Raw genomic sequence first — 57,539 nt, 5'->3', positions numbered from 1 at the left:
CAATAGAGAGTCTTTATGGAGATTGAGGCACATGATGAAGGAAGGAAAATATGATGTTGCCTTTGCCACAGATGGAGATGCAGATCGACTAGCGGTAATCGATGATAGAGGAGATTTTTTGCACCCTAATGAAATCATAGGACTATTATATTATTACTTTTTAGAAGTAAAAGGGTATATGGGCGGTGTTGCTCGAAATGTTTGTACTACCCATTTGTTAGATTCTATAGCAAAGGAGTATGGATATAGAGTTTATGAAACTCCTGTAGGCTTTAAATATATAGGAGAGCAATTGTTGACGACAGATGCCATTATTGGAGGCGAAAGTAGTGGAGGAATTGCTATAAGGAATCACCTGCTTGAGAAGGATGGGATTTTGGCTGCAGGGCTAATGCTAGAAATGATTGCTATAAAAAAGAAGAAACTTAGTGAGATTATAAGGGAAATGAAAGAAAGGTTTGGTTATTTTTATTTTTCAGAAAAAAATTATCGATTCTTACCAAAGGAAAAAAATAAAATTCTAGAATATGTAAATTGTTTAGTACCTAATGAAATTACAGGTCGAGAGGTAGTAAATGTAAATAAATTAGACGGTGTTAAGTATTGCCTACAGGATAATAGCTGGATTAGTATAAGATTTTCTGGGACAGAGCCATATCTTCGTGTGATGGCTGAAAGCTCAACAGAAATACAAACAGCTCAAATGATTCAGTGGTTAGAGCAGCAAATAAAGAAGGTCACAATATTATTTGAATAAGGAGAGAGGGCAATGAGTCATAGTATGATTATTCAAAATGTGGTAAAGAAATTTGGTGATTATAGGGCAGTTAATCAAGCCAATTTTACAGTAGAAAAAGGAGAATTTTTTACTTTATTAGGGCCTTCCGGATGCGGAAAGACCACATTACTTAGAATGATAGCAGGATTCAACTCCATTGAAGAGGGAGAAATTATTTTTAATGATAAGGTTATAAATGATATTCCTGCTCATAAGAGAGACATAGGAATGGTATTTCAAAACTACGCTATATTTCCCCATTTATCTGTGTATAAGAATGTTGCCTATGGATTAAAGGCAAGGAATGTAGCAGCAAAGGAAATGAAAGAGCGAGTAGAAGAAGCCCTTCGAATGGTTCAAATGGAGGAGTATAAAGATAGACAGCCCTCTCACCTTAGTGGTGGGCAGCAGCAGCGAATAGCACTGGCAAGGGCGGTGGTGATACATCCCAAAATTTTATTAATGGACGAACCTTTAAGTAATTTAGATGCTAAGCTACGTGTTCAAATGCGTATAACAATTCGCAAACTGCAAAAGCAATTAGGAATTACTACTGTGTATGTAACCCATGACCAAGAAGAAGCATTGGCTATTTCAGATAGAATTGCCATCATGAAGGAAGGGGTTATTCAACAAATAGGAGAATCTGAAAAAATTTACAAACGACCTGCCAATGGATTTGTAGCTAATTTTATTGGTACTTCTAACTTTCTAGAAGGAAAGGTTACAAAAATTAATGAGGAAGGGCTAGCTGATATATTAGTACTAAATAAAAGTACAATAAAAGTGAAGCTTAAAAAGCAGTATGAAGATAAAGTGGTGATTTCTATACGGCCAGAAGAATTTGTAATTTCTGAACCTGTAGAGGGGCAATTAAGGGGAGAAGTAACCTTAAGTACATTTTTAGGTGACTTCATTAACTATGAAATTAAATTAGAAAATGGTCAGGTAATTGAAGTTAATGAATACACAAAGGATGTTAATTTCAGCAGAAAAATTGGTGATAAAGTAAGTATTACCACTAAGGCAGATAAAATTAATATTTTCGATCATACAGGAGAGGAGTCTTTGGTAAATGAGTGAACTTCAACCTAGATTAAAAAATCCTTTCTCAAAGGGCCCTGTATCTAATAAAAAATTTAACATTAGAAAACACTTCAATTTTTGGAATATGGTGATCCTTTTAAGCTTTGCTGGGTTGTTACTGGCTCTGGTATATCCTTTTTCTTCTTTGATTTTCAGAAGCTTTCTAGAAAGGGGAACTAATAATTTCACCCTTTCCAATTATAAAGATTTTGTGAGACTTCCTTACTATTTCTCCACCCTTAAAAATAGCTTTTCTGTATGCATAGCAGCTACTATTTTTGCTACAATCATTGGACTACCAATGGCATATATTTCAACACGATATAATATATGGGGTAAAAAACTTATTAATATTATGGTAATTCTTTCATTAATGTCACCACCCTTTATTGGAGCATATTCATGGATTTTGCTACTAGGTAGAAATGGATTCATAACAAAAATATTTGCAAACTTTGGGATCCATCTTCCAACTATCTATGGTTGGACAGGAATAGTATTGGTTTTTACATTGAAATTTTTCCCATACATTTATTTATATGTATCTGGCGCACTTAAAAGCACAGATGCCTCCTTAGAAGAAGCTGCTGAGAATCTTGGTACATCTGGAATAAAAAAGCTAATGACGGTAACATTTCCACTGATTTTACCCACAATTTCTGCCGGAGCATTAATGGTATTCATGACTTCCTTAGCTGATTTTGGAACACCTATGCTAATTGGTGAAGGATATAAAGTGTTACCGGTATTGGTGTATGAGGAATTTATGAGTGAAATTGGGGGCAATGCAGCAATGGCCAGTGCCCTTAGTGTAGTTATCATATTATGCTCTTTGTCTGTACTAATGATTCAAAAATTAATTATTGCTAAAAAAAGCTACACAATGAGTGCTCTTCGTCCTCCACAAGTAAAAGAACTATCTTTAGGTAAACGAATTGCAGCAACTGTATTTTGCTTCGGTATAGCTACAATTGCAATGGCGCAGCAAGTAGTGGTTATAATTACATCCTTTATAAAGACAAGCGGACCAATTTTTGTTAAGGGATTTAGCTTAGATAGTTATCGCTTGGTGATGCATAGACTCTCACGAAATATTACTAATACTTTTTTATTTTCTACAATAGCAATTGTGATAATGATTGTTATAGGATTATTGATTTCTTATGTCATAGTACGAAAAAAATCAAAGGCAACAGAGCTGTTAGATCTTCTAATTATGTTTCCATATGTAATTCCCGGAGCAGTATTAGGAATTACACTGTTAGTTGCCTTCAATAAAAAGCCATTTATGCTAAGTGGAACAGCAGGGATATTAATTTTGGCATATGTTATCAGAAAACTTCCCTATACCATTCGCTCTAGTACAGCTATTTTGTATCAAATCGATCCAAGCATTGAAGAGGCCTCAATTAATCTTGGGGTACCACCTATGAAAACCTTCTTTAAAATCACAGCTGTTTTAATGGCCCCAGGTGTCTTTTCGGGAGCAATATTAAGCTGGATTACCACTATTAATGAACTAAGCTCCAGTATTATCTTATATACAGGCAAAACCTCCACTATTTCAGTAGCCATCTATACAGAGGTAATAAGAGCTAGCTTTGGTACAGCAGCAGCATTGGCTTCTATTTTAACAGTTACTACGGTGATTTCCATCTTGATTTTTAATAAGCTATCCGGTGGACAAGGGATTTCTATGTAGTCCTGTAATAGGATTGTTTTGTAGATATCCATAAGTTATAATGGTAGCGAAGTCTATCATTAACATAAATGAGGTAAAACACATGAAGATGTTTACGGGTGCTTATTTTTATAAACTATTGATATTCTTTATTATTGTTGGTTTCATACCTTTATTTATAATTGGAACCTTTCTCTACGGATTTTCCAGTAGAGAGTTAAGGAATATGATTTATGAACAAACAAATAGCTATGTGATGCAGGTTCATGATAATATTGATGAGCTATTAAAAGATAATGAGCGCAGTATAGAAGCATTATATGAGGATGAACAAATAAGACAAGTTCTATTAGGTAAGCTTTCAAAGGAAGAGGCCTACCACGATATATATGAGAAAATATACTTCTTAATGGCAGCAAAGAAAAACAAGTCACCAGTGTATATATTAAACACGGAGGGAGACCTGATTTTTGCAACCCATTCACTTGTTGAAGCTTATAATTTAAAGATATATAGCAACTGGGGAATTTTCCGTAAAGCAGTAGAGGCAGAAGGGGAAACGGTATTTTATGGACATAACTATTTAGATTCTGATCAAAATAGCATAGTACTAAGTATGGGAAAAGCTATTTTTCATGAAGGGGTCAACATAGGTTATATCATTATTGATATTTCAAGAAATGCTATATTAGATACACTAAACACTTCACAAAATGCTGCTCCCTTCAATACAATATTGGTAGATGAGCACTTTTATGTAATGGTAAATCAAAAAAACCCCTTTGAAGAAGGAAACTTTTTAAATCAAACATATCAAGATTATATTACAGATGCTTCAAAAAATGCATATTGGACCACAATTGATGAAAACCCATACTTACTTCTCAGAGATACTTCAACTAAATTCAATATCAGTACAATTACTCTCGTTCCATTGGACATTATTATGAAAAATGATCAATTTATTAAATCCATTATTCTTTGGGGCTGTGTAATTAGTTTAATAGTCTGTATAGTTGTAGCGTTATTTTTAGCAAGAAACATTGCTAATCCCATTAATGTACTGGTTAAGGCCATGAGAGACGTGGAAAAAGGAGACCTGACTGTAGAGGTAGATTTTCAACGAAGTGATGAAATCGGGGTCTTGGGAATTAGCTTCAACAGAATGGTAAAACGGTTAAGAAAACTAATGAGCAATATAATCGAAAAGCAGCAACGCATTCGGGTATCAGAAGTAAAATTGCTACAAGCACAAATCAACCCACACTTTTTATATAATTCTTTAGATTGTATTAAGTGGATGGCTAAGTTAAATCAAGTAGAAGAGGTAAGTACCATAACAACCCATTTAGGTAAACTGCTGAGAAACAGTATTAATATTGGAGATGAATTTACTACAGTAGAAGAGTGCATTAACTTGATAAAAAGTTATCTGTACATTCAACAGATACGTGTAGGAGACAAGCTGACGACAGAAATGGAAATAGACAATAAAATTTTAAAGGAAAAAATTCCCAAGTTGATATTACAGCCTATTGTAGAAAATGCCATTATACATGGGTTAGAGCAAAAAGAAGAGGATGGATTAGTTAGAATTTTAGGGTATGAAGAAGACCAGCATATTATCCTACAGGTTATTGATAACGGAAAAGGAATGGAAAAAGAAGATATAAAAAGAATTAACCAGCCTTCACTGAGTGAAGAGCATATAGGACTTTATAATGTAAACAAGCGGTTAAAGCTGTATTATGGAAGTCGAAATGGAATTCAAATAGAAAGCAATCTAAATGAGGGAACCATTGTAACCATCAGAATACCTCAAAAGTAAAGGGTGAAGAGGATATGGTAAAAGTAATAATTGTAGAGGATGAACAATTAATACGAAAAGGAATGGTTTTAACAATACCATGGGAACAATTTGATTGCGAGGTAGTTGGTGAGTGCGCTAATGGGTTGATTGGCAAAGAGATGATTGAAAGACTAAAGCCAGATATTGTTATTACAGATGTAAAAATGCCTAAAATGGATGGAATAGTAATGATTCAGGAAGTTGTTGATAAAGTTGATGCTGAGTACATTATAATCTCGGGCTACAGCGATTTTCAATACGCACAGCAAGCTGTACGGTTGGGAGTAAAGGATTACCTGTTAAAGCCAGTGGAGGACAAAGAACTTTTTTATACCCTCAATAGAATAGTTGAGAATATAAAAGACAGAAAAGAACAGCAAAGGCTAAAGAATAGCACAAGCTATTTACAGCAATGTCAAATTCAATTTTTTAACGAATACTTGGTAGTATCAGGTAATCGGGGAAAAGAAAAATATGTGATTGATACAGTAAATTACATTAAAGAACATTACAAGGAAGATATCACTATAAAAATAGCATCAGAAGTGTTGTATATTAGTGAAAGCTATTTAAGTAGACTGTTTAAAAAAGAAACAGGGTATACATTTGTTGAGTATTTAACAAATTATCGAATGAAAAAAGCTATTAAGTTATTAGTCAAAGAAGATATGAAAATATTTGAAGTGGCAGATGCTGTGGGATACAGCGATTCCAGATATTTTAGTGCCTTGTTTAAAAAGTGTGTAGGGATAACCCCCACTGAAGTTAAAGAAGGCCAATACGAAGAATTTAAAAGTAGGTGAAAATAAAGGTGAAAATTCAAACTAAATTTTTCTCGATTGTTATTTTTTTATCAATAATGCAGCTACTTGTTCTTTCCATTAACATTTCCAGGTATAAAGCAGTTGAAAACGACTCTATGTTTATTAATTATACAAGTAATCTAATCTCTGGTCAGTATAAAATGGCCCAGTCATCTTCAGACATACATGTAGAATTTTTTATGAACCAACGCATGCAGAGGGCTATTGATAGACTGGAAGAAGATGTAAACACATTTGATAAAACTATTAATGGTTTAATTTATGGAGATGAAGAATTGGGATTGGAGCCATTAAATAATGACGAATTTATAGACTCCTTTACTCAGCTAAAAGACCAATGGGATCAAGAACTAAAACCCAACTATCAATTATTGATCCAGCAACAAGACAGTCAAGGATATGAAAATATTTCATTGCTTATAGATGGATATATTGATGAATTACATACTACAATTGCACAATACTCCCAATTTTCTCAACAGAAGATAGTGATGGCGAAAATGCTTAGTATAGTATTGATGGTTATCTCTATATTAATAGGCGTTATTGCTTTATTCTTGGTTGATAAAAGCTTCATGCATCCTATTCGTTTATTAACTAAAGAGTTAAGAGATGTTTCCAATGGTGATGGAGATCTAACAAAGACAGTGCAGTATACAAGCAACGATGAAATGGGTGTCCTGACAAAATACTTTAATCAATTCATACATAATATTAGAGATATTGTAGAAGCGGTGGTGCGTTCTTCAACGGTATTACAGCAGTCAATGGGAAGTATTTCAGTAATGGGAGAGCAGTTAAGTACATCAACCGAAACAATTGCAGTAAGTGTACAGGAAGTATCTATAAGAAGTTCAGAACAGGCAGATATGATGAAGAAGTTTAGGGATTTATTAAAACAGCTGGATCAGGATATACAACAGGTGCTAGAAAATGCAGCTTATCTTTTTGAACAATCCAATAGTACTAAGTCAAACAGTGAAGACATTCAAATAATTGTACAGGAACAAGGAAAGCAGCTAACAGGCCTGACACATGAAATAAAAGATGTTTCACTTACGGTACATCAACTGGAAGACTATTCAAGAGATATAAAAAAGATAGTTGCTTTAATAGAAAGTGTGTCAAATCAAACAAATCTTTTAGCATTGAATGCTGCAATAGAAGCTGCTAGGGCAGGAGAAGCAGGAACAGGCTTTGCTGTAGTAGCAGAAGAGATAAGAAAGCTGTCTGAGGAAACAGCCCAGTCCACGGTGAAAATTGTAAGTATAATTGAGAGCATTACAGGACAGGTGATTAGTGTAAAAGAGAACACAGATTATATAGTTAAAAGGATAGAAGTACAGCAGAATGATATGAAACAGGTTGAAGATAGACTCAATAGTATGGTGGATGCAACCAATAGAAATGTTGAACAGATGAAATATATTAAATCAATTCATCAACAGATGGAGGCTTGCTTTGAGAAAATTGAGGTATTCAACGAAAGAATGTTTGACACAGTTGAGGCCAACTCACAAAATGCACAGGAAGTATCTGCATCTGTTCAGGAACAAACTGCTGTATTCCAAGAAATGCTCTCTTATATTGCAAATGTACAAAAAACTGAAGAAGAACTTGCCAGTGTAGTTGGACAATTTAAAATAAAGTAATAAATGGGGGTTAAATTATGATTAATACAATTATATTTGATATCGGCAGAGTTTTATTAGAATTTGAACCAAAAAAATACCTAGAAGCTAAGTTTTCAGAAGAGGTTGTAGATGAACTTTTTGAACATGTATTTTCCAGAGATGAATGGCTAGAGCTAGACAAGGGTACCATCGATGAAGAAATGGCCTTAGAAATAATCGCAAAAAGAATACCCCATCGTCGTGGAGAAATTAGTGAGCTTTTAGAAGGATGGCATGAGCTGCTGATTCCTATAGCTGGGACAGTGGAAATACTACATAGATTAAAAGAAAAAAAATATAAGATATACCTGCTATCTAATTTCCATTTTAAAGCTTTTGAGAAGGTCAGTAATCAATTTGATTTTTTTCAAATTGCAGATGGTAAAATTATTTCCTCCCATGTGAAATATCTAAAGCCTCAAAAAGAAATATACGAAGCATTGATGGTAAAGTATAATTTACAACCATCTGAATGTTTGTTTATAGATGATACCAAAGAAAATCTAGAAGGTGCCAAGAAGATTGGGATAAATACTATACATTTTATATCAGCAACACAATTAGAAGAGGATTTACTGGAAGTAGGAATCCTTTAACTATCTATCATTACGCTGGCTTCATAATTTGAGTATAAAACACCGATATAGCTTATGGTTATTAGATGGGAGGTATAGCATGAGAATAATTATTGTAAATGATTATGCAGAAATGAGTCAAAGAGCGGCTAGAATTGTGGCCAGTCATGTAATTCTAAAACCCAACAGTTCAATAGGCTTGGCAACGGGGAGTACACCATTAGGAATGTATAATGCTTTAATAGACTTGTATAACCAGGAATACATTGATTTTAGCAAAGTTACTACTTTTAATTTAGATGAATACTATGGACTAGGGTCCGCTAATCCTCAAAGCTATCATTATTATATGTATAATAATTTCTTTAAACATATAAATATAGGTATGGCCAACGTAAATATACCCTATGGTATGTGTAAAAGCATTGAGGATGAATGTAATAGGTATGAAGAAAAAATTGAGGAGGTAGGAGGAATTGACCTTCAGGTGTTGGGTATTGGTCGCAATGGCCATATTGGGTTCAATGAGCCTGACATAAAATTTGAAGCAAAAACCCATATGGTTAATTTAGATGAAGACACCATTAATGCTAATTCCAGGTTTTTCAAATCTATTGAAGAGGTACCAAGAAAGGCCATAAGCATGGGTATTAAGACCATAATGAGGGCAAGGAAAATACTATTATTAGCAGTGGGAAAAGATAAAGCGAAGGTAATTTATCAAATGCTATACGGTAAAATTACACCTGAGTTGCCGGCATCTATTTTGCAGCTTCACCCAGATGTTACAATGATATTTGATAAAGAAGCAGCATCACTACTGGAGTCAATGAAAAATATTGAAGCCAAAGAATTTTCCATCTAAGCCAGCTTGGATTTTATAAAAAGGTGGGATTTATATGATAAAAATTAAACCACATCATTTTATGGATATAATCAAATTATATGGGAAAGGAATAGAAATGTTTATTCCAGATGATAAATATAATCACAATTTCTATTATGTTGCAAATGAAATAATTAAGAATCATCATATACATATAAAAATAACCCTAGAGCAAGATGATATTTGTCTCCCATGTAAGTACCTTGGCAAGGAAGGAAGATGTATAGATACGATAGATCATATAAATGATGTCAGCTTTAAAAATGAGTGGAATCAAATAATAGACAATAGAATTATTGAGAATTCTAATGTTTTAGCTAATAGTATACACTCTGCCCATGAGTATTGTAAAATACTATATTCAGTAAAAGAAAATATTTTTGATGTTTGGAAAGAAGAAACAAATTCTGATAAATATGATAGATATAATTATTTTTGTTTAGGTGCAGAAAAATACTTAGGTATATTATAATAGTGCCCCCTCAAAAAAGGCACTCCTTTTCCATTAGGGTGCCTTTTTTATATACACTAGAACCTTTTCAAATCTCTTCTGCTAAAGGTCCACTCAGGCGTATATAAAGTTTCCCCGAAATTTAAGCTATACCAAGGGCTAAGCTCTTTATCCATAGGATTTATTAAAATCTGGGTATCTTGAGCAGGCATATAGCTTTGAGCTAATAAAAATAGCTTTTCTCCAGTTTCTATATTCTCTGCCATATCAACGACTATAACAGCATGACCAGGACTTCCACCCTGTATGAAAACATCTCCTATTTCCATTTCCTCAACCGCTACAGGGTGAAGCTCTTGAGACAAAGAAATTGTGCCAGCGTAGGCAAAAACAATATCTAAATATTTTCTAAAATCATCATAGGTATTAGAGGCTTCTGCCCTCTTTACCCAGCTAACTTCATTTCCCACAACTGAAATCCTATATCCATCCATCCATTTTGTATAATCAACCCTAAACCCATTGGTAAAGTTAAAATGAATTTTATCATATTCCCCCTTTCCATAAAAATATTCAGCCCTAAGCCGTATAATTGCGTCGGCACATTGCTGTAAATCCCTATTGCCAAGGTCCATATCAACAACTGCATCATATACATTGGGTTTGTTTTTTTCCCTGCCATCATAATAAAGCACCCTTGAGTCATGGGCTTTTAATGGTAGGTTTCTTAAGTATGCTCCAAAGGAATCCTCTGTTATTTCTATTCTAGTAAAACCTTCAGGGACATTAAACCGATCTTCAATAATTTTACCCTCAATATTTATTAATTCCTGTTTACTATCACCTACTTCACTGATGGGAGCCACATCTAAAGGTTTATCAGTCTGGTGGTCATCAGCTGATCTAAACTGACATGAAACTACAAGCATCAACAAAGATAATACTATAATAATTTTCTTCATAAGGCACCTCCTGGTAATATACAACAATTGTCATATGATAATATATTTTTCATTTAATAGGAAAGTCCTACTTTCCTATTAAAGATTTTAACCCGCATCAAATGCTTTTGTTCTGTCACTATGCATACTTCTATATTTACTATATTATAAACACATAGGAAGTAAAAATTACAAGTTAACTTTTAATTACAAATTTAGAATAATAAAAGGTAAAGAAGCAAAATGACATTAATCTTGGGTTTTTGATTTGTCAAATAAGGTTTATTATTTATAAATAAAAGAAAGGTACTGTAATTTTATTATAAAATAGTTTAAAATAAACAATAATAACACAATTAATATGGAGGGTGGTAGAGGTAAATGCCAATGAAGCTAGAGGTTGGAGATATGGTGGAATTAAAGAAGCAGCACCCCTGTGGAAACCATACCTTTGAAATACTAAGAACAGGTGCGGATTTTAGGATAAAATGTATTAAATGCGAGAGACAGGTTTGGATTGATAGGGCAACCCTTGAAAAGAGAATTAAAAAGGTAATAGAGAAGTAACTAATTACTCATTGTTCATTTTATTGCTTATTATTATTTTATGATATATATTTATGGATTCCGTCGAAAAAAAGTTAAAGGGGTGTCTTTATGAAAATTAAATATGCAAAGAGAATGGATAATTTAAAGGCTTCAGAGATAAGGGAAATCCTAAAGCTTACCGAAAGACCAGAAGTTATTTCTTTTGCAGGGGGTCTACCGGCTCCAGAGCTATTCCCTATTAAAGAAATGAAAAAAGTTTCGGAACTTGTATTAGAGGAAGCAGGCAAGCAAGCTCTTCAATATAGTACTACAGAGGGATTTCCACCACTTAGAGAAAAGATCGCAGAAAGATTAATGGACACAGGCATAAGGGGTAACGGCGATAACCTTCTGATAACTAGTGGGTCACAGCAGGGGCTAGATTTTTCAGCAAAAATATTCTTGAATGAAGATGATATAGTTGTTTGCGAAAGCCCAAGCTATATTGGGGCGATTAATGCATTTAAAGCATATTTACCACAATTTATTGAAATTACAACCGATGATGATGGAATGATTATGGAAGAATTAGAAGAGGTTCTTTCAACAAAAGAAAATGTAAAAATGATATATGTCATTCCTGATTTCCAAAATCCATCCGGCAGAACCTGGTCTGTTGAAAGAAGAAAAAAGCTTGTTGAGCTTGCTAACAAATTTGATTTGCCAATCATAGAAGACAATCCATATGGAGAGCTAAGGTTTGAAGGCGCAAGACCACCAAGCGTTAAGTCCTTTGATAAAGAAGGCAGAGTCATTTACTTAGGAACCTTCTCAAAAACCTTTTGTCCAGGATTAAGAATAGGTTGGGTATATGCAGAGGCTGAACTGCTTCAAAAATATATTCTTGTTAAGCAGGCAGCAGACCTCCACTCAAACTCAATGTCTCAGCGGGAGCTAGATAAATTTTTAGAATTATATGACCTGGATGCACATATTGAAAAGATAAAAAAGGTTTATAGAAAAAGAAGAGATATCATGTTGAAGACAATGGAGGAGACTTTTCCCAAAAGTCTTAAATATACTTATCCAGAGGGTGGTTTATTTACCTGGGTTGAACTACCAATCCACCTAAATGCAAGAGATATACTGTTAAAGGCATTAGAAGTAAATGTAGCATTTGTTCCTGGAGGATCATTCTTTCCTAACGGAGGTCGTGAAAACACCTTAAGACTAAATTACTCCAACATGCCAGAGGACAAAATAAAAGAAGGAATAGAGAGACTAGGAAAAGTGCTAGAGAAGGCAATGGAAGAATAAAGAAAAAAAAGAGAGTGGCAACTGCCACTCTCTTTTGTAAGGGGGAGATTGGGATGAATAAATGTTGTATTGTGGGGGTTATATAATTATAATTTTGCCAACAAGTAAATTTTTTATACAAATAAATAATAGAAATTTTTTATAATATGCTCTCATTATAGTAATTGGTTTAGGGTTATCGTTAAGGAAGATGGGAAAAACTATATTATAGCTAATTATTTACTTGGCTACATAGTTGTTTACAAATAAATAGTTTGCTTTTTTTAAACTGAAATGATATAATACCTAGATGTGAGAAATCATTTCTCTGTCCTGCGTGAAGCAGGGCCGCTCAAGTCCAGAGGGAGGTGAAATAATGAATAAATATGAATTAATGTACATTTTAAAGCCAAGTGCAGATGAAGAGAAAAGAAATCAGCTATTGGATAAGTTTAAAGGTATCATTGAAGCTGATGGACAAGTTGAAAATGTTGATGAGTGGGGTAACAGAAAGTTAGCTTATGAAATTAACAAGTTAAACGAAGGCTACTACTACCTAGTACACTTCAATTCTTCTGCAGACGTTCCTAAGGAACTAGACAGAAATATGAAAATCGCTGATGATGTAATTAGACATATGATAATTAGATTAGAAGCTTAATTAATAGGGGTGGTGTAACTATGAATAGTGTTGTATTGATAGGGAGATTAGCAAGAGACCCAGAGTTACGATTTACTGCCAGCGGAAAAGCTGTAGCCACCTTTAGTGTTGCAGTAAATAGACCTTTTTCAAAAAATAAGGAAGCCGATTTCTTCAATATTGTTGTATGGGGTAAAACTGCAGAAAACTGTGCAAACTATCTTGCAAAAGGTCGCCTTGTGGGGATTCAGGGGAGATTACAATCTCGTTCCTATGAGACACAAAATGGTGACAAGAGATACGTTACAGAAGTTGTTGCAGACCAGGTGGAGTTTTTAGAATGGGGAGGTCGTGAAGATCAACCTAAGAAGAAAAACGATGACTTTGGCTCTATGGATGTAGATCTAAACGATTTTGAAGCTATCGACGAAGATGAGGATATTCCATTCTAGTAGAAGGAGGGAAAAGAATGATCAACAAGAGAAAACGCAGAAGCAAGAAAAGAATTTGTACCTTCTGTGCTGACAAAAACGCTCGTATTGATTACAAAGAAGTTCAAAAGCTTAGAAAATATGTAACCGAGCGTGGTAAAATTCTTCCAAGAAGAATTTCTGGAAACTGTGCAATACATCAAAGAGACTTAACGCAAGCAATAAAGCGTTCAAGACATTTAGCTTTACTACCTTATACATTAGACTAGGTTTTAAAATATATAGAAATGTTAAAAATAAGAGAAGAATGTATTATACTTATAATATATTCTTCTCTTATTTTTTGCATATATTAAACTTTAGAAGTTGACAAGCTTTATTCTAATTTTATTAATCTTATGATTATAATCACATAGATTAAGATATACTTCATGTATAATAAAGAAAAAATGTAAGGTTATAGAGGAGCAGTATAATGAAAACATTCAAACTAAAAGATCTAACTTTTACAGCTCTGATAGTTGTATTGATGTTTGTACTGGGGTATATATTAGTACCTCTATTTGCTATTCTACCAATTCCTGCATATAGGGCAATTTTTGTTGCTCCAATTTACGGGGCAGGTATTACCTTAGCAATTAATCAAACTAAGCGGACAGGTACAGCTACTATTATTGGAATCCTAATAGGACTAATGATAGGTAGCTTTGCAATTATTATGTTTTTTGTTTCTGCTGTAGCAGGATTTGCTACAGATATAATCGGCTCAATGCTGGGAGGTTATAGAAAAGAGAAAAACATATTAATTGCAGGGAGTCTTTTCCCTGCGATACAGATACCACTAGTGTTTTATATTATGGCATACACAGTAGGTGGTGTGTTTGGAGAATTAATTAAACAGCCAATTATCATACTGATACCAACTATATTTGCTTATATAATAGCGTATATTTCATCTATAGCAGTTTTGAGGGTATGGAAGAAAAGAAAAATTAATAGTCAGCTATAATTATAATGCTTTGAAAAAGCCCGTTAGTGAGAAAATGCTTTTGGGTTATTTTTATTTAAAAAAGACTGTTGTTGTAACCGTTACTTTTTATAAAGAATCAGCCAAAAGCAATTATACAATTTCCTCATTAATGCTAATATGTTGTTATTTAATGTAATATATATCCTATATAGTAAAAAGTATAGGAGGACATAGATATATGCTTAAAAAAGTCTGCTTAATAATAGTGCTTCTCATATTTTGTGACTGGTTAACTGCAAATGCTATAGCAGTAAATAAAGAGTACACCAAGGTAAAGGCAGTAGTATTAGAAGAGGTAGTAATCCAGCAAAATGAAGCTTCAGTACAGTCTGTAAAGGTTAGAATATTAGAGGGTGAATTTAAAGATAGTGTTATTCAGTTTAATCATAGATTAATAGAAGGTTCGAAATATAACATACAGCTGGTTGAAAATATGAAAGTTTTTGTACAATTAACTACTGAAAACAATCAACTAATAAGCATAGCTTTTTTAGAAGTGGTTAGAGATGGCTATTTATTAATACTTTTGATTCTATTTTTTGCATTGTTGATTTTATTTGGAGGCTTTAAAGGCTTCCGTTCATTTATAGCTTTGATTATTACTGGACTATGCTTGGTAAAGATATTCATGCCAATGATTATACAGGGATACAATTTTATCCTTTCTACAGTGCTTGTATGTAGTATTATTGTTATTGCCAGCTTCATATTGATCAGTGGCTTCAGTAAAAAGAGTCTTTGCGCTATACTTGGAACAATAGGAGGTACAATTGTTTCGGGAATTCTTGCAGTCTTGTTTGGCAACCTTATTCAGCTTACAGGAATATCAGATGAAACAGTACAAATGCTTGTTACCCAAACAAATTTAAACATTGACTATAGGGGCTTACTTTATAGCGGTATAACAATAGGCGTTTTAGGAGCTGTAATGGATGTCAGTATGACCATTACCTCCGTGGTATTTGAAATAAAGAAAACAAATAAAAAGGTTAGAATATCAACTCTATTTTTTTCTGGACTTTCTGTTGGTAAAGACATTATGGCAACAATGACCAACACTCTAATATTAGCCTACGCTGGCACCTCCCTACCCCTATTGTTTTTATTTGCTGTAGGAGAAATGACATTGGTTGATATTGTTAATACACAATATATTGCTTCAGAGATTATTAGGTCTTTATGTGGAAGCATAGGACTACTATTAACTATTCCCATTACCTCTTTGATTGCAGCCACAAACAACAACTAACAATTGTCAAATAATTAACGATATATTGTGGCAGGATTTGTCCCCCACAACGAGAATAATAGAATTAAGAAAGAGGTGACTAAATGGAGTTCTTCGATGATATCGTAAAAAAAACGTTGCAATATGGAGAAAAATTAGGGGTTTATCTAGTTTTAAGAATACAGAAAACCAAGGCGAAATATATAGTTATAAATAATGGTGAAACAGAAGAAATGTCATATAATGAGGCAGGCGGAATAGGTATTCAAGTGTTTACAAAGGATGGAGGATGTGGATTTGCCTCTTCAGAGAAAATAGACCAAGAGAGCTGCTTGCAAATGGTTGAAATAGCAGCAAATATTGCATTTCAAATAGATAAAAGGGGAGGAAAAAAGAATAAGGAGATTTTTAAAATTTCTTCCATTAAGGATAAAGCATATGCCTCTGTAAAGTATCCATTTGATTATCTAAAAATCGAGGAAGAAGAAATTCAATTATTAAAATTTAATAAAGAAATAATTGATTCATATAATTGCATATCAATTGAAACCTTTTATAAATTCATAGAAGACCAATGGAGAATTATTCGTAGCGACGGCACAGATGTTTTCTATAATTTACCAAGGGTGGCAATATCAAATACCATTACGGCAAAGGCTGGAAACACTGCAACAACTAGATCTGCCATTAGTGGGAGTGATGCTTCTATACTTATAGATAAAGATAAAAGAGATTGTCTTGTTAAGCGAACTAAAAATGCTTGCAACCTAGCAATAGAGCTTTTAGAGGCACCTACAATTAAGGGAGGAAGCTACAAAATTATTTTAGATTATCCATTAGCAAAGGGACTAGCCCATGAAGCCTTTGGACACGCAGTTGAAAGTGACGGCTTAAAAACTTCTATACTGGGAGATTCTAAAGGAGGCTTTAATAAAGGTCAGGCTGTAGCAAGTTCAATTGTTTCCATCATAGACGAATCTGTTGATGGAGATTATGCATATCAACCATATAGTGCTAATGGTGTAAAGAGAAGGCCAGTTAATATTGTAGAGAAGGGAATATTACAGGAGGCACTATCAGATGTTTTTTCTGCTTCTGAGGCTGCCGTGCCAATAACAGGAGCAGGCAGGGTTGAAAGCTATAGACATATTCCCCTACCAAGAATGTCAAATATTCGAATAGAAGTTGAAGGCTTTGTACCAATGGAAAAGGAAATAGAGGACGTTACCCCAGAAGAGCTCTATAAAATTTTACTTGAGAATAATCTAGCAGAACCACATGAAGAAATTATATATTTAGTTGGTTACAAAGGGGGACAGGTTAAACCTAGTCAAGGTGAATTTGTCTTTAATTGCAGTGGAATATATTTATTAGGAGATAGCTGCAAATTGTATCAGCCGGCAATATTTAGTGGAAAGGTTCTTTCAGCCTTAAAGGCCATTATAGGAGCATTGGGTGAGTTGAAATTAGATGCACAGGGAACCTGTGGCAAGGCAGGACAAAGTGTACCCTCAAGCGGTGGCTCTCATTATTTTATAGTATTGGAAGCCAATAAAGACGTAATAATAGGGGGAGCGTAACATGGAAGAATATATTAAAGAATTGGAAGATAAGATTAAAGAATATATGTTAAGTAACAAGAAGGAACTTCAGATTAAAGGCTGGTACTTCGGGGCTAATAAAAACACCTCAATAAAGGTTGGAATGAAAAACAATGAATTAGGAGGAGTTTATAGCTGCCCAAAGGCAGAAGAGAGTATTAGAGGAAAAATCTATATTATATGGCAGGATAACAGGAGAAGTGTTGCTGTACTTCAAAGCAATACAGTAAAAAGTTTTCACAAGATGATAGATTTGTGGAGAAAAGCTTCCTTTGCTGAAGCCGAAGGATCAGACATATATATAGAACAGCAATACCCAAAGGTTAAGCTATTCGACATAGAAGTTAATAACATGGTATATAATAATCAAGAATATTTATTTGATTTATTAGAAGCTTATCATAAGGAGTTAGTGGGGAGCGAAATCAAAAATATAGATGCTTCTGTTAGTGCCAGCACGTTTCAGCAATATATTTATAATTCTAAAGGACTTGCTATATCCAATCTATCCACCTCCTTTTCAACTTACCTTTACGGTGACGAGATTTTCGGTAAATCTTTTATAAATAGAAGGAAGATTAGTAATGAAAAGAAAAACCAGATAATAAGTGAAACAGCTATGAGAATTCATCAATTGAAAAACAGAAAAAAGCTGAAGAGTGGAGAAATGGATGTCTTATTACTACCAGAGGTGACAGAAAGCTTTATCAGTCACTATTTAGTAAACAACCTATTTGGAAGTCACATTGTTAATAAACGATCTGCATTCTCCCAAGCCAACTTTGACAAGGCCGAAGAAGTTATTAGAGGGGACATAAATCTATGCATTAACACTACTTTGCCTTATAATCAAGGGTCTTACATATCAACCTTTGAAGGAGTACCAGGAGGAGAAGTGCTTTTATTAAGAAATGGAAAGCTGCAAACACCTATATTAGATTTAAAATATGCAAAAAAAATAAAAAGAAAGCCAACTCCAATTCCAGCAGGAAAAGGGAGTATTCACTTATATAGTACAGTAATGGAGAGCTATCAAGATACAATTAGTAAAATTGAAAATGGAATTATAGTATGTGATTTATTAGGTATGCATACACAGGATGCCACAAGTGGAAACTACTCCTTAACTGCGCCAAATTGTATTCAGGTTATAAATGGTCAACTAATGGGTGGTTGTAAAGCAATAATTTCGGGCAACTTTTTAAATGCCTTAAAGGAAGAGTATACAAAACTAGGGAAAATACCAATGGAGGATGTACCTTTTATTTTAATGAAGTCTAAAGTAACTGGAGAGAGCTAAGGGAGGGGTAATAATGAGCTATATAGTTGTAGGTAACGAAGTCATAGACAGTCAGGAATTCTATACAAAGATAAAAGAAAATTATCATTTCAAGCGGGTAAAGGATTTGACAAAAGGAGCTAAGAGGGAGGACACCCTTATTTATCAGATTTTTCATGATATAAATCAATTAAAGGAAGAGCTAGATATAGACAATATTAAAGACCTTTCTGAGGAAGAATTAATTGATGAATTAATGGAATTAGCAGATGAAAAGGTTGCAGTAATAGAGGACATTATGCCAGCTACTATGCTATGCTACAGCTATTCATATCATTATGACGAGGCAGAGGACGAAATTAAAACTATATTTATTACTGTTGACAAAATAGTAGGAGAACTACGATTAAGCGATATCGCAGAAAGAATACTTAGGTCTATTGATTAAGGGCTGCTTTGAAAGCAGCTCAGACTGATGAAAAACCCCCATATTCGTCGTTACTTCAAAAACCTAGCACCCTTACGTATTCTTTTTCTACGCTGCGGTCGCTAGGTTTTTTTGCGCCTCGAATCTGTGATTTTTTGATCAGTCTACATTTTGATGCCTTTGTCATCAACCTGGGCTGCCTAGGAAGCAGTTTTATATAATACAAAAATTTGCAATTTTTAAAATAATCTGTTTTAATAGTAATAAGCATAAATACAACATGACATTGAAAGGGGAGAAAAAACATGGCAACACCTATATTAAAGGTTTATGAAAGAGACGCAGTAGGTAAGAATAGTATTGTAAAGGTGAGAAGAGAAGGAAAGCTACCGGCGATACTCTACAGCAGAGGGCAAGAGACACAAAATCTTTATTTGGATGAAAAGGAATTTCAAAAGTTGTTAAATCACTATGGAACCAGCATAAGGATAGGCTTAGATCTTGCAGGTGAAAAAAGCTTTGCTATCATAAAAGAAGTACAAAGGATGCCTGTGAAAAACACCTTACTCCATGTTGATTTACAAAAGCTTAATGAAAATGAAAAAATAAAAATTTCACTACCAATTCACATAATAAATAAGGATGAAGTAGAAACCAGTAGTGAAATTGTACAGGTTCAATTAACTGATGTAGACATTCAAACACTTCCTAAATATTTACCAGATAGAGTAGAGGTAGATGCTAAAATTCTAAAGGAAAAGGATAATATTACTTTAGCAGATATAAGTATTGCAAATAATAAAAACATAGAAATACTAACAGATAAGAATGCAGTAATAGCAACAATGGCTTATGCATCAAAGGTAATAGAAGCTGAAGAACAACAAGAAGATATATTATAAAATGTACCCGGTCTAATAGATGGCCGGGTTGTTTTTATTTTGGATTCCGTTTCTTTACTAAGTCTCCATCAATTATTAGTATAGTTTAAGCTTAATGGGCAATAATTCACTAATAAATGAGAGGAGATGATGTTGTGTATACACTAACAAGTGAGCTTAGAAATAAGTCAGGTAAAAATGATAGTCATCATGTGCGAGAGGAAGGTTATATTCCATCAGTTATCTATAGTAAAGGGATGAATACCTTGCCGGTAAAAATAAACAGAAGAGAAGTAGAAACACTTATTAGAAATAATGGTGAAAATAGTTTAGTAATTCTTAATATCGGAGGAGTAAATTACACAACTATTATAAAAGAAGTCCAGACGGATCCCTTAACACGTAAAATTATACATATGGACTTTCAAAAAGTATCTGAGGATCAGAGAATTAATGTTAAAATTCCAATAGTACTAAATGGAAAGCACTTTGTTGAAAAAGGTGGTGCTATAATGCAGCAGCAAATAAAGGATATAGAAGTAGAATGTACAGCAGGAAGAATACCTAAAAGGCTTGAGTATGATGTTTCAAGCTTTAAGCCAGGAGACATTTTAAGAGTTTCAGATATGGAGGTAAGTGAAGAATTTCATATTACCCAAGATCCCCAGTCAATTATAGTCTCTGTTTCCATAGCAAATAAAATAAGTGAGCTTGAAGAGGGTGAGGAGTAATTTAGAGCTTCAATATGCCACAAGTTTACAATATATTAAAATATAAAAACAGGAAGTTGTAAAAATTTGTTGAATATTTAGTTAAAGAAGCTTTTAAAATTCAAGTGGTACAAACAAGGGGGAAGGTATTATGTTATTGGGAAAGAATAAGATGGTTAATAAAATGATTGAAACAACCTCCCGGATATCTCAGGGAGACCTAACTACAAAGGTTAAAATAGAGTCTAGCTCTAGCTTAGGACAATTAGCTGACAATATTAATGAGATGATAATAAAGGTTAGGGATCTAATAGGGCAGGTGTCTGCAGCTAATGAAAAAACTATGAATTTTGCAAATGAATTAGAGGCAAATACTAAATACATATACGACTCTTCCCAAGAAGTAGCTAATGCAATTACAGATATTGCCTCAGAATCAAGCCAACAAAATGAAGCCCTTATAAACATTAATGATTATACACGAGAAATGAACAAAGGAATCATGGACATATTAGATCAAGCAAAAAAATCACAGGAAATTTCAAATGATATGGTAGAAACAGTAAAGAAAAGTAGTCATGTGTTTGAAAATGTTGTAAATATTTTACAGAGCAATTCCAGCTGGAGTCTCGAACTATCTAATAAAATGCAAACTCTTAAAGAAGAGGTTGAAAAGATTCAAAGAATTACTAAATTTGTAACTGAGATTAGTAATAATACTAATTTGCTTGCCTTAAATGCTTCTATAGAGGCTGCAAGAGCTGGAGAATCAGGAAAAGGGTTTGCAGTCGTTGCTAATGAGGTGCGGAAACTGGCAGAGCAAACTTCTGATTTCGCCAAGGATATAGAAGCAATTGTTAATAGTATTGCAGCCAATATAATTGAAATTTCTACAGAAATAATTAGAGAGACTGAAAAAGCAAAAGCAGATATTCAAGTGGCAAACGATAGCAAAGATCAGTTGAAAAAGGTAATAGAGTCAACAGAGAGCACCTCCTATTCTATTGATAGTATTTATACATTGGCAGAGAAGGAGGCAGATCTTGTCAAGGAAGTTAATTTAGCTATAGAAAAAATTGCTATAGCAACAGAAAAAGCGGCAGCATTTTCACAAGAGGCAGCAGCTTCAACAGAAGAGCAAACAGCATCAGTACAATTGATTTTCGAATCCATAAAAAAAATGGGAATAATGGCTAAAGAGGTACAAAAAATTGTTGAAGGCTTTGTTAAAGAATATGTAATGGATGAAACTACAAAAAAAGCAATAACTCAGGCAAAAAATGTTCTGCTAAGTATTACATCAAATGAAAAGCTGCTAACTGTAAACGATGAAGCTACCAATTTAGCATATTTAAGAAAAACCCTTAAGGAGAACGACTTTTTTCAGCTAATTGCAATAGTTGACAGTAAAGGTGACTCAAAGGCTATGGCAATTAAGGGTACCAACGAATGGTTAAAGGACAATGTTTCCCATCGGCCCTACTTTCAAGAGGCAATTATAGGGAAGGAGTATACTTCTGAACCATATATTTCATTACAATCTAAAAACTACTGTGTAACAATTTCACTTCCAATAAAAGCATCCAATGGACAAGTAATAGGAATTGTTTTAGGAGATTTGACACTAGGGTAAAAAATTACGAGAACTCTTTAATGTTTAGAGTTCTCGTTATATTTTTTGGCAACAATCAAAGAGTATCATTGTTTAAATGCAACCATACATATCTGTATACTAAAAAATGAGATAAATGCTGTATCAAGCTTAAGGTATTTAATTTAATAAATAATACATATAATACTATTGTCAAAATTCACCCTTTACATACAGTAGGGGGGTATGGTATTTTATTTATAGGAGGTGATGCTAGTGATTAAAAGCACAAAAAAACCAACTGAACAGTCATCAAAAATCCAGAAGTCTATAATAGATCGGTTAAATAGAGTAGAAGGACAAATAAGAGGAATTAAGAATATGATTGAAAAGGGCACTTATTGTGACGATGTAATAAATCAGCTAGAGGCTTCCAGATCTGCATTAAGCTCGATTGAATTAATTCTACTTGAAGGGCATATTAAAAATTGTATTATCCAGCAGCTTAAGGATGGAAAAGAGGAATCTGTAGATGAAGTGTTAAAAACAATTAAGAAGTTGATTAAATGATAAATAATAAACAGCAAGGCTATAGTATATTTAGTAAATTTATTATATAAGGAGGAGTAATATAATATGAAAAAGAAGATTAATATCGATGGAATGAGCTGTGGACACTGTGTAAGTCATGTTAAGGAAGCGCTATTAGAAATAGAAGGAGTTAAGGATGTAAAAGTAGATTTAGCCGATAAAAGTGCATTAGTTGAATTAGAAGCTGATGTATCGGATGAGAGACTGAACATAGCCATAGCAGAAGCTGGGTACGAGCCATTGGGCATTGAAAAGCTATAGAATGTATGGAAAGAGGACTGCAGTACTTAATACCACCAGTTCTCTTTTTCTATTTATTAAATATTATATATTTATTAAATAATACCACAATCATTGAGGTTTAAGTGACAAACAGGTATAATTGTAATGCACGGTTAAAAATAATTTTTAAAAGTGCAAGACCAAATCTAAGGAATTATTATTCTAAGCATAAATATGCTAAGTATTTTTAAGAGAAGGGGAGGAAATTACATGAAAAAAATGATAACGTCTGTTTTAATTGTAATTATTGTTATCATAGGGTTTTCTGTTGCAACCAGCAGCTTTTATACTGTTGATCAGACAGAATACGCAGTATTAATAACCTTTGGTGATCCCAGTGCAGATATTATGACACCAGGTTTAAAATTTAAGCTGCCATATCCTATTCAGTCAGTTAAGAAGCTTTCAAGGGAAACATTTTCATTAACATTTGGTTATAAAGAAACTAGAGATGGTGTTATACTTCAGGAAAACGAAGCTAAAATGATAACCGGAGATGAAAATATTATTTTGGCAGACATTGAAATTCAGTGGAGAATAGTTGATCCAATCGCATTTCTTTATAGTACACAGGATCCTGTAAGTATATTATATAATGCTACATCAGCTTCATTAAGAGGAGTAGTGGGTAGCTCCACTGTAGATGAAGCATTAACAGATGGAAGAACCCGTATAATGAACGATGTTAGAGACAATTTAACACAACTAGTTGAAGATTATGATATAGGTATAGCTATTGTAAACATTAACCTTCAGGATGTTGACCTACCAACACAAGAGGTAAGTGATGCTTTTAAAACCGTTACTTCTGCAAGAGAAGAAAGAATTACCAAAATTAATCAAGCAAATAGATATAGAAATGAGAAAATTAATACAGCAGAAGGTACAAAAGAGGCCTTAATCAGTAGGGCTGAAGGCCAAAAAGTCGCAAAAATAGAGCAGGCTAGAGGAGATGTAGCTAGATTCGATGCAATTTATTCAGAATATGTAAATAATAAAAATGTTACTAGTCAGAGATTAATAATAGAAACCCTACAACAGGTATTACCAGATGCAAAGGTGTATATCATGGAAGAAGGGTCAAACTCAACAATTAAATATTTACCGCTGGATGGCATTACTAGAGGAGGTGGAAACTAATGTTTCGATTCAAAAAAGTTATAAATTTAGCAGATGAGTCAATGAGCAGTAGCGAGAACCCACGTCCACAAATTAAGCTGAACAAAAAATATATTATTGCAGTATTCTTACTAGGTATTGCACTAATGTTTGTATTAAACAATCTATATATTGTGCCAGCAAATGAATACAAGATAGTTAGACAATTCGGAGAAATCGTAAGAATTATAGATAAGCCAGGGCTTAATTATAAGCTGCCTATAGTACAAACAATATCAACGCTGCCCAAATATACACTTATCTACGATGTACCACCTGCAGAAATTAATACATTAGATAAAAAGAGAATAAAGGTTGATTATTATGGGTTGTGGAGAATAACTGATCCACAGGCGCTAATAGAATCCCTTAGAACATTAGGTGGCGCAGAAGGCCGTCTTGGAGATATCATTTATTCTAATATTAGAACAGAGCTAGGAAAAATGGATTATGAACAAATTGTTAATCATAAAAAGAGTAGAAGAGGAGATATCGACACTATAGTTAAAACTCAAGTAAATGAAATACTATTGAGCAATAATAGTGGAATTGAATTAGTGGATATTAAAATGAAAAGAACCGACTTGCCAATTGAAAATGAACACTCTGTATTTCAAAGAATGATTTCAGAAAGAGTTAGTACAGCTCAGGAGTATTTATCGCAGGGAGATGCAGAAGCTCTGAAAATTGAAGCAGAAACCGATAGAGAAGTTGAGGAAATGCTTGCAAGGGCTGAAGCTGAGGCTAAAATAATAGTAGCAGAGGGAGAAAAAGAGGCGGCCCGTATATACAATGAAGCATATGGAAAAGACCCCGAATTCTTCAATATGTTTATATCATTAGAATCATACAAAACTATAATAGATGAAGAAACAGTAATTATATTCCCAATGAGCTCACCATATTTAAAATATCTATTGGGACAATAGGAAAATAAAAGGGAGACCCACGGGTCTCCTTTTATTTTCTATTGCCTATTAATTATTTTTTGATAGCTTTCAACATTCCTTAAATGCTCTTGATAGGTCTTGCCAAATACATGTCCATTTTCACCTAGTACATAATATAAATAGTCATGCTCTTCAGGATATAGGGCGGCATGAATTGAAGCCTTCCCTGGTGCTGCTATGGGTCCTGGTGGAATACCAGTGTTCTTATAGGTATTAAAGGGGTTGGGGGTTTCTAAATGGGCATAAAGAACTCTATTTATATGTTCCTTTCCTTCCCCCAAACCATATATAACTGTAGCATCAATTTGTAGAAGCATATTTATTTTAAGCCGATTATAGATAACACCACTTACGGTTGGTCTTTCTTCGTCATGGTAGGCTTCTCTTTCTATTATTGATGCAATTGTAAGAACCTCATGAAGTGTTAAATTCAATTCATCGGCACGACTTTTAAACTCCTGTGTGAAAATATCCTCCATTGTTTTTGCCATTCGCCAAACAATATCTTCTGGGGTGCTGGTGTTGTTAAAATGATAAGTGTCAGGATAAAGATAACCCTCTAGATTAAAATACAGATTATCTGTTTGGAAATCATAATTCTCTTCATAATATTTTTCGGTAGCTGCCAGAAATTCTTCTGCTGTTCCTAAATTTAAAGACTCAACTCGTTGTGCTATTTGGAATAGTGTATATCCTTCTGGAACAGTTAAAATAACAGGCTTACCCGGAGTTCCTTTTTTTAATAACTCGAAAATTTGTGAAATAGTAATATTGGGTGAAAAGATATAGTTTCCGGGTTTTATACTTCGATCAACATTTTCTGCTTTTGCTAGATGTTTAAACCATGCTTTGCTTTTTATAACTCCCTCTTGATGCAATAGCTCGGCAACCTGATGTAAAGAAGCACCATTTGGCACAACTATTTCAACAGGTTCATCAAAGGAGGCTACTGAAAGATAGCCAGGAAGCATTAGAATTAACCCGCCTAACAAAACTAATAATAATAATATACTTAATAGTTTTTTCATAAAAGCTACTCCCATCATTAGATGATATCCTTAAATTATATTTTACCATCTTTATACGAAAATTGCACATTCATATTCACAATTTATAATAAAAGGAAATATAATAGTAAATTTTGCTGAAAGATAAAGGATAACAGATAAAAAAATCGAAGTAGGAACTATTAAAAAAACCACCGTTTGCTAACTTTATGATAAATTATAAGTAACGATTAATAAAATACTGGGGTGAATTGAATGGATGAAAGATATATTAAGCAGATAAACTTCAATGGTATTGGTAAAGAAGGACAACTGAAGCTACAGAATGGGCGGGCTCTAATAATTGGATGCGGGGCATTAGGGACAGTTGTAGCCAATAGCCTTGTCAGAACAGGTGTTGGTTTTATAAGAATAGTAGATAGAGACTATGTAGAGCTTAGCAATCTCCATAGACAGATTCTATTTGATGAAATAGATGCAGAAGTAAGCATACCTAAAGTTGAAGCAGCGAAGGCGAAGTTAAGTAAAGTAAATAGCTCCATAATTATTGAGGGGCTCATAAAGGATGTAAATAGCCTAACAATAGAAAAAATGATAAAAGATATAGATATAATTATTGATTGCACAGATAACTTTAAAACAAGATTTTTGATTAATGATATTTCCTTCAGCAAAAAAATACCTTGGATTTATGGAGGTGCAATTGGCAGTACCGGGGTTATCAAGAGTTTTATACCCGGCAAAACGGGATGTCTTAGATGTATGATGGATACCCCACCACCAGCTGGTACATTTGCAACCTGTGATACAGCTGGTGTTATTAATACTACTACTGGAGTAGTGGGAATGCTACAAGCAAATGAGGCCATAAAGTACTTAGCCGATCAAGAAAAGGAAATGGATAATAAAATGGTATTCTTGGATCTTTGGGAAAATATCTTTGAAAGAATAGAACTTAAAGTAAGACAAGACTGCAAATGCTGCAAATGTGGAGAATATGAATTCTTAGATAATAAAATGCTAGAAGCTCTTCATATGTGTGGAAACAACAGCATTCAAGTAGACCCCCATGGTGGTAAAGGAAGCATTTCTCTAGACGCCCTATATCAAAGGTTGAATAGTGTAGGTATCAAAGTTAAATTAACACCGTTTCTCTTAAATATTACTGTAGATGGATATGAAATAAAAATCTTTGACGACGGGAGAGCTATTATAAAAAATGCAGTAACAACAGAAGAAGCAATGGGGGTTTATTCCCGTTATATTGGCTACTAATTATTCACTCCAATAAAGATTTCGAAAACTGTCACAAAGCTGTCACATATACAGGATATAGTATAGTAGAAGTCACATTAATATTGGAGGGATTTTATGAAGAAAAATGTTAAAATTGGGTTAATAGCATTTGGGCTAGTTGTTACTATGGCCTCAGTAGGGTTCGCAGCATCAGATGAAGGGCAAGAAACAGCTAGAGGTAGATTTTTTAGAGGTATGGACAACCAAAGAGGAAATCATCAATTATTGGAAGACTCAGGGCTAACTAAGGAAGATCTTCTACAACTGCGGGAAGGAAAAACGATGAAAGAGTTTATGCTGGACGAGGACATTGACATTGATGAGATGAAGGAGCAAATGCTTCAAAGAAAGCTAGAGAAAATTGACCAATTTGTAGAAGATGAAAAACTAACCTCAGAAGAAGCTGAGCTATTAAAGCAACAGATACAAGAAAGAATGGAAGACTGCACAGATTTCGACGGTAAGGGCATGATGATGAAAGGTTCGATGGGACGTAGAGCTAACTTTAAATCAGTCGAGAGAGGTCTAAAAAACTGGTATGATCAACAATAATTAGGTATAATAAAAACACCATATAGACTGGTGTTTTTATTATACCCAGGAATCGGAAGGTTGAACTTTTCATTAAAAGAGAAACAAGCTATGGAAAAGAGGTGGTAAAATGATAGGAGCCAATATTCTGGTTGTAGAAGATGAAGAAAAGCTTCGAAGGCTTTTGGCAACATATCTTAAGAAGGAAATGGTAAATGTATTTGAAGCGGCTGATGGAGAGGTTGCTTTGAGTCTATATCAAGAGCATTCCTTTGATTTAATAATTTTAGATATAATGCTGCCGAAATATGACGGATGGACAATATGCAAAAGAATACGAGAGGTTAGCTCTGTACCAATCCTTATCTTAACTGCCCGAAGCGAAGAAAGTGATAAGCTATTTGGCTTTGAATTGGGGGCAGACGATTATATTACTAAGCCCTTTAGTGTAAAAGAGCTTATAGCACGGGTTCGGGCATTATTAAGGCGTAGCCAGCAACAAATTTCCGATGAAGTGATAGAGATTAAAAATCTCAAGATCGATAAAAAGTCACATTTAGCCTTAATAGATAATGCGCAACTATCCCTAAGCCCAAAGGAGTATGACCTGCTAATTTACTTAGTCCATAACAAGAATTTAGCATTAACAAGGGAAACTATTTTGAATGGAGTATGGGGCTATGATTATTATGGAGATTTGAGGACGGTTGATACTCATATTAAACGACTCCGTAAAAAGCTACAGCTACTTGGAGATAGCATAAAAACAGTTAGGGGAATAGGCTATAGATTTGAGGTGAAGGAATGAAAAAAAACTCTATTTACTTAAAGCTGTTTGCAATGTTTCTTCTTCTAGCAGCAATTATAATCGGGCTATTGTGGATATTACAGGCTTATTTTTTCAACGATTACTATCAGAATCAGAAGCTTAATCAGATGAAGCGCTATGGTATTCAACTTGAGGAGCAGATAAAAACTGAAGGATTATCTCAAGAAACACAGGCACAAATTGAAGAAATAGGAAACATATTGAATGGAAGAATTACCGTTATTGACACCAAGGGTAGATCAGTATACCAGAATGGTTTTATGATGGGAGCAGCTCGGGCCTTTAGAATACCCAGTGATGTTTGGCGGCAAGCTCAAAGGGGAGAAACAGTGATTTACCGGATTCCTGGACATACTGGTTTTATAGACACCCTAGCCCTTTTGATGCCGATAAATGACTATTATCTATTGCTTCAAACACCATTACAGGTTATAGAAGAATCAGTTTCAATATCTCAACAATTTTATGTTTACCTTTTTTTTGTAGCATTAATCGTATCCATGCTACTGTCCGGCATATTCTCCAGAACCATTACAGGGCCTTTAGTTAAATTAAATAGAGTTGCTGGAGAAATGGCAAAACTGAATTTTGATGTGCGGTGGGAGGATAATAGAGGGGATGAGATTGGTCAACTGGGAGAAACGATAAACTTTCTTACTGATCAACTAAAAAAATCCTTTGATGAGCTAAAATTAGAGCTTATGAAGGAAAAAAACATGGATAAAATGAGAAAGCAATTTGTTGCAAGGGTATCCCATGAGCTTCAAACACCAATATCGCTATTAAGAGGCTATACTGAAGCCCTGCAGGATAATATGGCTAAGGATAAGAATGAAGAAATTGAGTATTATCAAATCATTGATGAAGAAATAGATAAATTAAGTCATATGGTAAAGGATCTACTAGATTTAAGTCAATTGGAATCAGGCAGCTTTAAGGTGAAAATGGAGTCCTTCGAGATATCCTCCTTAATTGATGGCATTTTACATAAATTTAGAATGCTATATAAAAACGAAGGAATACAATTCCACATGAAGGATGAGGATGCTGCGTATAATGTGTTAGGGGATGAATATCGTATTGAGCAAGTAATAACTAATCTATTACAAAATGCAGTAGCCCATTGTCCAGTGTCAGGAAATATAATAATAAATTTAGAAAATGTTAATGAAGTTGTAAGAATAGAAGTATATAATGAAGGAGAGCCCATTCATAAAGATGACATAGATAATATTTGGGAAAGCTTTTATACAGGAAATGATGAAGGAAAAGGAACAGGCTTAGGCTTAGCTATTGTAAAAAGTGTATTGGAATTACATGATAGTAATTATGGTGTAGAAAACATAGATGATGGTGTAGTATTCTATTTTTATTTAAATAAGGCACCAATTAATTTGTAGATTTTAATCGGCAAAGAAGGGAAATATTATGAAAAAAAATACTATTAAAAGCCTTATTATAATTAGTCTAGTTATTTTATTTATATACATTGCCATAAGCTACTACGAGGTACTGCAAGAGCATGTAAGTATAGAAAAAATTCAGGAACTAGTTGGAACCCTTGGCATGCTAGGTGGGTTAGCCTATATTATTATAGCTTCTATACGTCCTTTTATATTTATACCTAGTCCTTTCTTCTTTGTTATGGGAGGAATTTTATTTGGTGTTATAAAAGGAAGTATCTATAATATTATTGGCCTTTTAATTGGGGCATCTTTATGCTATCTTTTATCCAACCGGTTTAAAAACGCTGTGGTAAGCATTACAGGCGATAGATATTTAAAGAAATTGAAGCAGGTTAAAGAGGAGGATGCTATTAAGACACTTTTCAGCATGAGAGTAACTCCTGGCTTCCCATTTGACCCCGTAAGCTATGCTGCTGGCATTGCAGGTATAAGCTATAAAAATTTTATAGCAGGGTCCTTTCTTGGAAGCACACCTAAAATATTTCTATATACATTACTGGGCGATGGGGTAGACGACTTTTTATCAATTCAGACAATACTAGTTTTTCTAATTTTAATAGCGCTAGCATGTGTTCCTGTGATAATAAAGAAAAAGCATTCAACCTGCGCTTAATATTATAACTTCTTTACTCTTTGAGGAATGATATATGGACAATTGTTTTTATCATCAGTAAATATATCAGCATCAATGTTAAAAACACCACTGAGGAATTGATGGCTAAGAATTTGATGAGCATGTCCATGATGACTAATTGTGCTATTTTTTAAGGCATAGATTTTATGTGAATAACGTACTGCCTGATTTATGTCATGTAGGACCATAATAATTGTTAAGCCTAAAGTTTGATTTAGCTCTTTAATTAACTCCATAACCTCCAGCTGAAAAGAGATGTCTAAAAATGTTGTTGGCTCATCCAGCAGTAATATATCAGGTCTCTGTGCTAGAGCCATAGCAATCCACGTTCTTTGAGCTTCTCCACCAGAAAGAGTATTGACAGTTCGATTTCTCAATTCTAAAACTCTCGTTTTATCCATAGCCCAGTCTACAATTTCCAAATCCATAGCCTTAAGTCGGTTACTAAAGCCTAGGTGAGGATATCGACCATAGCTTACAAGGGTTTCAACTGAAAAATCTGATGAAACACTTCTTGACTGAGGGAGAAAGGCTAATTTTTTTGCTAAATCCTTTGGTTTCATGTGCTTAATAGATTTGCCATGAAGGCATACATTACCCTTTTGAGGGGACAGATTCCGAGATAATATCTTTAAAAGAGTAGATTTACCGCAGCCATTAGGGCCAACAATAGAAACAACTTCACCCTTTTCAACAGATAGATTTACATTATCTAAAATAACCTTCTCTTTAAATTTCATACAAATACCGTCTACTGTTAAAATCATAGTATACCCCGTCTCCTTTCTCTAAGTAAGTATAGAAAAAAGGGCGCTCCCAGTAAGGACATAATAATCCCAACAGGTATTTCTATAGGGCTTAATATAACCCTTGCAATAGTATCACAGAATATAACTGTGGTGGCGCCTAAAATAGCAGTAGCAGGAAAAAGATATCGATAATCAGATCCAATTAAAAGTCTCGCCGTATGGGGAACAATTAACCCCACAAAACCCAATAGTCCCACAACGCTTACAGCACTTCCAGCTAAAAGCGATGCTAATGCAATTAAAATTAGTCTAGTTCTTTCGACATGAATACCTAAATTATTTGCAGCTTCATCTCCTAAGGTTAAAATATTAAGCTTTTTAGAGAATAAGAAGGTTATAGCAATACCTAATGATGCATAGGGCCATAGCACATTAAAGTGAGGCCAGGTACGTGTTGAAAGGCCACCCACCATAAAACCAATCACCCCAACAACTCTGTCTGGAAAAAAAATCATTAAAGAATTAATCCATGCACTTAGGAAGGATGAAACAGCAACTCCAGCTAAAATCATTCTTGTAGGTTGAATTCCATCTTTCCAAGCCAATAAGTAAATTAATAAGGTTGCCAGCAGAGCTCCAACAAATGCACCTATAGGAACAAGGTAGTAATAGCTAGGAAAAAGAATCATAATAATATAAGCCATAAGACCTGCACCAGAGGATACACCAATTATATTTGGTGCCGCAAGAGGGTTCCTCATAACTCCTTGAAGGATAGCTCCAGAAAGAGACAAGCATATTCCCACAAGACCGGCTACAAGGGTTCTTGGTAGGCGAACATTCCAAATAATTTGATGATTCACCGTATTCCTTTCTATAAAGATTGCTCTATATACTTCTCCTACGGTAATATCCAATGCTCCCTTACTAATGCTAAAAAGCAGGCTACCTAAACAGAGGAAAGCTAAGAAAAAGAGTATAGCAAGCTTCCTATTTAGTATTAGTGAGAATTTACTATTTTTTAACGACCAAACATTTAACTTTTTTGCTGTTTCCATGTAATCATTCCTTTATTATAAGTGCTCTATTATAATAGGATAAAAGTCTAGCCATAAATATGACACGTCTTTAGGTTCATGTATATTTAGAGCTAGACAGCTTAAATAAGTATCATCAAGTATCTAATTAAAATACTGGGGGTATAGAATTTTAGCAAGACCTCCGTAGGCATCTGGATATTGGTTATTAGCCTTATATAAATATAAATCCTTTGGAAGATAAATAAAATTTCCTTCTTGAACTGCTCTAAGTGATCCCCATGCAGGATTAGACTGGACATCACTTGCAAAGCGCTCCTTAACCTTGTCAACATCTCCCATTGTCTGGACTAATATAAAATCGGGGTCACGCTTTAAAACCAGCTCCATGCTAAAGGTTTGCATCTCTTCATCTGATAATTGAGCATCATAAGCAATGTTAATAGCCCCTAAATCCTCCAGCATAGAACCGACAGTAGAGTTTGGTAAACGGACGCTTATATTATTACTTGAGCCGAAAAGAAGAAGAACAGTGGGTTCACTATTAGGCACCTTTGCAATTATCTCTTCTACCCTTGTTTTAACACCTAAGCCCAATTCATCATAGAGGTGACGATTATCCGTTAAATGTGTAAAAACATCTAAAATATTTAAATAGTCATTTAAATTGTCATACTCCAAAGCAAAGTATTCTATATTATTCTTTTCAAGGACAGGAACTAAATCCACATGCCCACCTAAATTGGATTTTAATACAACTAAGTCCGGCTGCAATGCCAAAAGCTGCTCTATATTAGGAGAATTAAAACTACCAACTGAAGGTAAGTCTTCAAGTCCTTGTGGGATTTTCTCTCTAGTTTCTACTATTCCTACAATTTGATCACTGCCTCCAGCTAAACTCCAAAGCTCTAAGAAGGACGTATAAAGAACAATAACTCTTTGGGGCTTCTCGTTAAAGGTTACTTCTCGATCCCAATAATCCACTAGCTTTAAGGACTCATCAGATTCTGTACCTACAGCTTTCCCTATATCAGCCTCCTGAATTTCTTGTTTACAGCCAACCATTAAACTAAGACATAGTATTAACATCAAAAATAATATTAAAAATTTTTTCATCCGAATTCGCTCCTCAAAATAATTTATTTTTACATAAAAAAACCACATAGAAGTGTGGTCAAATTATAATATTCGACTTAACCTCCCTCCGAAGCTAGACTATTACACAACATAGGGCAGGTTTCCTGACTTATAGATCATTTTACTTTCCGGCCTTCTCGGTTTCCCAATGGCTTTCTCGGATTTCATCACTAATCACAGTAGCGGGGGCTGTAGCGAACTCAAATCGCTTTCCCTTTTAACCCTGGTAGGGCACCCTATGTATTTATAAAATTTTTCAAAGTATGATTTCTTTTATATTAATATCTTTATACTTTAAATGTCAAATGTTTTTTTTATATGTAGTTAAGTATTAGTATTTAGATATCAGTTAACTTAGGTACTTATTATATTGCATTAACAAAACATATAAGGTAAAATTATAAAAAAATAAAATTATTAGAAAATTAAAATAGAAATACGTTGTATAATAAAAAAATATTTGATAAGATGGTCAAAATAGAATATTTTTGTTTAAGGTGTTTGAGAAACTTAATTGGGAAAGCGGTGAAAATCCGCTACAGCCCCCGCTACTGTATGTGTGGATGAACTCGACATAAACCACTGGGTAAATACCTGGGAAGGTGTCGATAGTAAGAAGAAGCACGAGTCAGGAGACCAGCCTTAAATGGATAAACAGCCTTCGGAGGGAAGGGATGTTGTTTTTATATTGCTTTTTACGGAAACTAACATACTAACTCCACTCTTAAGGTGGAGTTTTTTTAATTCTAATATTGAGGAGGATATATATGAAAAGAGGTCTGTTAATACTGGTACATGGTAGTAAATCTAAGGAAGCTGATGAAATAACAAAGGAATTAATAAGAAAGCTTAAACACAAATTATCTGATGAATTTCAGGAGGTTGCTTATGGTGCACTTCAAATTTCATCACCATCTGTTGAAGAGGGAATTGATAACCTTGTAGAAAATGAAATGGAGGAGATTATTGTGGTACCAATGTTTATTTTCCAAGGAGTCCATGTGAAAAGCGATATACCTGATGTTATGGAGAACATTAAAAACAAGTATCCTCAGATTAATATAAAGCTAGGCAAGCATATAGGAGCCGATGATAGACTGGTTGAAATTTTATATTCTAGGGCAATTGATACAATAGCGTGTAGACCAAAGCTGTCGTAAATATAAACAAATGAGTATTGTTAAATTGTAAAACATAAGGAGGCGTACAAGTGAAGTCTAACGGTAGAATTGTAATTGCAGGCACCCACAGTGGTGTAGGAAAAACAACCATTACCCTTGGCATTATGGGAGCCTTGATAAAAAGGAGAATGGATATTAAACCCTTTAAAGTCGGCCCAGATTATATAGATCCACAATTTCATAGGAGAGTAACAGGAAATCCATCAAGAAACCTGGATAGCTATCTTTTAGAAGAGAGCATGATAAAATATTTATTTAATAAAAATTGTGCGGTTGAAGATATGGCAATAATTGAAGGTGTTATGGGGCTTTATGACGGGTTAGGTACAAATAAAGATCAGGGTAGTACTGCCCATATTTCTAAAATACTTAAATCGCCAGTTATATTGATTATTGATGGAGGGGGCATGTCATCCAGTGCTGCTGCTATGGTTTTAGGCTATAAGCAATATGATGAAGATGTAGACTTAAAGGGAGTAATAATAAATAATTTGTCGGGGGAAAAGCATTATAAAATTTTACAAGAGGCTATAGAAAGAGATACTGGTATAAGGTGCATAGGTTATTTAAAAAAGACTGAATCGATAGAATTAAAAAGTAGGCATCTTGGATTAATTCCATGTATGGAGGTGCCGGAAATAGATGAAAGACTGGCGGAAATAATCGCTATGGTGGAGGAAACTATAGACTTAGATGCTTTGATTTCTTTCACCAGTAAAGCAGAAAAATTACAAAATATCAATGAAATACAAATTAACTATAAAAGCGATGTAGCTATAGGTTATGCATATGATGAAGCCTTTAATTTTTACTATGAAGACAACCTAGATATTCTAAGACAAATGGGAGCTGACTTAATCCCCTTTAGCCCATTAAGAGATAAATCTTTACCAGAGAATATACATGGTATTTATTTAGGTGGAGGATTTCCAGAAGTCTTTAGTAAAGAACTGGAGAATAACCACCAGATAAGAGAAGAAATTCTAAGTAGGGCCCAAATTGGAATGCCTATATATGGTGAATGCGGGGGGTTTATGTATTTGACAGAGGATATTAAAAATCTAGATGGAGATATACATAAAATGGTGGGTATATTTAATGTACATTCTGAGATGACCAATAAACTCCAAAGATTTGGTTATGTGGAAGTAGAACCTGAAGCAGATTGTCGTTTATTTCAAAATACAGGTAAAATTAAAGCCCATGAATTTCACAGGTCAATAGTACAAAACATGAAGGAGCACTATATATATCAAGTTTCAAAAGTAAAGGATGGCAGAACACAAAAAAGGTGGAATTGTGGATTAGAAAAAAATAATTGCTTAGGAGCATATCCCCATATACATTTTTATTCGAATATAGCTGTTCCTAAGGCATTTATAGAAAAATGCGAGATTTATAAAAATTTACACCAAAAAATATAAAAAGGAGGATCGAAAAATGGTTAAAAGAAATAAAGTGGAGTTATGCATAATTATAATATTAATGTTTATATTGCCAGCACAAACATATGCAATGCATATAATGGAGGGCTTTCTACCGTTGCATTGGGCTATTATATGGTGGGTGGCGCTAATACCATTCTTGTTTATTAGTACTAAGAAGCTTCAAAAAAGCATTCAAGAATCACCAGATAATAAAATGCTATTGGCCATGGTGGGGGCATTTATATTTGTGGTTTCTGCACTAAAGCTACCATCTGTTACAGGCAGTTCATCCCATGCAACAGGAGTAGGGCTGGGAGCAATACTATTTGGTCCATATGTTATGGTGGTTATTTCATTTGTAGTTCTTGTTTTTCAAGCTCTTCTGCTGGCCCATGGAGGAATTACAACCTTAGGGGCTAACGGCTTTGCAATGGGGGTAGTTGGACCTGTTCTAGCCTATGGACTTTATAAGGGATTAAAAAGAATCGGTCTATCAAATGGAGGTAGCATTTTTATAGCTGCAGCAATAGGAAATATGTCCACCTATGTTGTTACAGCTGCACAACTGGCCATAGCCCATCAGGATCCTATTACAGGTTTTTATGGGGCATTTTTAAAGTTTTTAGGAGTGTTTTCTTTAACGCAAATTCCATTGGCAATTACTGAAGGATTATTAACAGTTGTAGTTATCAATATTCTTTTAAGCTATAGAGACAAGGGATTAGTTGAAATACCAAATATTAAAGGGGGATACCAGCAATGATAAAAAGACCCTTTTTAACCAATTTAATTTTGATAGGCATTGTTATAGCTTTAGTAATTATTCCTTTAATCCTACATAATGATGCTGAATTTCAAGGGTCCGACGATAGGGCAGAAGAAGCTATTCTTGAAATAGTACCAGAATATGAACCATGGATAGATCCCTTATGGGAACCGCCAAGTGCAGAAGTAGAAAGTTTTTTGTTCGCACTTCAAGCAGCAATAGGAGCAGGAGTTATTTTTTACTGGTTTGGATATATGAAGGGAAAAAGAAAAATAGAGAAAGTGGCCTAATAAATGAGTGTAATAGATGAAATAGCATACAAAAATCAATTAAGAACACATCATCCAATGGAAAAATTCTTCTTTGCCCTTATTACTTTAGTTATAGGGCTTATCAGCAGCTCAGTCATACCACCTATTATAATATTAGCTGTAATGGGATGTTTAGTGATATACAAGGGTAAGGTTTCTTATAAAGTATATATTAAGCTAATGCTTTTACCATCTGTTTTTTTAATTTTAGGAATCATACCAATTTTATTAAGCATCCAAATTCATTCAATTAGTAGTATTAAAGTATCAATTCCAAAGGATGGATTAAGTATAGCAGGGTTTTTAATCATAAGGGCACTAGCCTCTACCACCTGTTTATATTTCTTGATATTGTCTACACCAATTACTGAAATTTTATATGTGCTAAAAAAAATTAAAGTACCAATTCTTTTAAGAGAAATAATGTTTTTAATGTATAGATTCATTTTTCTTTACATAGATACAGCAAACAAAATCTATATAGCCCAAAAGTCAAGGGGAGGCTACTCAAAGCTAAAAGCCAGCTACTACTCTATATCTCAGCTAATTATAATGCTGTTTTTAAAATCAAGCTATAGGGGGCACATGACCTATAAAGCTTTGAAGGCCAGAGGATACGATGGAGAATTAAAAGCCATAGAGTTAGAATACCAGGCATCAAGAAAAAATTGGGTAATAATAGCAGTGTTTGAAATTCTACTACTAACAATTACTTTAAAGGCATGATAAGCTAAGGGCTTTATAAAAGAAAGGAAGGCCATATGGATAACACAATATTAGAGTTAAAGGACATAAGTTACAATTACCCAAATGGAACTAAAGCTTTAGATAAAATTAACATAAAAATAACAGAAGGACAAAAGGTTGTATTTCTCGGCTCAAATGGATCGGGAAAGTCAACAGCATTTCTTCATATGAATGGGATATTAAAGCCCATGGAGGGAGAAGTTCTATTTAAAGGGCAGATGGTTTCCGACACTAAAACGGTATGGAAGGATTTGTGGAAAAATGTGGGTCTAGTATTTCAAGACCCAGAAACACAGGTCTTCTCGCCCAATGTTTTGCAGGAAATATCCTTTGGGCCTATGAATTTAGGACTTTCTAAAGAAGAAGTGAAAGAAAGAGCACTTAAAACAATGGAAGAGATAGACATACTTCAGTTGAAGGATAAGGCAACTCATTTCTTAAGCTCCGGGCAAAAGAAGCTGGTATCCCTAGCAGATGTATTGGTAATGGATACAGAAATTATAATATTAGATGAACCTACCGCTTCCTTAGACTGTAAACACATTAGTATGTTTACAGACTTATTAAATCAACTAAGCAGTAAAGGAAAAACTATAATACTATCTACCCATGATGTTAACTTAGCCTATAGCTGGGCTGAATATATATTTGTTATAAAGGATGGAAGGGTTATATTGGAGGGGAAAACAGAAAATGTGTTTAAAGAGAGGGAGATTCTACAAGAGGCCCATCTACAGACCCCCTGGATATTAGATGTATACCAGCATATGCTTGAGAAGGAAAAAGTTAAAGATGTAACAATACCAAGGTCTAAGGAAGAACTGCTGAAGCTTATATAATATTTATCAACAATGAAAGAAACCTTAATGGATATATCTTAAAGACTAAAAGTAGGAGTGAAAAAATGATAGATCAATATTCAAGAACAAAGGATTCAAATATTAAAAAATTGGTTAAAATTGCACTGCTAATTTCCCTAAGCGCAGTAGGGGCCCATATTAAAATACAAGGAAGTATAGCCTTTGATTCACTACCAGGCTTTTTCGCCGCCCTCTATATGGGACCATTGGTGGGGGGCTTGATAGGGCTACTGGGACATTTGCTATCGGCAATAACAGCAGGATTTCCCCTGACCCTTCCCATGCATTTATTTATTTCACTGCAGATGTTTTTCATTGTATGGATATTTGGTGTTCTTCATAAGAGAATTAATCTTACGGCAGCAATAATTATAGGAACACTTTTAAATGGACCAGGGGCTGCTTTGTTGGCATCAGGAATGGCAGTTATACTTGGACTGCCCTTCAGTGGATTTACTATGTTTTTGTTTCTATGGATACCCCTTACCATAGCTTCTGCTTTGAACGTACTTTTGGCCAGCTTCATCTACAGGCAGCTGAAGGGGAGAAGGGGAGCATAGGAATGGAGACAAAGCATAAAAGAGATTTAACCCTAATTGAAAGGGGAGAACAATATCTCGTAATAGCCTGTGATTCCTGTGGTGGTGTAGGTAATAAAGACTTCGATGAAGTAAAGGTAGCACCTGAAATAGTGGGATACTATACCACGCGGGTGGCTCTTATGGAATTATTATCGGTGGGAGCAGCTCCCTTAGCAGTTATAAATACTTTGTCAGTAGAGATGAAACCAACAGGAAGAAGAATCATCTCTGGTATTGAAAACTTATTAAGGGAAGTAAAAGTTGATCTGGAAATAATTAATGGCAGTACAGAAGAAAATTTCCCCATGAAACAAACAGCCATGGGGGTAACACTAATAGGAGAAGTGGAAAAAAGTCAACTGAGGCTCAGTAAATCCCAAAGGGGAGATTTTGTTCTCCTGTTGGGGATACCAAAGGTTGGCGGAGAAATTACTTTACCCCATGACGAAGAAATCTGTAGCTTTGAAGGCTTAAATTTCTTAAGGCAGCATCCCTCCATAGGAGATATAATACCCGTTGGCTCAAAGGGAATAACCTATGAAGCACAATTGCTGGCAGCCTTAAACAAATGCAAGATAGAAATATCATTGAATAAGATAGATATGAAGAAATCTGCAGGGCCTGCTACCGCATTAATTTTTACTATACCAGAAGCAGATCTGGAGGAGATTCAAGAAAGCTTAAGGGGGCCCCTGCATATTATTGGAAGATTAGTGTAAGAAATGAGGTATATTTATGATACAAGCCCTTTGTCCCGCCTCCTGTGGAGAGTTAATTCAAGGATGGATCCATGGCAGTGAAAAATTAATTTCCTATAGTATAAACTGCTATAGTCTTGTATCCCTAACAGAAGGAAGAAGACAGGAAAGCAATTCCTTAACCAAAGCCTATAAAATGATAAATAAGGTATTTGAATATTATAAAGTCCCAAGTCGTCAGTCTAAGGGTCTTAAGCTTGAGAAGCAGTCCTACATACCTGTTGGCAAGGGAATGGCCAGCAGTACGGCAGATTTAGCCGCTACAGCCCTGGCTACCGCAGCTTATTTAGGTAAAAAGATATCACAGGCTGAAATTGCCTCTCTTTGTGTTGAAATAGAGCCTACAGATAGTATAATATTTTCTGATATTACCTTATTTGACCATCTACAAGGAGCTTTTATAAAGCATTACGGATCAAATCCAGAGGGTAAATTATTACTACTGGAGGGAAGGCAGGCCATAGACACCATCGAGTTTCGAAGGACTAAAATGACTACTATTTTAAAGGAACAAGGACCTAAACTACAAAAGGCCCTGCAATTGTTTGAAGAGGGAGTTAAAACTCAAGATTTTAAAAAAATGGCTGAGGCGGCAACGATTAGTTCCTTAGCAAATCAAGCCATCCTTTATAAGGACGGACTGGAGGAAATAATTGAGCTTTCCTGCAATATGGGTGCATTTGGTGTAAATATTGCCCATAGCGGCTCTGTAGTAGGAATATTGTATGAAGACAGATACTTTGATCAAGAGGCCTTTATAAGATTGATAAAAGGTAAAGAATACTTTATAAAAAACTATGAATCTATTCAGCAATATGAAATGGTACAGGGAGGGGCAGTATTAATTTAAATTAAAGGAGGGAAAGACTTGGAATATATTAAAGAGCCAATGGAAATAGAAGAACGAAGCTTTAAGATAATAACTGAAGAATTAGGCGATAAAGTCTTCGAAGAAAGAGAAGGTAAAATAATAAAAAGAATTATTCATACTACAGCAGACTTTGAGTTTGCAGATATTACAGTAATACATTCTGATGCCGTTGAAGCAGCGTTAGAGGCACTTAATGGAGGCTGTCGAATCTATACAGATACAAAAATGGCCCTTTCAGGAATCAATAAAAAGAAACTAACTCAGCTTAATTGTCAGGTATATTGCCTGGTGGATGATGAAGAGGTGGCTAAGGAAGCCAAAGACAGAGGCATTACCCGTTCAATTGTAGCAATGGAAAAGGCCCTTACAGATAAAGAAACAAAAATTTTTGTTATTGCAAATGCACCGACAGCTTTATTTACATTATGTCAGCAGATGAAAGTAGGTGAGGTTAAACCCTATTTGGTGGTGGGTGTACCTGTTGGATTTGTTGGAGCCAGTGAATCTAAAGAAGTGCTGTTGAAACAGAATGTGCCATACATCACCGTTAAGGGGAGGAAGGGCGGTAGTACAGTAGGTGCAGCAATTATTAATGCACTGATGTATATGATTGAATAAGGAGTAAGCCATGTTAAATAAATATGTTATGAAAAATGGAAAGAAGCTCAGGTACGGATATACCACAGGTTCCTGTGCAGCTGCCGCCTCTAAGGCAGCAGCCCAAATATTACTAAGTCAACATAGCATTAACAATATTGAAATAGACACACCAAAGGGATGGAGATTGATGTTGCCTGTTAAGGACATTGTCTTTGATAAAGAAAAAGCATCCTGCAGCATAATTAAGGACGGTGGCGATGACCCAGATGCCACCACTGGATTAAGCATATACAGTCAGATTAAATGGAGAAGGGATAACATAATTTCTATAGATGGTGGAATAGGAGTAGGGAGAGTAACTAAAAAAGGGTTGCCTATTGAAGTTGGAAGGGCAGCTATTAATCCTATCCCCCTACGAATGATTGAGGCAGAAGTAAGGCAAGTCATTGGAGAACATAGAGGAGCTAACATTGAAATATCTGTTCCTAAGGGTGCTGTTATTGCCGAGAAAACCTTTAATCCTCGAATGGGTATAATAGGTGGTATTTCAATACTTGGCACATCTGGAATAGTTGAACCAATGTCTGAAGAGGCCTTTAAAGAGTCCTTATCCATTGAAATGAACTTACTAATAGAAGATGGCATTACAAAGCTAGTTATGGTGCCTGGCAACTATGGTAGAGATCTGGCCTTAGATAAGCTGCATATTGATAATAAATATATTTTTAAGTTTAGCAATTTTATAGGATACATTTTAGATGATGCTTTAGACAAAAAAATAGAAAAAATATTGTTAATTGGACATATAGGAAAAATCATCAAGGTGGCAGGAGGGATTTTCCATACCCACAGCAAGGTGGCCGATGGAAGATTGGAAATATTAACTGCGCATCTAGCTCTTATGGGTGCAGCTCCAAGTGAGCTTGAAGTAATAATGAATAGTAATACCACAGAGGAAGCTGTTGAATGGGTAAAAAAATATGGATATGAAGAAGTGTTTACAGTTCTAGCAAAAAAGATAACAGAAAAATCCATTCAGCGAACCTATGGTGAAATTCAAATTGGAACGATTATATTTTCCATGGAGGAGGGCATCCTGGGGATTTGTCCTTCGGGCAAAATATTGATGGAGGAATTTAAACATGAATAAGCTCTACGTAATTGGTATTGGCCCCGGAAATCGAGATTATATCCTACCCCTTGCCCATAAAACAATTAATCACTGCCAAATACTAATTGGAGGCAAAAGAAATTTAAATAGCTTTCCTGCTTTTGAAGGAGAGCGGGTTATAATTGGAAAAGACTTAAACACTGTTGTAGACTTAATAAAATTAAACCTCAGCAGTAAAAAAATAGGGGTTATAGTTTCAGGGGATACTGGCTTTTACAGTATGCTGGATTATTTGAAAAAATTCTTTGAAGAGGATCAGCTGGAGGTAATACCAGGAATCAGCTCCTTTCAGTACCTCTTTGCTAAGGTTAAAAAACCATGGCATCAAACCCTTTTAATGAGCCTTCATGGAAGAAGGGATGATTATATTACAAAGTTAAGGGATAAGGCTTCTATTACCCTATTAACCGATAGCATTTATACGCCAGATATAATTGCTAAGGAGCTTATGGAAGCAGGGTTAGATGAAGTGGAGATGATCGTGGGGGAAAACCTCTCATATGAAGAGGAAAGAATTATAAGGGGAAACCCCCTTGCAGTACTGGAGGCAAAACCCTATAAAATGGCAGTGGTGGTGATTTTAAATGAATAAAAAATGGGGCTATTCAACCTCCGGAATACCAGATAAGGAATTTATTCGAGGTAATGTTCCAATGACTAAGGAAGAAATACGGGCAATTGTAATGGGTAAGCTCCGCTTGGAGGAGGACAGCCTTCTTGTTGATGTGGGGGCTGGAACTGGATCTGTATCCATAGAGGCGGCATTAAGAAGCCAAGGAGGAAAAGTACTTGCTATTGAATGCAAAGAAGAAGCTATAAACCTTATCAATAAAAACAAAGAGGCCTTTGGAGTTGAGAACTTAATAATTCATAAAGGGAGAGCAGGAGAAATAATAAAAACCCTATCAAGCTTCAATAGAATCTTTATTGGAGGCAGCGGAGGGGAAATGGAGGACATTATTAAAGACGCTTCAATTAGGCTTTCTGCAGGAGGAAGAATAGTAATAACCTCTGTAACCATAGAAAGCACTTCCTGTGCTCTTAACCTACTGAAAGAATATTCCTTTGAAGAAATTGATTTGGTAACCATTACAGTAGCTCGAGGCAAAAATACAGGAAACTATACACTGATGGAGGGACAGAATCCCATAACAATTCTATCAGCCACAAGGGGGAATCTGAATGAAGAGTAGATTCATTGGAATAGGCATTGGGCCAGGTGATCCAGAGCTATTAACAGTTAAGGCAGTTAAAGAAATAGAAAAGGCATCCATCATAGTGGTGCCCTGCAGTAAATCCAAAGAAAGCACAGCATTAAATATTGCTAAGGAGTATATTAACGAAAGCGCCTCCATATTGGAGATGATATTTCCAATGGTCTATTGTGAATATACTCTAAAAAAAGCATGGCAGGAAAATATAAATACTATTACTAAACATTTAGAAGAGGGTAAGGATGTTGCTTTTCTAACCTTAGGAGATCCAATGGTTTATAGCACCTTTATTTATGTTATGAAAGCTATAAAGGACTTAGGATTTTACGTAGAGTCAATACCAGGAATCACTTCTTTTTGTGCTGTTGCTAACCGTGCTTTATTACCACTGGCAGAAGGAGATGAAGCATTTACCGTAATTCCTTTAAATGAAAAGAAGGAACATTTAGAAAAATCTCTACAGGATGGAAAGAATGTAGTAGTTCTAAAGGCATCCCACGACCCAGTGGGTCTTGCAGAAGTTATAAAAAGAAATAAACTTGAGGATTCCTTCATTATGTGCTCCAACTGCGGAAAGAAAAATGAAAAAATAACTTCAAATATACAGGATTTAAATATAACAAAGGTTCCATATTTTTCTACGGTAATAATTAAAAATAAAAAAAAATAAAGGAGGATAGAAACATGACAAAAGTATACTTTATTGGTGCAGGACCAGGTGATCCAAAGCTTATTACCTTGAAAGGACATGAGGTGATTAAAAGGGCAGATGTAATTATTTATGCAGGGTCACTAGTCAATCCTGAGGTTATTGCCCATGGCAAAAGTAGTGCTGCTGTATACAATAGCGCATCCATGACCCTAAAAGAGGTTTTAGAAGTAATGAAGGTGGCAGTAGAAGAAGGGTTAATAGTAGCCAGAGTTCATACAGGAGATCCCAGTATATATGGAGCTATTCGAGAACAGATGGATGCTCTAGAAGCTCTTTCCATCAGCTACGAAGTTATACCAGGAGTCAGCTCCTTTGTTGCCTCGGCTGCAGCACTGAAGAAGGAGTTAACCTTACCGGAGGTTTCCCAGACGGTAATTTTAACTCGAATGGAGGGAAGAACAGCGGTTCCAGCAGAAGAAAGCTTAAGATCGCTAGCCAAGCATCAAGCAACCATGGCTATTTTCCTATCGGTTCATATGATTGAGGAGGTGGTGGCAGAGCTAGCTTCAGCCTATTCAAAGGATACCCCCATTGCAGTGGTTCAAAAAGCCAGTTGGCCAGAGGAGAAAATCATAATAGGGACATTAGAAAACATTGCCGAGAAGGTAAAGGAGGCCGGGGTCACAAAAACAGCCCAAATACTTGTAGGAAATTTCCTAGGAGATCAATATGAATTATCAAAGCTCTATGATGAAAAATTTTCACACCAATATAGGGAAGGCAAGCTATGAAAACAGCCATATTTACTTTAACAAAGGGAGGGAAGGCACAGGGACTAAGGTTAAAGGAGTTTATTCCTGATGCCAAGATATATGTTAAACCCCAACTAAAATACCCTGAAGATGAAACCCTTCCTCTGATAGAACCTATAGCATCTATAGTAGAAAAAAACTTCAATGAAAATGACCTATTGATTTTTATCATGGCAACAGGGATTGTTGTACGGTTAATTGCGCCTTTTTTGAAGCACAAAGCCAAGGACCCAGCCCTTCTGGTGATGGATGAAGCAGGAAAAAACCTAATTAGTCTTCTTGCAGGTCATACGGGGGGAGCAAATGAATGGACCCTGAAATTAGCCGATTTAATAAAGGCAAACCCAGTTATTACAACAGCCTCAGACACATTAGGTATAGAAGCAGTAGATACCTTTTGCAAAAACAATCATCTTAATTTATCCAATTGGTCCCTTGCTAAGGAAATCACAGCCTATCTAATTAACGGGGGTGCAATCCCTGTCTATATAGAAAGTGCAGACATAAATCCAACTCTTCCCCATAATTATTATAGAGTAAAGGATAAAAAGGAATTGAAAGAAAAGCCCTTTGGACTTTTCATCGGAAACAACCCAACCCTTGAGTTGCCCAATAATATACTTCAGTTATTCCCCAAAAATCTCGTTATTGGAATAGGTTGTAGAAGGGGAATAGCTAAAGAGCTTTTAATGAAGGAGCTTATCATCAGCTTAGAAGAAATTAATAAGTTCATTTATAGCATAGTTAAAATTGCCACTGTAGATGTCAAAAAAGATGAAAAAGCCCTTCAGGAAGTAGCGTCGGAGCTGAAGGTGCCTATAGAGATAATCCATAGAGATAAGCTGAGGGAAGTGGAGAATTTATTTCAGACCTCGGAATTTGTACAAAGAACCATTGGTGTAGGAAGTGTGGCGGAGCCCTGCGCCTACTTGGGTAGTAATGGTGGTAAAATGCTATTAAAAAAACGAAAAAATAATGGAATAACCATTTCTATTGCAGAAATGAATATGGAGGTGAAGGTATGACAAAAGTTAAGGGAAGGGTTGCAGTAGTAGGACTGGGCCCAGGGGATTTAGACTATATGATACCAGCCGTATATAAGGCCATACAGGGGGCTGAGGTGGTAATTGGCTATAAAACCTATATAGATTTAATAAAGCCTTTACTAGAGGGTAAGCAGGTTATTAATAATGGAATGAGAAAAGAGATAGAGAGATGTCAGCTGGCTGTAGAAATGGCTGAGGAAGGTAAAAATGTAGTTTTAGTTAGCAGCGGTGACCCAGGTATTTACGGGATGGCGGGGGCTTTACTGGAGGTTAAGGAAGAAAAGAATAGTGAAATTGATGTGGAAATATTGCCCGGTATAACAGCTGTTAGTGGGGCTGCTGCCTCCTTAGGGGCACCTTTAATGCATGACTTTGTGGTAATTAGTCTAAGCGATCTTCTAACTGAGTGGGAAGTAATTAAAAAACGCCTATATCATGCGGCTGCAGGGGATTTTGTTGTGGCATTATATAATCCCAAAAGCATGGGGCGTACCACTCAAATTCAGGAAGCAGTGGAAATTTTACTTCGCCATCGAAATGAAGAAACACCTGTGGGAATTGTAAAAAATGCAAAACGGCATGGGGAAAAAGTAGTAGTTACCACCTTAGGTAAAATGCTTAAAGAAGAAATTGATATGACAACCGTTGTTATAATAGGTAATTCAAACACCTACATTAAAAATGGAAAAATCATAACACCCAGGGGCTACAGTCTATGATTTTAGCCCTCTGCGGAACATCAGAAGCCCATAAGCTATTAAGATGCTTGGAGAAAAGAAAATATAAGACTATCGCCACAGTTACAACAGACTATGGAGAAAAATGCCTGGAAAATTTCTTGGATGTTGAAATTATAAAGGGAAGAATAGGAGAAGCTGACTTAAGACAGCTGGTGCAAGAAAGGGAAATTAAATCAATTATTGATGTTACTCACCCCTACGCAAATGTAATATCTACTATTGCACAAAAAATATCTAAAGAAAGAAAAATTCTCTATTTACGCTATGAAAGAAAAGAAACAAAATTGAACAAAGATACGTTAATTACAAAAGTGGTTGACTTTAGCCAAGCAGCTCAAGTGGCCAGTAGGGTTAAAGGAAGAATTTTTTTAACTACAGGCAGTAAAAATATTTCTATATTTACAGATAAAATAGACGTTAGTCGAATGGTAATAAGGGTTCTACCTCTTTCTAATATAATTAAAAATTGCGAAGAATATGGCTTTTCACCAGATAATATAATTGCTATGAAGGGACCCTTTAGTGAAGAACTAAATAAACAAATGTTCATTCACTATAAAGCCTCTGTTGTCATAACAAAGGATAGTGGCGAAGCAGGTGGTACATTAGAAAAAATTAATGCTGCAAAAGAGCTTGAACTACCTATTATTTTAGTAGGTAGGCCTAAAACTCATTATGGTGAAGCTTTTGATGACTTAAATGATTTAATAAATAAATTAGAAAATTGGTATAAACCTCCTATTTGGTAAGCATACTACTGTGGGAGGTGTTACTATGAAAAATGAAAACCATCAAGATGTACGAAGCATGAACTTTGCAAACCTAACTCAAGAGCAATTGACACAATTAAAAAAAGCAGAAGATGAAATTAATTCTAATAGAGAGAATAAAGTTTTTTTAATGGCGATGATTGATTAGTTCATCTTTAATTTTCTTGGTAGGGGCGGGCACCCTGTCCGCCAAATCTTCAAAAATATTCCATGCTTTTCCATTATATTTAAACCCACTATTAAAGCCTTTTTATATTTAACTATCCATTTGCATTCATAAAACCTCCTATCAATATTCAACATTTTACTCTTATTTCTCCTATTTATTAATTATTTTGCTAAATTAGTGCCTATTGCCCAATAATATGAGAAGGATTTTTTTGATTTTCGACGAATCTTATTATTATGTGACGACTTTCCAATTAAAATGTTAATAACAAAAAAATTTGTATGTTAAGAGTAAAAATTGCTAAGTAGGAGGATTAATTATTATGTTTAGCCATATAGTATCTATTTTATTTTTGATATTATTAATAATACCAATTGGTATTTTTATATTAACCCTCTATAACCTAACAATCGAAGAAATGAGAAAAAGCGAAATGTCAAAGGAAATATTACATAGTTATGAAGCCACCAACGAGATGCCAGCAAAACAACATTTAAAGCTAGTAAAGTAACTCCCTTGTTAAATAACAAATAACAAATGGGGTTATTTTTTTTACCGTTATTTACTCTTGTCGGGTTAAAGCTTTAATGATATTATTGGATAGTAATTGGGAAGAAAAAAACTTGCTGATTATAGAGCCATTAGTATTCTTCAAGAAGTTGGTGGCTAGTTAAAAGGAGGAAGCTTTATGTCAACACTTATACGCCATACAGCTAGTGAGCCCCAAAAGCCTTTATGGAAGATAATTATTTATATTATAGGAATAGTTTTAGCAATTAACTATCTAGTTGAATTAACTAATTTGCTTCCTAAAAATATAGCTGCAATTGCCAGTGTCCTTGTGCTAATTCTCACAGCAGCACTATGTTCCTACGTTATTAATCGAAAATTGGCGAAATACACATATTTGTTCATCGAGAATGAACTTGTTTTTTATAAGCAAATAGGCAAGAGGGAAAACAAAGTTATAGATGTAAAAACCTGGGAAATGGAATGGATTAAACCGTTACATGAGGTAAATCAAAAAATCAAATATAAAAAAACCTATTGGATGTCTTGTCGATTTAGAGGTCCTAGTGTATATGCGGCCCAATTTAAAAGAAACAATCATTTATATAGAGTTGTTTTTCAGCCTAATGAGTCACTTCACAAGGAACTATATAGGCAAATAAAGGTTAATAATAAATAATTGCTTTATAATCCATCATTTCAAATTTTTCTATAACATTGTACGAGATATAGGAATAAACTGATATAGATAGGGAAATAATACTAGGTAAAACATGTATAGTAAATTGGAATGGAGCTGGTGGATGTGAAGGATGAAAAGCTTCAATGTTTCATTTGCAATCATCAAGATAATACTGGCATAGCATTATTGAATCAGTTTATCTGTAGTCGTTGTGAGAGAAAAATAGTAAATACATCTCCAAGTCAAATAAAGTACCAATTATTTAAGGAAAAAATTAAGCTGCTTTGGGCGAGATAAGGGACTACTAATTAGTAGTCCCTTATCTTAATAGTTATTCATCAAACCCAGTTAAATTCTTGAAGTTGTTTTTGTCAATTTTATTTCTTTCGCTCTTAACTTGATCGACAGAAATATTAAACATATGGGAAATCTCCATATCAGATTTTTGATTTCCATAGGTTATAATGAAATCCTTTAAGGTTTTGATCTGATTATCCTTCATGAAAACACATCCTAACATTATAGAGATTTTAAATACAGTATAGAGCTTAAGCACAATACACGCTATTACAGGGTAAAAGAAACAACCCTAAATATATTGTTCCATTTTAATAATACTTTTATCCAAGTTAAAGGAAAAAATTTCTTGTATAAAATGTCAGTACCAAAAAGGAAAGTTTGTTTACCAATCAGTTATATTTTTAATACTTTAGATATGGTATAATTTCGGTAATGTCAATAAAGTTTTAGTAGATACAGTTTAAATGTATAGTTCGTTCTTTATAGGTGTTGTATTATATACAAGCTTTCAGGAGGAGTATTATGGGACAGGTGCCTATTGTAGATCAATTAATTAATTTAAAAAAGCAAGATATTGTATCCTTCCATGTGCCAGGTCATAAAAGTGGTAATATATACAGTAGATTCAATTATAAAAATTTTAAACAGGTTCTAGTAGATATTGATACAACAGAAATACCAGGAACAGATAATCTACATAAATCAGATGGTTGTATTAAGGAGGCACAGCTTAGAGCAGCGGAAGTATTTAGTAGCGAAGAAACCTTTTTTCTTGTAAATGGAAGCACCTCGGGTATATATAGCATGATTATGGCTGCCACTAAACCCGGGGATAAAGTGATAGTTGGTAGAAACTGTCATCAATCAGTTATAAATAGTATTTTTTTAGGTGATTTACAACCTATATACATTTATCCAGAGGTGGATAAACATCAGGGTATTGCATTAGGTATATCGCCATGTTCAATAGAGCGGCTTATTCAAGACAATCCAGATGTAAAAGCTGTTTTAATTACCTACCCTACCTATCAAGGGATTGCGTGTAGCTTAAAAAAAATATCTGATATAGTACATAAATATGATAAAATACTACTAGTAGATGAAGCACATGGGGCCCATTTAGGACTAAGCAATAGATTGCCTGATACAGCATTAAAATGTGGAGCAGATGCTGTAGTGCAAAGCACCCATAAATCACTTCCAGCCCTGACACAAAGCTCGATGCTTCACATACAAGGGAATAGAATTGATAGAGATAAATTAAGATTTATGCTGAGGATGCATCAAAGCAGCAGTCCCTCCTATATACTAATGGCATCTTTAGATATGGCAACAATGATTTACAAATCTAAAGGAAAGCAATTAATGGAAGAACTACTGGAAAACATAGAATACTTAAAAATCAAATTACAGAAGGTTGTAGGATTAGATATTTTAGGGGAAGAGATAGTGGGAAGAAATTATGTTGAAGCAGTTGACCCCACTAGATTGTGGATTAGCATGCAGCAATATAATGTGAGTGGACACCAGCTAGAGCAGCAATTAAGAGAGAAGTTCCATATTCAAATGGAGCTATCTAACCTATATGGCACTCTTGCCATTACCACCATAGGAAATCAAAAGAGAGATTTTGATAGACTGTATAAGGGTATATATGAAATAGGGAAGGGATTGAAAGTTATAAAATCAGAAAAAACCTCCTACAGTAGCTACAGTACCCCTAAAGTAGTGTATAGCCCAAAAGAAGCTTTTTATAGTAATAAAATGACATTACCTATTGATAATAGTGAAGGATTCATTAGTGGTGAGTATATTATACCTTTTCCACCTGGAATACCTTTGGTCATACCTGGAGAAGTAATTAGCAATGAAATTATACAAAATTTAAAAGCCATGAAGGAAGAAGGCATTGAAATATTGGGACTAAAGCATAATAATTGTGAATATATTGATGTTATAGATAATGAGTTAGTCCCAGCTACAATGAGGTGACGATATGAATATAAAAGGAAAATTTATCACTATTGAGGGCATGGATGGAGCTGGTAAAACAACTCAAATACGATTTATGAAGGAATATTTAGAGGATAGGGGTTTTAAGGTTCTGCTAACAAGAGAACCAGGTGGAACCATCATAGGAGAGAAGATAAGGGAAGTAATTCTCGATAACAGCCATAAGGAAATGGATTCAGTAACTGAGGCCCTCTTATATGCAGCATCAAGAGCACAGCATGTTTCACAAATAATATTACCTGCATTACAACGAGGAGAATTAGTCCTATGTGATCGTTATGTAGACTCAAGTATGGTTTACCAAGGGAAAGGAAGAGATTTAGGCTATAAACCAATTAAAAAGATAAATGACTTTGCAACACAAGGGCTAGAGCCAGATTTGACTATTTTATTTGATATTGATCCTCAGCTTGGCCTACAAAGAATTAGTTCAAGAGGCAAAGGAGATCGGCTTGAAGAAGAAAAGCTACAGTTCCATATAGCAGTTCATTCAGCCTATATGGATTTGGTAAAAATGTACCCCAAACGCATAAAAGTTATTAATGCTAATTGTGAAATACAAGAAATAAAAAAAGAAGTAGAGGAACTATTAAAAAATATTATAGAGGAGGGAAAGGACCATGAAATTATTGATTGCTATTGTTCATGATGATGATGTTCATCCATTATTGGAGGAGCTTACAGCTAAAGAGTTTAGAGTAACAAAGCTTGCTACCACAGGCGGATTCTTAAGGTCAGGAAATACTACCCTGCTAATCGGTGTAGAAGATGAAAAGGTTGATGCATTAATCGAAATTATCAGGGATAATTGTGAATCTAGAGAGCAGATAACTACATCACCAGCTCCCGTTTCAGGAACTGCAGGAGTATTTGTTCCCTATCCTATAGAAATTAAAGTTGGAGGAGCTACAATTTTTGTGGTTGACATCGAGAAGTATATTAAGCTGTAGAAGAGGAGGCTATAATAATGGCCTTTAAAGGGATTGTGGGTCAGGAAAGAATAATTGAATTATTATCTAAAGCATTATCAGATAAACAAACACCGCATGCATACTTGTTTGAAGGAGCAGAAGGGCTTGGGAAAAGAAGAGTAGCCTGTCAACTGGCAATGGGGATTGCCTGCACAGGAGAGATAAAGCCATGTCATCATTGTACAAGCTGTCTAAAATTAATCCACCGTAATCATCCAGAGGTTAAGTATATTGAAGATGAAGGAAGCAGTATAAAGATTGAAACTATCCGACAGCTACAAAAGGAAATACAGATGAAGCCCTACGAAGGGAAAAAGAAAATATTTATTATTAATCATGGGGAAAAGATGACTATACAAGCACAGAATGCACTGTTGAAAACACTTGAAGAACCGCCATCATATGGAACTATAATTCTAATAACAGCTAATTCCAGCAGCCTATTACCTACAATTGTATCTAGGTGCCAAGTTATAAAATTTAGACCCGTTGAGCTGGAAAAGATTCAAGACTATCTAATTAAATCGTTGGGTTTAACCTATGAAGAGGCTAAAATAAAAGCACTATTTTCTAATGGAATAATTGGCAATGCTCTAAAAATATTGGAAGATGAGGCTTTTGAGAAAAAAAGGGAAACTCTTATAGAAATTACCAGTGGGCTAATGAAGGGAAAATCCATTAACGTTCTAGAAAATGCAGGTTTGTTAGTAGCAGACAAAAAAGATATTAACGAGTTTTTAGACTTGCTTATTAGCTGGTACCGTGATTTAATGGTTTACAAAGAAACTAAGGAATATCATTTTATGATGAACTATGATAAAATAGAAGAAATCAATCAACAATCCAGTCGAATAGGGCTAAATGAATTAAGAGATATTATTTTTATAATAGAAGATACGAAAAACAAGCTGAAAAGCAATGTTAACTTACAACTTAATATTGAGGTTATGTTGCTAAAGATGCAGGAGGTATTATAATGGTAACAGTTGTTGGTGTCCGGTTTAAAAAAGCCGGTAAGATATATTACTTTGATCCAGAAGAAACAGGTGCACAAAAGCCTGATAGTGTTATAGTAGAAACTGCCCGTGGAATAGAATTCGGTGAAGTAGTTGTGGGACAAAAACAAGTTCCAGAAGAGGATATAGTTGCTCCATTAAAAAAAGTGCTTCGAGTTGTAACAGAGGAAGATATAATTAAACATAATTCAAATATAGAAAAAGAAAAAGCTGCCTTTGAAGCTTGTTTGGAGAAAATTAGAGTACATCAGTTGGAAATGAAGCTTATTGATGTAGAATATACCTTTGATAACAATAAAATTATATTCTATTTTACTGCCGATGGACGTGTAGATTTTAGAGAACTGGTGAAGGATTTAGCAGCTATTTTTAAAACTAGAATTGAGCTACGGCAAATTGGTGTTCGAGATGAGGCGAAAATGATAGGTGGAATAGGTCCCTGTGGAAAACCATTATGCTGTTCAACATGGCTTGGAGATTTTGAACCCGTATCAATAAAAATGGCCAAGGATCAAAGCTTGTCATTAAACCCTTCAAAGATTTCAGGTATATGTGGTAGGTTATTTTGCTGTTTGAAGTATGAACACAATTTATATCAAGAGATTGTAGATAAGCTACCTGGCCAAGGGTCTTTAGTAGAGACTATAGACGGTGAAGGAATTGTTATAGATACCAATGTTCTATTAGAACAAATTAAAGTTAAAATAAAGAATCAGCATGATCAATCTGAGGAAATAAAAACCTATGAATTCCACCAGGTTACTAAGATAAAAGACGAAACTAAAGCCCAGCTAGAAGAAGATTTGGATGAAGAGATTGTAAAAGAGCTTAAGCTTCTTGAAGAAGAATAATCAAAATGCAGACTGATCTAAAAGCCACAGATTCGAGGCGCAAGATAACCTAGCGAAGGCGGCGTATTTGAAATACGTAAGGGTGCTAGGTTTTTGAAGCAACGAAGAAGATGAGGTTTTTTCATCAGTTTGAAAAGGCCGGGAAACGGTCTTTTGTTTATTTAGCTAGCAAGTGGTAGACGATAGAAAATTATAAGAGGGTGTAACAAATGAAATTAAAGAAAATTGTAATAGTAGCTGTACTGCTAATTACATTATTTATTGTGGGCGGGTGCAGAAAAACAGTTGAAGAGCCAATTGATGAACAAGCTGGGAAGGCAAATGATTATCTTCTTCAAGAGGCTATTGAAGGAGATTTGGAAGAAATTGATGATGAAACAGAAGAAAATGAAAGTAGATTAGGTGTGCATATAGGTAACAAAGCACCTAGCTTTAAAATGCAGGATTATTTAGGAAGTGAAGTAGAGTTAGAAGACTATAAAGGTAAACCAGTTATCTTTACCTTCTGGGTAAGCTGGAGTGATATGGCCATAGATCAGTTGAAGGTTCTTGAAAATGTTTCACTGCTACTTGGAGAGGATGCAGCTTTTATTGGAGTTCATGTGGCGCCCTTTGATACATTAACAGAGGATGAAGCAGTAGAGCTAATTAAAAACAATAAATATAATATAAATATAGTTATTGATAATGAAGGAAAGGTACAGCAAGAGTATTATGTAGGCATTTATCCTACAACCTATATAATTGACCCGGAAGGCAGAATTGTAAAATCCTATACTACATTAGTTGAGGAAGATCAGATACTAGAAGACTTAGAATATATACTATCCCAATTCTTGCCGTAATTTTGGCGAGAATTTTTTACTATGCATTATTTTTAACTACTAATACATACCTATAAATTAGAGTATTTACGTAATCTATAGTGGAGGTGAAATGGTGACAAAACTTCTAAAGCAGCTGCTCAAGAAAGAAAAAACATTGGAGGAGAGGATAAGACTTATTCAATCTGGAGATCAAGCAGAAAGAAATAGGTTAATAAAAGAATATATTCCCTTCATTCAAAAAAACACCAGTAAACAGCTTGGAAAGTATGTTGACATGAATAATGATGATTTATATAGTGTTGGATTAATGGCCTTTAATGAGGCGTTAGATAAGTTTAACGAGGAAAAAGGTAGTTTTTTAAGTTTTGCATCAATGGTTATAAAAAGTCGTATTGTTGACCAACTAAGAAAGGATTCAAAGAACTCTAAGGAAGTATATCTTAGTCAATATAGTAACGAAGAAAACAATAATTTTGCTGAGGACTTAGTAGCTGTTGATAGCTTTGAAGCAAGTATAGAGGCTAAACTTGATATGGAACAGCTAGTTAAAGAAATGAATAGGTTTGGTGTTACACTAGATGACCTAATTAATCAGTCACCAAAACACTTTGATACAAGGCTTAAGGCAATTGAGATTAGCAGATTCGTATACGAGAGCAAGTCCTTAAAGGAAAAGCTTATGAGGACCTATAATTTGCCTGTAACAGACATTATTGCAGAACTACATATTAGCAAAAAAGTTATCCAAAGGAGCAGGAAGTTTATTATTGCTCTGGTTTTGATACAAGATAGCAATCTAGATACAATGAAGCACTATATTTCTCAGATTGAAAGGAGGGGATAAGGGTGAATTACAAAGGCTGTGTTATGGAAATAAGGAATAATTCTATGGTTGTTATGACAGACCACTGTACCTTTGAAGAAATTAAGCTTAGAAAATCTATTATTATAGGTATGGAGATTGAATTTAGCACAGGTGATATAATCCAAAGGAATAGGGAAAGATTTAAAGGATTTGTGTTGATAGCGGCAGCTATTTTATTAGTTGTTGTTACTTCCTTATCTCTAGTGACCTATTGGGGAAATAATTTGCAGTCAGTGGCACTTCTTACAATAGATATTAATCCCAGTATTGCCATAGAAATAAATGAAAAGCAGCAGGTTATTAAAATTACACCCCTGAATGAAGAGGCAGGGTTGCTGTTAGCTGCCGATTTAAAAAAGCTCCATATTAAAGAAGCCTTTGATAAAATTATTGAAATGGCTGAAGATGAGGGTTATATTGAAAAAAACGGAGAAAATTATATTCTAATTACCTCTGTGAAGCTTAATAATAAAAATAAGTTATCTTTTCAAATAGATCAATTGGTTGAAGAACTAATTGATTTACAAGAGGATAAAAGAGATGATTTAGTGATGATTGCAAAGGAAGCAGATATTCATGTCCTAGAAAAAGCCAACAGAGAAAAAATTTCTGTAGGGAAAATGACTCTATATCAAGAAGTAGTAAAAGAGGGCAGTGAAGAAGGTTTACTGGATGATATTAAAACTAAGTCGGTAAAAGAATTACTGAAAAAAGAACACCCAGTGTTTGATCAACATCCCGGCTCAAAGAATTCAAATGATGATGCCAAAGAAGA

Annotated in this window: 67 protein-coding genes and 2 riboswitches (1 of these 69 running past the window's edge); of the genes, 61 read left to right on the top strand and 6 right to left on the bottom strand. The window is 34.7% G+C overall.

The window, feature by feature from the left end; all coding sequences use genetic code 11:
• From BLP68_RS01445 to BLP68_RS21575, 9 genes are all read left to right on the top strand, one after another.
• Positions 1-757, top strand: the 3' portion of a protein-coding gene (locus BLP68_RS01445) for a phosphoglucomutase/phosphomannomutase family protein (RefSeq protein WP_176758819.1). 674 nt of this gene lie to the left of the window's left edge; the window shows 757 of its 1,431 coding nt (coding positions 675-1,431); its start codon lies off the left edge, out of view; it ends in the stop codon at positions 755-757.
• Positions 758-769: 12 nt separating this feature from the next.
• Positions 770-1,861, top strand: coding sequence for an ABC transporter ATP-binding protein (locus BLP68_RS01440; RefSeq protein ID WP_091539143.1), 1,092 nt, complete (start codon positions 770-772; stop codon positions 1,859-1,861).
• Positions 1,854-3,566: an ABC transporter permease gene (locus tag BLP68_RS01435; RefSeq protein WP_330389011.1), complete on the top strand. Its 1,713-nt coding sequence runs from the start codon at positions 1,854-1,856 to the stop codon at positions 3,564-3,566. Before BLP68_RS01440 ends, BLP68_RS01435 begins: the two co-directional genes overlap by 8 nt.
• 82 nt (positions 3,567-3,648) lie before the next feature.
• Positions 3,649-5,373: a cache domain-containing sensor histidine kinase gene (locus BLP68_RS01430; RefSeq protein ID WP_176758818.1), complete on the top strand. Its 1,725-nt coding sequence runs from the start codon at positions 3,649-3,651 to the stop codon at positions 5,371-5,373.
• Between the two features lie 14 nt (positions 5,374-5,387).
• The gene (locus tag BLP68_RS01425; protein WP_091539137.1) at positions 5,388-6,197 is read left to right on the top strand and encodes a response regulator transcription factor; all 810 of its coding nucleotides are present in this window, start codon (positions 5,388-5,390) and stop codon (positions 6,195-6,197) included.
• An 8-nt stretch (positions 6,198-6,205) separates the two neighbouring features.
• On the top strand, positions 6,206-7,870 hold the full coding sequence (locus BLP68_RS01420; RefSeq protein ID WP_091539135.1) for a methyl-accepting chemotaxis protein: 1,665 nt from the start codon (positions 6,206-6,208) through the stop codon (positions 7,868-7,870).
• Positions 7,871-7,887: 17 nt separating this feature from the next.
• The gene (locus tag BLP68_RS01415) at positions 7,888-8,487 is read left to right on the top strand and encodes an HAD family hydrolase (RefSeq protein WP_091539133.1); all 600 of its coding nucleotides are present in this window, start codon (positions 7,888-7,890) and stop codon (positions 8,485-8,487) included.
• Positions 8,488-8,566: 79 nt separating this feature from the next.
• On the top strand, positions 8,567-9,331 hold the full coding sequence (gene nagB, locus BLP68_RS01410; protein ID WP_091539130.1) for a glucosamine-6-phosphate deaminase: 765 nt from the start codon (positions 8,567-8,569) through the stop codon (positions 9,329-9,331).
• Between the two features lie 34 nt (positions 9,332-9,365).
• Positions 9,366-9,824, top strand: coding sequence for a hypothetical protein (locus BLP68_RS21575; protein ID WP_176758817.1), 459 nt, complete (start codon positions 9,366-9,368; stop codon positions 9,822-9,824).
• A gap of 56 nt (positions 9,825-9,880) precedes the next feature.
• Here BLP68_RS21575 and BLP68_RS01400 read toward each other — a convergent pair whose 3' ends face one another.
• Positions 9,881-10,765, bottom strand: a complete 885-nt coding sequence (locus tag BLP68_RS01400) for a DUF4846 domain-containing protein (RefSeq protein WP_091539128.1) — start codon at positions 10,763-10,765, stop codon at positions 9,881-9,883.
• 360 nt (positions 10,766-11,125) lie between these two features.
• Here BLP68_RS01400 and BLP68_RS01395 point away from each other — a divergent pair, with 360 nt between their 5' ends.
• The 17 genes from BLP68_RS01395 to hflC all read left to right on the top strand — a co-directional run bounded on the left by BLP68_RS01395 (position 11,126) and on the right by hflC (position 25,346).
• Entirely contained in the window at positions 11,126-11,311 is a 186-nt protein-coding gene (locus BLP68_RS01395; RefSeq protein WP_176758816.1) for a DUF951 domain-containing protein, read from the top strand.
• Between the two features lie 90 nt (positions 11,312-11,401).
• On the top strand, positions 11,402-12,589 hold the full coding sequence (locus tag BLP68_RS01390) for an aminotransferase-like domain-containing protein (RefSeq protein WP_091539127.1): 1,188 nt from the start codon (positions 11,402-11,404) through the stop codon (positions 12,587-12,589).
• Between the two features lie 355 nt (positions 12,590-12,944).
• Complete coding sequence (gene rpsF, locus BLP68_RS01385) at positions 12,945-13,229, top strand: 30S ribosomal protein S6 (protein WP_091539124.1); 285 nt, start codon at positions 12,945-12,947, stop codon at positions 13,227-13,229.
• 20 nt (positions 13,230-13,249) lie between these two features.
• Positions 13,250-13,660 (top strand): single-stranded DNA-binding protein, encoded by a 411-nt coding sequence (locus BLP68_RS01380; RefSeq protein ID WP_091539121.1) that lies wholly within the window; start codon positions 13,250-13,252, stop codon positions 13,658-13,660.
• A gap of 17 nt (positions 13,661-13,677) precedes the next feature.
• Positions 13,678-13,908, top strand: a complete 231-nt coding sequence (gene rpsR, locus BLP68_RS01375; protein ID WP_091539120.1) for a 30S ribosomal protein S18 — start codon at positions 13,678-13,680, stop codon at positions 13,906-13,908.
• 206 nt (positions 13,909-14,114) lie between these two features.
• Positions 14,115-14,648 carry a hypothetical protein gene (locus BLP68_RS01370; RefSeq protein ID WP_091539117.1) on the top strand — a complete coding sequence of 178 codons (534 nt, stop codon included), beginning with the start codon at positions 14,115-14,117 and terminating at the stop codon, positions 14,646-14,648.
• Positions 14,649-14,847: 199 nt separating this feature from the next.
• Positions 14,848-15,918, top strand: coding sequence for a YibE/F family protein (locus tag BLP68_RS01365; protein ID WP_091539116.1), 1,071 nt, complete (start codon positions 14,848-14,850; stop codon positions 15,916-15,918).
• Between the two features lie 83 nt (positions 15,919-16,001).
• A complete protein-coding gene (locus tag BLP68_RS01360) occupies positions 16,002-17,477 on the top strand; it encodes a TldD/PmbA family protein (protein ID WP_091539113.1) in 1,476 nt (491 codons plus the stop codon).
• Position 17,478: 1 nt separating this feature from the next.
• Positions 17,479-18,798, top strand: coding sequence for a metallopeptidase TldD-related protein (locus BLP68_RS01355; RefSeq protein ID WP_091539111.1), 1,320 nt, complete (start codon positions 17,479-17,481; stop codon positions 18,796-18,798).
• Between the two features lie 13 nt (positions 18,799-18,811).
• On the top strand, positions 18,812-19,225 hold the full coding sequence (locus tag BLP68_RS01350) for a hypothetical protein (RefSeq protein ID WP_091539109.1): 414 nt from the start codon (positions 18,812-18,814) through the stop codon (positions 19,223-19,225).
• Positions 19,226-19,509: 284 nt separating this feature from the next.
• Entirely contained in the window at positions 19,510-20,106 is a 597-nt protein-coding gene (locus tag BLP68_RS01340; RefSeq protein ID WP_091539101.1) for a 50S ribosomal protein L25, read from the top strand.
• A gap of 134 nt (positions 20,107-20,240) precedes the next feature.
• Positions 20,241-20,816, top strand: a complete 576-nt coding sequence (locus BLP68_RS01335) for a 50S ribosomal protein L25 (protein WP_242876874.1) — start codon at positions 20,241-20,243, stop codon at positions 20,814-20,816.
• A gap of 130 nt (positions 20,817-20,946) precedes the next feature.
• Positions 20,947-22,428, top strand: a complete 1,482-nt coding sequence (locus BLP68_RS01330; protein ID WP_091539094.1) for a methyl-accepting chemotaxis protein — start codon at positions 20,947-20,949, stop codon at positions 22,426-22,428.
• A gap of 234 nt (positions 22,429-22,662) precedes the next feature.
• Positions 22,663-22,956: a metal-sensing transcriptional repressor gene (locus BLP68_RS01325; protein ID WP_242876873.1), complete on the top strand. Its 294-nt coding sequence runs from the start codon at positions 22,663-22,665 to the stop codon at positions 22,954-22,956.
• A gap of 66 nt (positions 22,957-23,022) precedes the next feature.
• Complete coding sequence (locus BLP68_RS01320) at positions 23,023-23,238, top strand: heavy-metal-associated domain-containing protein (RefSeq protein WP_091539087.1); 216 nt, start codon at positions 23,023-23,025, stop codon at positions 23,236-23,238.
• Positions 23,239-23,469: 231 nt separating this feature from the next.
• Positions 23,470-24,399 carry an FtsH protease activity modulator HflK gene (gene hflK / locus BLP68_RS01315; protein ID WP_091539084.1) on the top strand — a complete coding sequence of 310 codons (930 nt, stop codon included), beginning with the start codon at positions 23,470-23,472 and terminating at the stop codon, positions 24,397-24,399.
• Positions 24,399-25,346, top strand: a complete 948-nt coding sequence (hflC, locus tag BLP68_RS01310; protein WP_091539079.1) for a protease modulator HflC — start codon at positions 24,399-24,401, stop codon at positions 25,344-25,346. The genes hflK and hflC overlap by 1 nt, the downstream gene beginning before the upstream one ends.
• 38 nt (positions 25,347-25,384) lie before the next feature.
• Here hflC and mltG read toward each other — a convergent pair whose 3' ends face one another.
• Positions 25,385-26,395: an endolytic transglycosylase MltG gene (gene mltG, locus BLP68_RS01305; protein ID WP_091539076.1), complete on the bottom strand. Its 1,011-nt coding sequence runs from the start codon at positions 26,393-26,395 to the stop codon at positions 25,385-25,387.
• Between the two features lie 234 nt (positions 26,396-26,629).
• On the opposite strand from mltG, the gene BLP68_RS01300 reads away from it, so the two are divergent.
• The 5 genes from BLP68_RS01300 to BLP68_RS01280 all read left to right on the top strand — a co-directional run bounded on the left by BLP68_RS01300 (position 26,630) and on the right by BLP68_RS01280 (position 31,109).
• Entirely contained in the window at positions 26,630-27,649 is a 1,020-nt protein-coding gene (locus BLP68_RS01300) for a ThiF family adenylyltransferase (protein ID WP_091539073.1), read from the top strand.
• Positions 27,650-27,745: 96 nt separating this feature from the next.
• Positions 27,746-28,222, top strand: a complete 477-nt coding sequence (locus BLP68_RS01295; protein ID WP_091539070.1) for a hypothetical protein — start codon at positions 27,746-27,748, stop codon at positions 28,220-28,222.
• 109 nt (positions 28,223-28,331) lie between these two features.
• A complete protein-coding gene (locus BLP68_RS01290) occupies positions 28,332-29,009 on the top strand; it encodes a response regulator (RefSeq protein ID WP_091539067.1) in 678 nt (225 codons plus the stop codon).
• Positions 29,006-30,430, top strand: coding sequence for a sensor histidine kinase (locus BLP68_RS01285; RefSeq protein ID WP_091539064.1), 1,425 nt, complete (start codon positions 29,006-29,008; stop codon positions 30,428-30,430). The genes BLP68_RS01290 and BLP68_RS01285 overlap by 4 nt, the downstream gene beginning before the upstream one ends.
• A 28-nt stretch (positions 30,431-30,458) precedes the next feature.
• Entirely contained in the window at positions 30,459-31,109 is a 651-nt protein-coding gene (locus BLP68_RS01280; RefSeq protein WP_091539060.1) for a TVP38/TMEM64 family protein, read from the top strand.
• A gap of 2 nt (positions 31,110-31,111) precedes the next feature.
• Here BLP68_RS01280 and BLP68_RS01275 read toward each other — a convergent pair whose 3' ends face one another.
• The 3 genes from BLP68_RS01275 to BLP68_RS01265 form a co-directional block, all read right to left on the bottom strand.
• Positions 31,112-31,897, bottom strand: a complete 786-nt coding sequence (locus BLP68_RS01275) for an ABC transporter ATP-binding protein (RefSeq protein WP_091539057.1) — start codon at positions 31,895-31,897, stop codon at positions 31,112-31,114.
• Positions 31,894-32,937, bottom strand: coding sequence for a FecCD family ABC transporter permease (locus tag BLP68_RS01270; protein WP_091539056.1), 1,044 nt, complete (start codon positions 32,935-32,937; stop codon positions 31,894-31,896). The genes BLP68_RS01275 and BLP68_RS01270 overlap by 4 nt, the downstream gene beginning before the upstream one ends.
• 123 nt (positions 32,938-33,060) lie before the next feature.
• Positions 33,061-34,032, bottom strand: a complete 972-nt coding sequence (locus BLP68_RS01265) for an ABC transporter substrate-binding protein (RefSeq protein ID WP_176758815.1) — start codon at positions 34,030-34,032, stop codon at positions 33,061-33,063.
• A 98-nt stretch (positions 34,033-34,130) separates the two neighbouring features.
• Positions 34,131-34,307: riboswitch (cobalamin riboswitch) on the bottom strand.
• 224 nt (positions 34,308-34,531) lie between these two features.
• Positions 34,532-34,712: riboswitch (cobalamin riboswitch) on the top strand.
• A gap of 108 nt (positions 34,713-34,820) precedes the next feature.
• Between BLP68_RS01265 and BLP68_RS01260 the strand changes: the two genes are divergently transcribed.
• The 22 genes from BLP68_RS01260 (at position 34,821) to BLP68_RS01160 (ending at position 50,218) form a co-directional block, all read left to right on the top strand.
• Positions 34,821-35,213 (top strand): sirohydrochlorin chelatase, encoded by a 393-nt coding sequence (locus tag BLP68_RS01260; protein ID WP_091539050.1) that lies wholly within the window; start codon positions 34,821-34,823, stop codon positions 35,211-35,213.
• A 50-nt stretch (positions 35,214-35,263) separates the two neighbouring features.
• Positions 35,264-36,658, top strand: a complete 1,395-nt coding sequence (locus tag BLP68_RS01255; protein ID WP_091539048.1) for a cobyrinic acid a,c-diamide synthase CobB — start codon at positions 35,264-35,266, stop codon at positions 36,656-36,658.
• A 16-nt stretch (positions 36,659-36,674) separates the two neighbouring features.
• Positions 36,675-37,424, top strand: a complete 750-nt coding sequence (locus tag BLP68_RS01250) for an energy-coupling factor ABC transporter permease (RefSeq protein WP_091539046.1) — start codon at positions 36,675-36,677, stop codon at positions 37,422-37,424.
• Positions 37,421-37,717, top strand: coding sequence for an energy-coupling factor ABC transporter substrate-binding protein (locus BLP68_RS01245; RefSeq protein WP_091539043.1), 297 nt, complete (start codon positions 37,421-37,423; stop codon positions 37,715-37,717). Before BLP68_RS01250 ends, BLP68_RS01245 begins: the two co-directional genes overlap by 4 nt.
• A 3-nt stretch (positions 37,718-37,720) precedes the next feature.
• Positions 37,721-38,464, top strand: coding sequence for a cobalt ECF transporter T component CbiQ (gene cbiQ, locus BLP68_RS01240; RefSeq protein ID WP_091539041.1), 744 nt, complete (start codon positions 37,721-37,723; stop codon positions 38,462-38,464).
• Positions 38,465-38,499: 35 nt separating this feature from the next.
• Positions 38,500-39,324: an energy-coupling factor ABC transporter ATP-binding protein gene (locus BLP68_RS01235; protein ID WP_091539040.1), complete on the top strand. Its 825-nt coding sequence runs from the start codon at positions 38,500-38,502 to the stop codon at positions 39,322-39,324.
• A gap of 65 nt (positions 39,325-39,389) precedes the next feature.
• Positions 39,390-39,905 (top strand): ECF transporter S component, encoded by a 516-nt coding sequence (locus BLP68_RS01230; RefSeq protein WP_091539037.1) that lies wholly within the window; start codon positions 39,390-39,392, stop codon positions 39,903-39,905.
• A gap of 2 nt (positions 39,906-39,907) precedes the next feature.
• The gene (locus BLP68_RS01225; RefSeq protein ID WP_176758814.1) at positions 39,908-40,645 is read left to right on the top strand and encodes an AIR synthase related protein; all 738 of its coding nucleotides are present in this window, start codon (positions 39,908-39,910) and stop codon (positions 40,643-40,645) included.
• A 16-nt stretch (positions 40,646-40,661) separates the two neighbouring features.
• Positions 40,662-41,534: a GHMP family kinase ATP-binding protein gene (locus BLP68_RS01220; RefSeq protein ID WP_091539032.1), complete on the top strand. Its 873-nt coding sequence runs from the start codon at positions 40,662-40,664 to the stop codon at positions 41,532-41,534.
• Between the two features lie 18 nt (positions 41,535-41,552).
• The gene (locus BLP68_RS01215; RefSeq protein ID WP_091539029.1) at positions 41,553-42,173 is read left to right on the top strand and encodes a precorrin-8X methylmutase; all 621 of its coding nucleotides are present in this window, start codon (positions 41,553-41,555) and stop codon (positions 42,171-42,173) included.
• A gap of 10 nt (positions 42,174-42,183) precedes the next feature.
• Positions 42,184-43,305 carry a cobalt-precorrin-5B (C(1))-methyltransferase CbiD gene (gene cbiD, locus BLP68_RS01210; RefSeq protein ID WP_091539027.1) on the top strand — a complete coding sequence of 374 codons (1,122 nt, stop codon included), beginning with the start codon at positions 42,184-42,186 and terminating at the stop codon, positions 43,303-43,305.
• Complete coding sequence (gene cbiE, locus BLP68_RS01205; RefSeq protein WP_091539025.1) at positions 43,298-43,918, top strand: precorrin-6y C5,15-methyltransferase (decarboxylating) subunit CbiE; 621 nt, start codon at positions 43,298-43,300, stop codon at positions 43,916-43,918. Before cbiD ends, cbiE begins: the two co-directional genes overlap by 8 nt.
• Positions 43,911-44,519: a precorrin-6Y C5,15-methyltransferase (decarboxylating) subunit CbiT gene (gene cbiT, locus BLP68_RS01200; RefSeq protein WP_091539023.1), complete on the top strand. Its 609-nt coding sequence runs from the start codon at positions 43,911-43,913 to the stop codon at positions 44,517-44,519. Before cbiE ends, cbiT begins: the two co-directional genes overlap by 8 nt.
• On the top strand, positions 44,509-45,210 hold the full coding sequence (gene cobI, locus BLP68_RS01195; protein ID WP_091539020.1) for a precorrin-2 C(20)-methyltransferase: 702 nt from the start codon (positions 44,509-44,511) through the stop codon (positions 45,208-45,210). Before cbiT ends, cobI begins: the two co-directional genes overlap by 11 nt.
• 14 nt (positions 45,211-45,224) lie before the next feature.
• A complete protein-coding gene (gene cobM, locus BLP68_RS01190; RefSeq protein ID WP_091539018.1) occupies positions 45,225-45,983 on the top strand; it encodes a precorrin-4 C(11)-methyltransferase in 759 nt (252 codons plus the stop codon).
• Entirely contained in the window at positions 45,980-47,029 is a 1,050-nt protein-coding gene (gene cbiG / locus BLP68_RS01185) for a cobalt-precorrin 5A hydrolase (protein WP_091539016.1), read from the top strand. Before cobM ends, cbiG begins: the two co-directional genes overlap by 4 nt.
• Positions 47,026-47,769 (top strand): precorrin-3B C(17)-methyltransferase, encoded by a 744-nt coding sequence (cobJ, locus tag BLP68_RS01180; protein ID WP_091539014.1) that lies wholly within the window; start codon positions 47,026-47,028, stop codon positions 47,767-47,769. The genes cbiG and cobJ overlap by 4 nt, the downstream gene beginning before the upstream one ends.
• Positions 47,766-48,539, top strand: a complete 774-nt coding sequence (gene cobK / locus BLP68_RS01175) for a precorrin-6A reductase (RefSeq protein ID WP_091539012.1) — start codon at positions 47,766-47,768, stop codon at positions 48,537-48,539. The genes cobJ and cobK overlap by 4 nt, the downstream gene beginning before the upstream one ends.
• A 25-nt stretch (positions 48,540-48,564) precedes the next feature.
• Entirely contained in the window at positions 48,565-48,708 is a 144-nt protein-coding gene (locus BLP68_RS21570; RefSeq protein WP_176758813.1) for a hypothetical protein, read from the top strand.
• A gap of 343 nt (positions 48,709-49,051) precedes the next feature.
• Positions 49,052-49,240 (top strand): hypothetical protein, encoded by a 189-nt coding sequence (locus BLP68_RS01170; RefSeq protein WP_091539009.1) that lies wholly within the window; start codon positions 49,052-49,054, stop codon positions 49,238-49,240.
• A 177-nt stretch (positions 49,241-49,417) separates the two neighbouring features.
• Positions 49,418-49,918, top strand: coding sequence for a hypothetical protein (locus BLP68_RS01165; protein WP_091539007.1), 501 nt, complete (start codon positions 49,418-49,420; stop codon positions 49,916-49,918).
• Between the two features lie 126 nt (positions 49,919-50,044).
• Positions 50,045-50,218, top strand: coding sequence for a sigma factor G inhibitor Gin (locus tag BLP68_RS01160; RefSeq protein ID WP_176758812.1), 174 nt, complete (start codon positions 50,045-50,047; stop codon positions 50,216-50,218).
• Between the two features lie 34 nt (positions 50,219-50,252).
• Here the strand turns inward: BLP68_RS01160 and BLP68_RS21565 are convergent, their stop codons facing one another.
• Positions 50,253-50,423: a hypothetical protein gene (locus BLP68_RS21565; RefSeq protein ID WP_176758811.1), complete on the bottom strand. Its 171-nt coding sequence runs from the start codon at positions 50,421-50,423 to the stop codon at positions 50,253-50,255.
• A gap of 320 nt (positions 50,424-50,743) precedes the next feature.
• On the opposite strand from BLP68_RS21565, the gene BLP68_RS01155 reads away from it, so the two are divergent.
• The 8 genes from BLP68_RS01155 to BLP68_RS01120 all read left to right on the top strand — a co-directional run.
• On the top strand, positions 50,744-52,213 hold the full coding sequence (locus BLP68_RS01155; protein WP_091539002.1) for an aminotransferase class I/II-fold pyridoxal phosphate-dependent enzyme: 1,470 nt from the start codon (positions 50,744-50,746) through the stop codon (positions 52,211-52,213).
• A 4-nt stretch (positions 52,214-52,217) separates the two neighbouring features.
• A complete protein-coding gene (gene tmk, locus BLP68_RS01150) occupies positions 52,218-52,883 on the top strand; it encodes a dTMP kinase (protein WP_176758810.1) in 666 nt (221 codons plus the stop codon).
• Positions 52,855-53,184, top strand: coding sequence for a cyclic-di-AMP receptor (locus BLP68_RS01145; protein WP_091539001.1), 330 nt, complete (start codon positions 52,855-52,857; stop codon positions 53,182-53,184). The genes tmk and BLP68_RS01145 overlap by 29 nt, the downstream gene beginning before the upstream one ends.
• 17 nt (positions 53,185-53,201) lie before the next feature.
• Positions 53,202-54,182, top strand: coding sequence for a DNA polymerase III subunit delta' (holB, locus tag BLP68_RS01140; RefSeq protein ID WP_091538998.1), 981 nt, complete (start codon positions 53,202-53,204; stop codon positions 54,180-54,182).
• Positions 54,182-55,072 carry a PSP1 domain-containing protein gene (locus tag BLP68_RS01135; RefSeq protein ID WP_091538996.1) on the top strand — a complete coding sequence of 297 codons (891 nt, stop codon included), beginning with the start codon at positions 54,182-54,184 and terminating at the stop codon, positions 55,070-55,072. The genes holB and BLP68_RS01135 overlap by 1 nt, the downstream gene beginning before the upstream one ends.
• A 209-nt stretch (positions 55,073-55,281) precedes the next feature.
• Positions 55,282-55,917, top strand: coding sequence for a peroxiredoxin family protein (locus BLP68_RS01130; protein ID WP_091538994.1), 636 nt, complete (start codon positions 55,282-55,284; stop codon positions 55,915-55,917).
• Between the two features lie 94 nt (positions 55,918-56,011).
• Positions 56,012-56,743 (top strand): RNA polymerase sigma-I factor, encoded by a 732-nt coding sequence (gene sigI / locus BLP68_RS01125; protein WP_091538992.1) that lies wholly within the window; start codon positions 56,012-56,014, stop codon positions 56,741-56,743.
• 2 nt (positions 56,744-56,745) lie between these two features.
• Positions 56,746-57,539 (top strand): anti-sigma factor domain-containing protein (locus BLP68_RS01120; protein WP_143003036.1); only part of this gene is annotated, 794 nt, incomplete at its 3' end.

The organism is Alkaliphilus peptidifermentans DSM 18978 (assembly GCF_900101495.1).
GTDB classification, from domain to species: Bacteria; Bacillota; Clostridia; order Peptostreptococcales; family Natronincolaceae; genus Alkaliphilus_C; species Alkaliphilus_C peptidifermentans.
The sequence above is the reverse complement of the archived record's forward strand: the minus strand, read 5'-3'. Positions and strand labels throughout refer to the sequence as shown.

Excerpts from the sequence above, each read along its gene's own strand:
- BLP68_RS01440 (WP_091539143.1), top strand. The coding sequence starts at position 770 with ATGAGTCATAGTATGATTATTCAAAATGTGGTAAAGAAATTTGGTGAT.
- BLP68_RS01435 (WP_330389011.1), top strand. The coding sequence starts at position 1,854 with ATGAGTGAACTTCAACCTAGATTAAAAAATCCTTTCTCAAAGGGCCCT.
- BLP68_RS01430 (WP_176758818.1), top strand. The coding sequence starts at position 3,649 with ATGAAGATGTTTACGGGTGCTTATTTTTATAAACTATTGATATTCTTT.
- BLP68_RS01425 (WP_091539137.1), top strand. The coding sequence starts at position 5,388 with ATGGTAAAAGTAATAATTGTAGAGGATGAACAATTAATACGAAAAGGA.
- BLP68_RS01415 (WP_091539133.1), top strand. The coding sequence starts at position 7,888 with ATGATTAATACAATTATATTTGATATCGGCAGAGTTTTATTAGAATTT.
- nagB (WP_091539130.1), top strand. The coding sequence starts at position 8,567 with ATGAGAATAATTATTGTAAATGATTATGCAGAAATGAGTCAAAGAGCG.
- BLP68_RS21575 (WP_176758817.1), top strand. The coding sequence starts at position 9,366 with ATGATAAAAATTAAACCACATCATTTTATGGATATAATCAAATTATAT.
- BLP68_RS01400 (WP_091539128.1), bottom strand. The coding sequence starts at position 10,765 with ATGAAGAAAATTATTATAGTATTATCTTTGTTGATGCTTGTAGTTTCA.
- BLP68_RS01395 (WP_176758816.1), top strand. The coding sequence starts at position 11,126 with ATGCCAATGAAGCTAGAGGTTGGAGATATGGTGGAATTAAAGAAGCAG.
- BLP68_RS01390 (WP_091539127.1), top strand. The coding sequence starts at position 11,402 with ATGAAAATTAAATATGCAAAGAGAATGGATAATTTAAAGGCTTCAGAG.
- rpsF (WP_091539124.1), top strand. The coding sequence starts at position 12,945 with ATGAATAAATATGAATTAATGTACATTTTAAAGCCAAGTGCAGATGAA.
- BLP68_RS01380 (WP_091539121.1), top strand. The coding sequence starts at position 13,250 with ATGAATAGTGTTGTATTGATAGGGAGATTAGCAAGAGACCCAGAGTTA.
- rpsR (WP_091539120.1), top strand. The coding sequence starts at position 13,678 with ATGATCAACAAGAGAAAACGCAGAAGCAAGAAAAGAATTTGTACCTTC.
- BLP68_RS01370 (WP_091539117.1), top strand. The coding sequence starts at position 14,115 with ATGAAAACATTCAAACTAAAAGATCTAACTTTTACAGCTCTGATAGTT.
- BLP68_RS01365 (WP_091539116.1), top strand. The coding sequence starts at position 14,848 with ATGCTTAAAAAAGTCTGCTTAATAATAGTGCTTCTCATATTTTGTGAC.
- BLP68_RS01360 (WP_091539113.1), top strand. The coding sequence starts at position 16,002 with ATGGAGTTCTTCGATGATATCGTAAAAAAAACGTTGCAATATGGAGAA.
- BLP68_RS01355 (WP_091539111.1), top strand. The coding sequence starts at position 17,479 with ATGGAAGAATATATTAAAGAATTGGAAGATAAGATTAAAGAATATATG.
- BLP68_RS01350 (WP_091539109.1), top strand. The coding sequence starts at position 18,812 with ATGAGCTATATAGTTGTAGGTAACGAAGTCATAGACAGTCAGGAATTC.
- BLP68_RS01340 (WP_091539101.1), top strand. The coding sequence starts at position 19,510 with ATGGCAACACCTATATTAAAGGTTTATGAAAGAGACGCAGTAGGTAAG.
- BLP68_RS01330 (WP_091539094.1), top strand. The coding sequence starts at position 20,947 with ATGTTATTGGGAAAGAATAAGATGGTTAATAAAATGATTGAAACAACC.
- BLP68_RS01320 (WP_091539087.1), top strand. The coding sequence starts at position 23,023 with ATGAAAAAGAAGATTAATATCGATGGAATGAGCTGTGGACACTGTGTA.
- hflK (WP_091539084.1), top strand. The coding sequence starts at position 23,470 with ATGAAAAAAATGATAACGTCTGTTTTAATTGTAATTATTGTTATCATA.
- hflC (WP_091539079.1), top strand. The coding sequence starts at position 24,399 with ATGTTTCGATTCAAAAAAGTTATAAATTTAGCAGATGAGTCAATGAGC.
- mltG (WP_091539076.1), bottom strand. The coding sequence starts at position 26,395 with ATGAAAAAACTATTAAGTATATTATTATTATTAGTTTTGTTAGGCGGG.
- BLP68_RS01300 (WP_091539073.1), top strand. The coding sequence starts at position 26,630 with ATGGATGAAAGATATATTAAGCAGATAAACTTCAATGGTATTGGTAAA.
- BLP68_RS01295 (WP_091539070.1), top strand. The coding sequence starts at position 27,746 with ATGAAGAAAAATGTTAAAATTGGGTTAATAGCATTTGGGCTAGTTGTT.
- BLP68_RS01290 (WP_091539067.1), top strand. The coding sequence starts at position 28,332 with ATGATAGGAGCCAATATTCTGGTTGTAGAAGATGAAGAAAAGCTTCGA.
- BLP68_RS01285 (WP_091539064.1), top strand. The coding sequence starts at position 29,006 with ATGAAAAAAAACTCTATTTACTTAAAGCTGTTTGCAATGTTTCTTCTT.
- BLP68_RS01280 (WP_091539060.1), top strand. The coding sequence starts at position 30,459 with ATGAAAAAAAATACTATTAAAAGCCTTATTATAATTAGTCTAGTTATT.
- BLP68_RS01275 (WP_091539057.1), bottom strand. The coding sequence starts at position 31,897 with ATGATTTTAACAGTAGACGGTATTTGTATGAAATTTAAAGAGAAGGTT.
- BLP68_RS01270 (WP_091539056.1), bottom strand. The coding sequence starts at position 32,937 with ATGGAAACAGCAAAAAAGTTAAATGTTTGGTCGTTAAAAAATAGTAAA.
- BLP68_RS01265 (WP_176758815.1), bottom strand. The coding sequence starts at position 34,032 with ATGAAAAAATTTTTAATATTATTTTTGATGTTAATACTATGTCTTAGT.
- BLP68_RS01260 (WP_091539050.1), top strand. The coding sequence starts at position 34,821 with ATGAAAAGAGGTCTGTTAATACTGGTACATGGTAGTAAATCTAAGGAA.
- BLP68_RS01250 (WP_091539046.1), top strand. The coding sequence starts at position 36,675 with ATGGTTAAAAGAAATAAAGTGGAGTTATGCATAATTATAATATTAATG.
- BLP68_RS01245 (WP_091539043.1), top strand. The coding sequence starts at position 37,421 with ATGATAAAAAGACCCTTTTTAACCAATTTAATTTTGATAGGCATTGTT.
- cbiQ (WP_091539041.1), top strand. The coding sequence starts at position 37,721 with ATGAGTGTAATAGATGAAATAGCATACAAAAATCAATTAAGAACACAT.
- BLP68_RS01235 (WP_091539040.1), top strand. The coding sequence starts at position 38,500 with ATGGATAACACAATATTAGAGTTAAAGGACATAAGTTACAATTACCCA.
- BLP68_RS01230 (WP_091539037.1), top strand. The coding sequence starts at position 39,390 with ATGATAGATCAATATTCAAGAACAAAGGATTCAAATATTAAAAAATTG.
- BLP68_RS01225 (WP_176758814.1), top strand. The coding sequence starts at position 39,908 with ATGGAGACAAAGCATAAAAGAGATTTAACCCTAATTGAAAGGGGAGAA.
- BLP68_RS01220 (WP_091539032.1), top strand. The coding sequence starts at position 40,662 with ATGATACAAGCCCTTTGTCCCGCCTCCTGTGGAGAGTTAATTCAAGGA.
- cbiD (WP_091539027.1), top strand. The coding sequence starts at position 42,184 with ATGTTAAATAAATATGTTATGAAAAATGGAAAGAAGCTCAGGTACGGA.
- cbiE (WP_091539025.1), top strand. The coding sequence starts at position 43,298 with ATGAATAAGCTCTACGTAATTGGTATTGGCCCCGGAAATCGAGATTAT.
- cbiT (WP_091539023.1), top strand. The coding sequence starts at position 43,911 with ATGAATAAAAAATGGGGCTATTCAACCTCCGGAATACCAGATAAGGAA.
- cobI (WP_091539020.1), top strand. The coding sequence starts at position 44,509 with ATGAAGAGTAGATTCATTGGAATAGGCATTGGGCCAGGTGATCCAGAG.
- cobM (WP_091539018.1), top strand. The coding sequence starts at position 45,225 with ATGACAAAAGTATACTTTATTGGTGCAGGACCAGGTGATCCAAAGCTT.
- cbiG (WP_091539016.1), top strand. The coding sequence starts at position 45,980 with ATGAAAACAGCCATATTTACTTTAACAAAGGGAGGGAAGGCACAGGGA.
- cobJ (WP_091539014.1), top strand. The coding sequence starts at position 47,026 with ATGACAAAAGTTAAGGGAAGGGTTGCAGTAGTAGGACTGGGCCCAGGG.
- cobK (WP_091539012.1), top strand. The coding sequence starts at position 47,766 with ATGATTTTAGCCCTCTGCGGAACATCAGAAGCCCATAAGCTATTAAGA.
- BLP68_RS21570 (WP_176758813.1), top strand. The coding sequence starts at position 48,565 with ATGAAAAATGAAAACCATCAAGATGTACGAAGCATGAACTTTGCAAAC.
- BLP68_RS01170 (WP_091539009.1), top strand. The coding sequence starts at position 49,052 with ATGTTTAGCCATATAGTATCTATTTTATTTTTGATATTATTAATAATA.
- BLP68_RS01165 (WP_091539007.1), top strand. The coding sequence starts at position 49,418 with ATGTCAACACTTATACGCCATACAGCTAGTGAGCCCCAAAAGCCTTTA.
- BLP68_RS21565 (WP_176758811.1), bottom strand. The coding sequence starts at position 50,423 with ATGAAGGATAATCAGATCAAAACCTTAAAGGATTTCATTATAACCTAT.
- BLP68_RS01155 (WP_091539002.1), top strand. The coding sequence starts at position 50,744 with ATGGGACAGGTGCCTATTGTAGATCAATTAATTAATTTAAAAAAGCAA.
- tmk (WP_176758810.1), top strand. The coding sequence starts at position 52,218 with ATGAATATAAAAGGAAAATTTATCACTATTGAGGGCATGGATGGAGCT.
- BLP68_RS01145 (WP_091539001.1), top strand. The coding sequence starts at position 52,855 with ATGAAATTATTGATTGCTATTGTTCATGATGATGATGTTCATCCATTA.
- holB (WP_091538998.1), top strand. The coding sequence starts at position 53,202 with ATGGCCTTTAAAGGGATTGTGGGTCAGGAAAGAATAATTGAATTATTA.
- BLP68_RS01135 (WP_091538996.1), top strand. The coding sequence starts at position 54,182 with ATGGTAACAGTTGTTGGTGTCCGGTTTAAAAAAGCCGGTAAGATATAT.
- BLP68_RS01130 (WP_091538994.1), top strand. The coding sequence starts at position 55,282 with ATGAAATTAAAGAAAATTGTAATAGTAGCTGTACTGCTAATTACATTA.